Here is a 56,108-nt window from a genome sequence, read left to right as displayed (position 1 = left end):
CCCATGCCGCCAAGGCCCCGCCGCCGGACCTGAAGCCGGGACGGCGGGCCGAGCCGGATGGCCCGCAGCCGGTGCCGGGCATCGCCCGGATCATCGCCGTAGCCTCGGGCAAGGGCGGGGTCGGGAAATCGACGGTCTCGGCCAACCTGGCCTGCGCGCTGGCCGCCGAAGGCCGCCGCGTCGGGCTGCTGGATGCCGATGTCTACGGCCCCTCGCAACCGCGGATGCTGGGGGTGTCGGGCCGGCCGGCCTCGCCCGACGGCAAGACCATCCTGCCAATGCGCAACCATGGCGTCACCATGATGTCCATCGGCCTGATGACCAACGACGATCAGGCGGTGGTCTGGCGCGGCCCGATGCTGATGGGGGCGCTGCAACAGATGCTGACGCAGGTGCAGTGGGGCGCGCTGGACGTGCTGATCGTCGATCTGCCGCCCGGCACCGGCGACGTGCAGCTGACCCTGTGCCAGAAGGCGAAGATTGACGGCGCGGTGATCGTCTCGACGCCGCAGGACGTGGCGTTGATGGACGCGCGCAAGGGCGTGGACATGTTCCGTCAGTTGAACACGCCGATCCTTGGCATGATCGAGAACATGTCGACCCACATCTGTTCGCAATGCGGCCATGAAGAGCATGTCTTTGGCCATGGCGGTGTTGCTGCCGAGGCCGCCAAGATGGGCGTGCCCCTGCTGGCCGAGATCCCGCTGGATCTGCAAATCCGGCTGGCCGCCGATGGCGGTGCGCCGATCGTGGTGACCCAGCCCGACGGGCCGCAGGCGCAGGGCTTTCGCGATGTGGCCCGCAAGCTGGTGGAGGCCGGGCAGGCATGACCGATCTGGACGCTCCTCCTGGCGACCCGGTGTTTCCGCCGCTGTTTTCCGGCCTGGCGGTCACCGGCGCAACCGATCCGTTCGATACCGCCCGGATGCAGGCCGCGCGCGGCTGCGATGCCGGGCTGGTGGTCCACAACGTGCAGGCCGACCGGCTGCGCGCCGCCGTGGTTCTGGCCCCCGAGGTGCCGCTGGCACAGGCATTGTCCATGCTGCCACTGGCGGCGGTGGGGTTCCAGAATGCCCTTGGCGCGCTGGCTCCGCCCGAAGTGGCGGTGCATGTGGGCTGGGACGGGGCGCTGTACCTGAACGGTGCGCGCTGCGGTGGTCTGCGGGTGGCGGCGGCGACCGATGCCGCCGATGCCGTGCCCGACTGGCTGATCCTCGGGCTGGATCTGCCGCTGATGGAACTGTCGGAAGATCCCGGCCTGACCCCAGATACCACCACGCTGTATTCCGAAGGCTGCGTCGACGTTCAGCCGGTCCACCTTCTGGAAGCCTGGACCCGGCACATGCTGGTCTGGATCAACCGTTGGGAGGACGGCGGCGCCCGCGTTCTGCATGACGACTGGCGCGGCATTGCCCGTGACATCGGCGAACAGGTGGACATCCGGGGTCGCCGCGGCACCTTCCTGGGGGTGGATGAGGACTTTGGCCTGTTGTTGCGCGATGCCGAGACCACCCATCTGATCCCGCTGACGACGCTTCTGGAGGACTGACATGAAACTCGCCCGCGCCATCCACTTCGACGATAGCGACCGAAACGTGTTCCACACCCCCGCCCGCACCGGCGAATGGGCGGTCTCAGGCGGGTTTGAATTCTCCAACTGGTCCGAGGCCGATCTGGCCGGCAAGGCGCGACAGGCCTTTGCCAACGGCTGGCTGGGCATCGAAACCTTCGGCCGGGTTACCGTGGTCGCCGTCACCCAGGTCGAACCCGCCGAACGCACCGCGCTGGAGCAATGCCTCGCCGCGCATTTCGTGGCCTATTACGGCGCGCCCTCGGTCGAGGCCGCCCTGCCGGTGGCGCGAGAAGAACTGGACCACATGGCGGCGCTGTGCGACGAGCATCCCGCCAACACCTTGCTGACTGTCAGCCGCGAGTTGACCGAGGCCGGCGTCCGGGAAAGTTATCGGTTCATCCCGCCGCAACAGGCCGGGCTGGATCAATTCGCCATCCACGGGGATGCAGAGCCGGAGTAGACCCATGCCTTCAGACACCGTCACCCTGCCGCCGCGCGACCAAGCCGCCGTCGCAGGGGTAATCGACACCCTGCGGGGACAGATGGGTGACCGGGTACAGACCGGCGCCGCGATCCGGGCCCAGCATGGCCACACGACGACGTGGCTGGCAACGCAGTCCCCCGATGCGGTGGTTTTCGTGCACAGCACCGAAGAGGTGCAGGCGGTGGTGCGGGCCTGTGCGGCGGCCCGCGTGCCGGTGATCCCCTTTGGCACCGGAACCTCGCTGGAGGGGCATCTGAACGCGCCCGCGGGCGGCATCAGCATCGATGTGTCGGCGATGGATCAGGTGTTGGAGGTCAACGCCGCTGATCTGGACTGCCGGGTGCAGCCCGGTGTGACCCGCACGGCGCTGAACACCTTTCTGCGCGACACGGGCCTGTTCTTTCCGGTCGATCCCGGCGCCGATGCCTCGCTGGGGGGCATGGCCGCGACACGGGCCTCGGGCACCAACGCGGTGCGTTATGGCACCATGCGCGACGCGGTGCTGGGGTTGAAGGCGGTATTGCCCAACGGCGAGGTGATGACCTCGGCCCACCGGGCGCGGAAAACCTCCGCCGGCTATGACCTCACGCGGCTGATGGTCGGCTCGGAGGGCACGCTGGGCATCATCACCGAACTGACCCTGCGGTTGCACGGCATCCCCGAATCAATCTCGGCGGCAACCTGTGCCTTCCCAACCGTCGAAGACGCCTGCAACACCGCCATCGAGGCCCTGCAGATGGGGTTGCCGGTGGCGCGGATGGAGTTGTTGGACGCGCTGTCGGTGAAAGCCGTGAACCTTCATTCCAAGCTGGGCCTGCCGGAAACGCCGATGCTTCTTCTGGAATTCCACGGGTCCGCCGCCGGGGTGGCGGAACAGGCGGAATGCTTTGGCCTGATCGCCGAGGAACACGGCGGGCAGGGGTTCCGCTGGACGGCCAACCCGCAGGAACGGGCCAAGCTTTGGCAGGCACGCCATGATGCCTATTGGGCGTTCCACACCCTGATTCCGGGGCTCAAATCGGTCTCCACCGATGTTTGCGTTCCGATCTCGTCGCTGGCCGATTGCGTTGGCCGCGCCCGGGACAAGGCCGCCGGGATGGGCCTGATGACGCCGGTTCTGGGCCATGTTGGCGACGGCAATTTCCACATGCTGGTGCCGTTGGACGACAGCGATGCCGGTCAGGTAGAGCGGGTAAAGAGCTTTCTGAACTGGCTGGCCGATCTGGCCATTTCCCTCGACGGGACCTGTACCGGCGAACACGGGATCGGACAGGGCAAGATGCCCTACCTGACGCGCGAACTGGGGCCCGAGGCCATCGCGGTCATGCGGGCGATCAAGGGGGCGGTGGATCCGCTGAACATCATGAACCCCGGCAAGATTTTCGATCTGGGCAATGGCGGGCCGTTGCAGGCCTAGGGCAACCTGCGAAACGGAATGGACATTTGCGCCGCGTCCCGGCATGAAGATGCGCCTTGGGAACCCGGCGGAGGTGCGCGTGGCCCTGTTATCTGCAAACTCGGTTTCGGTGTTCCGGGACAGCCGTCTGGTTCTGGACGGCGTGGACATGAGCGTCGATCGCGGCGAGATCGTGACCATCGTCGGGCCGAACGGCTCGGGCAAATCGACCCTGCTGGAAACGCTGATCGGGGCGATCCGGCCGGACCGGGGCAAGGTGGTCCGGGCGCCGAAGCTGCGCATCGGCTATGTCCCGCAATCGCTGCACATTGATCCGTCGATGCCGATGCCGGTGCATCGCTTTCTGGCGCTGCCGCACCCGCATGACCGGCTGTCCCGCGCCCGCGCGCTGGCCCAGGTCGGGCTGAGCGACGCGGTCGAGGATCAGCCGATGACCGGCCTGTCGGGCGGGCAGTTCCAGCGCGTGCTGCTGGCCCGCGCCATCCTGATGGAGCCCGATCTTCTGGTGCTGGACGAGGCCACCCGCGGGCTGGACCAGCCCGGCACCGCCGCCTTCTACGAAATCGTCGAAGATCTGCGGCAGGTGCTGAACTGCGGGGTGCTGATGGTCAGCCACGATTTGCACGTTGTCATGAGCGCAAGCGACCGGGTGATCTGCCTGAACGGCCACATCTGTTGTCATGGCACGCCCGAGATCGTGGCCTCGGCCCCGGAATACCGGGCGCTGTTCGGCATGGGCACGCGGGGCACGCTGGCCCTGTATCGCCACACCCATGACCACGCCCATGATGCGGACCACAACTGCGGTCACGATCATTCCCATGGTGACGGGGACCATCATGCTGGATGACTTCCTGATCCGCGCGGCCATCGCCGGGGTCGGCGTCGCAGTGGCCGCAGGTCCGCTGGGCTGTTTCATCGTCTGGCGTCGGATGGCTTATTTCGGCGATGCCACGGCCCATGCCGCCCTTCTGGGGGTGGCCCTGTCCTTCGCCTTTTCCTTTTCGCTGTTCGCAGGCGTGTTGGCGGTGGCGCTGGTGCTGTCGCTGGCGGTGACTGGCCTGTCAGCGCGCGGCTATCCGGTGGACACGCTGTTGGGCGTCTTTGCCCATGGCGGGCTGGCGGTGGGGCTGGTGGTGATGGCCCTGATCCCCGGCCTGCGCGTGGACCTGATGGGGGTGCTGCTGGGCGATATCCTGGCGGTGGGCAAGGCCGATCTGGCAGTGATCTGGACCGGTGCGGCACTGGTGCTGGGGTTGCTGGCCTGGCGGTGGGCGCCGCTGCTGACGGCGACGCTGAACGCCGATCTGGCCCATGCCAGCGGCATCGACCCGCGCCGCGAGCAATTGATCCTGACCGTCGCGCTGGCGGTGGTGGTGGCGGTTTCGCTGAAGGTGGTGGGGGCGCTGCTGATCTCGGCCATGCTGATCATTCCGGCGGCGACGGTGCGGCCCTTGGCGCGCACGCCCGAATGGATGGCTGCCCTGGCCGTGGCCGCCGGGGCGCTATCGGCGCTTTTGGGGTTGTGGTTGTCGATGGTGGCGGACACGCCGACCGGGCCGTCGATCGTGGCGGTGGCCACCGGGCTTTTCGCCCTGACCGCCGGGGTCCGGGCGCGCCGGGGCTAGGCCGTGGCCTGCAGAAACCGGGGTGCTGCGCCCGGTGCCAGAACCGCGCAGCTCAGCACGCCATAGGCGAAAGCGCCGGTATCGACGCTGATTCGCCCGGCTTCGGCCACGGGCGGCACGGTGATGCGATGGCCGTAGGCGACCCAAAGCCCGTCCCGCCGCGCAACCTGGCGAAACAGCGGCGCTTCCCACAGCAGGTCGACCTCGGTCTGGTCCTCGGGCGTGCGGTCCGGATGCAGCCCGGCATGGGCGACCACCAGATCGCCGCTGCGCCAGAGCAAGGGCAGATCGCGCAGCCAGTCTATCACCGTCGCCGGGATCGCCGCGCGGGCCGCAGCGGCCAGGGCCTCCAGTTCTTCGGGATCGGACAGGCGGCGGGGGACGGTCACGCCGAAGCTCAGCAGGGTCTCGCGGCCGCCGTTGTGCAGCCAGGTCGGGCCGGCGCGGGCAGGATCGGCCAGGAAGTCCAGCATCATCGCCTCGTGGTTGCCACGCAGGCAATGCACCCGGTTCGGCGCTTGGGACTGGCGCGCCATGAGATCGGCCAGCACGGCCCGGCTGTCGGGGCCGCGATCCACGTAGTCGCCGACCAGCACCAGATCCGCGTCGGACCAGCCACGCGCGGCCTTGTCGTCTTCGATGATGGTCAGAAGGCTGGTCAGCAGGCCAGCGCAGCCATGCACGTCACCCACCACATAGGCGGGGCGATCCGGAGTGGGGGCGGGGCCGCCGCCGAAAACCCGTTCGGCGCCGGGACGCAGGGCGGCAAGACCGCGTCGCAATCTGTCAATCGGGAGGGCCATTCACGCGTCGGGACGCTCTTCCGAGCCAAAGCGGCGGCGGCGGCTTTCCGGCAGAACCCGGCGGCCCCAGTAGATCGCTAGCAGCCAGCCGGTGACGAAGCCGCCCAGATGGGTTTCCCAGGCCAGGCTGCCGTGCAGCAGCAGGAAGAACACGAGATTGTACAGCACCAGGAACACCAGCGCCCGCAGCGTGACCCACAGCGGGTCGCCATAATGGCGGCGATCCAGGTAGTCCCAACAGACCCAGATGCCCACCAGGCCGAACAGCGCCCCCGAGGCGCCGACCATCGGGGCCGGACTGTTGCTGAGCAGGCCAAACCCCGCAGCGCCACCGATGGCGCACAACAGATAGGCCACCAGAAACCGCTTCTGTCCGATGCGCTGGACGATCACCATGCCGAAGCTGGCCAGTGCCACCATGTTGACGATCAGATGCACCGGCCCGCCGTGGATGAAGGCATAGGTGATGAACATGCTGACGCTCTGGCCCGGGAACACCTCGCGGGCGCCATGCAGAAGCGAGTTGTGGAACGCCCCCAGCAGATAGGCAAAGCCACGGGTCGCGGTGCCCAGGATCAGGTTGTGGTCGCCTGCCGTCAGCGCGGCCTCGATCAGGATGGTCAGGACCATGATCGCCAGAAGCGAGATTGGCATCCCCCACAGCAGGAAGCGCGGCCCCCTGGCCGCGCCCTCGGGCCCCCAATGCTGCCCGCCGCGATAGCGGCGCGGGATCATTGCAGCCAATCCACGCCCCGAGGTGGGGTTTCGGGTACTGTCGCTCACTCGGGCACGTAGCGCGGCAATTTCTTGAGCGCTTCCGCCATGAAGGCCTGCAAACGGGCCTCTGCCGCGGCCTCGCCGCCGTCCTCATCCGCGATGGGGGTGACGAAACGCACCAGGGCACCATCCAGACGGCCCCGGGTCCAACTGTCGTAGACCACGGTGAACTTGGCCGCGAAATCATTGGTCATGCGACGGCCGCGCTGCTCGAACCAGTAATAGACAAGCTGCTTGCTCAGCCCCTTCTGGATCACCGCGCGGTTGACTTCGAAGGTGCCATAGACGGTGTCGGGGAAGCTCATCTCATAGGGGGCGAGGCTGAACATCTCCCAGCCGCCGACGGGCAGGCAGACCTCGGGCGAATGGATGCCGCCGCCTTCGGTCTGATTCTCGTAATAGGCGACGAACAAGTTGATCGGAAGCTCGGCCCCGCTGCTGTAGTTGGCCGAGACATAGTCGTCGGCATCCAGCACCGCCGCAACGCTGGGCGACAGCGATTCGAACGAGGCATAGCGGCCGTCGATCTCGCGCGGGAACAACATGAAGGGCGTGCGGTCCGGCACGATGTGTTGCGGGCTGGGGGTGTTCAGCCACAGCAGGGACATCGACCCCGACATGCCAATGGCCAGGATCAGCGCGACGCTGGGCACCATGATCAGCGCCCGCGCCAGGATCGGACCAAACCCGGAGGTGTCCAGATCGATGGCGTCAGCCAGCGGCAGCGGGTTCGGCGTCAGCCGCTGCAGGCAGATCGCCATCAGGAACAGAATGCCGACACAGGACAGGAAGATCACCCAGCCCTCGAAGAAGTGCAGGAAGCCCTCGGCCTGTTCGATGCCGTAGTAGTTCACCAGAATGCCGATCATGCCGATTCGGAACGAGTTCATCAGCACGGTGATCGGTGCGGCCGACAGCAGCAGCACGGCCTTGTGCCACATCGGCCCGCGATACAGGATCGAGAACAGGTAGGAGAACGACAGGATCGGGAACAGGTAGCGCAGGCCCGAGCACGCCTCGGCGACCTGCAGCTTGTAGATGCCCAGATCAATGATGTTGCCATCCAGGAATACCGGGATCTGCGCCAGTTCCACGAACCAGACCCCGATCTGCGAGGAAATACCCTGCAGGAAGATCGACAGTTGCCAATACATGAACTGGGGGAGGGGCAGCATGAAGACCAGATGCAGCACCGGCGCCCAATGGGTCTTGCCGCGCTCCCACCCGAAGATCACCAGCACCACGCCCATCACCCAGATGATGAAGGCATAGGCCACGATGTCGGGGATCAGCACCAGGTTGCCGAAGCCGGCGATCACCAGACCCAGAAGCAGCACCAGCAAGCCCTGCCAGCGCTGTGCATCGGGTTCGTACCCGACCTGGGGCACGCGGCGCATTTCGCGCAGGAACAGGTAAAGCGAGATGATCGGGATCAGGGGCCCGTGGCTGTATTCCGGCGTCGCCCAGTTCACGGCCAGTTCGACGAACCCGGCCAGGAAGAACGGGATCGACACAAGGATCAAAAGGACGAAGGCACCGAAGCCCACGGGGTTCAGCGGCAGGCCGGCAATCGACACGGTCGGCGACTTAGGATCTCCAATCACACTCATCCAACAATTTCCCGTACAAATATCAGCACACTCTGACCCGTCATATAATAACGACGGGTCAAAAGCATTACCCCCAACGGTAACATGATTGTTGGTCAGTTACGGTTGCGTTCAGAGATCCGATTGCCAATTGCGACCCAGCCCCAGGAAAACCGCGTTGGATTGCGCCCGGTTCTGGCTCTCGGTATCGCGCAGGCGATAGCGATAGCCGGTGTTCAGGCTCCAGTCGCGGGTCAGGGCGTGGTTATAGGCGGCGGTGACGTTGAAGCGATCCTTCTCGGTCTTGCCCGAGTTGTCGTATCGCTGCAGGGCTCCGCCAACGCCCACGTTGAACGAGGACACGCGGTTGATCGCCTGACGATAGCCCAGGTCCAGCGCCGAGTTGATCACGTTGTCGCCGTTCTGGTCGACCCCGGTGATCTGGGCGAAATCGGCCCAGAACTGTCCGTTGCGCAGGTTGTAGGTATAGGCAAGATCGCCGATCAGACGAAGATCCGTGGTGTCGGATCCCGAAACGCCGATGTTGCCGTCCAGGCTTCCGGAAGCCCAGTTCAGCGATTTGCCGACGGTGGTATCCAAACGCAGGCCATTCTCGTCGTAGCGGGTCGAGGCCCCGAAGCGCAGATCGCCGTTCTTCTGGGCCACGGTCACGTTGATCCCGCCGACATAACCGGACTGGAACTTGTCGCCCGAATTCCGTTTCGTATCGACCTCGGAATATCCAACCCAGGCCCGCAGGCGCATCCGCTGATTGACCAGACCATCCATGCCGAAGTTCAACCGGCGGTGCGTCGAGTCCAGATCGTCGGCGTCGTCTTCGATGCGGCGACCATAGAAGCCGCCCGCGGTCAGCTTCAGGATCGGCGACAGCGCGAAGCCGAAGTCAGCGGCGATGTCTGCGCGATCGCGGTCGTTCAGGCTGGGATCAGTGGTGTCGTAAAAATTGACGCGGGACAGATAACCGACCAGATCGAAACTGACCGGTCCGTCCTGGTTGAGCGAGGCCCCGAAGTTGCCGCGCATCGATTCGCGGCGGCCCTCGCCAAACGTGTCGTCGAAGTTGCCGTTGATATCCAGATCGCTCAGCGGGTTGAAGAAGGCCACATCGACGTTCTGGTAGCGCACATCGAAATCTAGGGAATTGTCGCCGACAACGCGAAGATAGCCAAGATTGAACCGCCAGTCGTCGGCTTCGACATCATTTCCGAAGGTCGGCAGATCGGTTGCGCGGACATTGACCGCGCCGTCAAAGGTGAATTCGTCGGTCAGGGTCCGGCGTTCGATTCCGTAGCCCAGGATGTTGTTCCAGATCAGCGCGTTGCCGAGCGAATCCTCACGCAGGTCGTAGTTGTCGTTGAATTCCAGGTTGGTATTGTAGCTGGCCGTCTGCCGTCGTCCCGGCGCGCCCAGCGACAGGCGGCTGAACCCCGGCCGGGCACCCGTCAGGAAGAACTGGCGGAATGGCTGGTTCCGGTTCACGTTGCGAACCGCCGAATTGTTGATCGGGTTGGTCCCCGTGGAGAGGGCCGAAGTCGCGGTCTGGGCGGGAGTCGTCGACTGGGCTGCGGCGGTTACCGCCGCCACGCCCAGTCCCGTTGCCAGCCCCAGAGCGATGGCTGGGCGCATGCGTTTCACGGAAAGTCTTCCTCTCACTCGAACAGGCGGCGTTCGGGCACCAGGATGACGTCGCCGTCGCGCAGGCGGGCGTTGCCGGAAATCGCGGCGCCCTTGCCGGCTTCTTTCAGGTTGAAGGTATAGACCAGTTCCTGACCGGTTTTCGGATCGGTGCGGCGCAGCTGAACCCGTTTGGTTGCGGCGAAGTTGGTGAAACCGCCGGTCACAGCCAGCGCCTGCAGGAAGTTCAGGTCACTGTCGATGGTTTTCTCGCCGGGCTGGTTCACCTCGCCCAGAACGTAGATCTTGATCGACGACCCCGACGAACCGGCGACGGGCGGCGAGTTCAGCTGGGCGATCGACACGAAGACGGTGGGCTTGGTTGCGAAATTCGGGGCCAGGGCGGTGGCGAGGCTGCTTTGAACCTGGGTCACGGTGCGGCCAGAGGCGCGGATCGTCCCGGCGAAGGGAAAGGTGATGTTGCCGTCAGGCAGAACCATCGCGGTACGGTTCAGACTGGCGTCCTCCAGAACCTCGACGTTTACACGGTCCCCCACCTGCAATGTGTAGTTTTGCGCCGCGCTTGCGGTCGCCATCATCACGAATGCAATGATCCCGATCAGAAATCTCATGGCTCGCTGCCTCTCAGAAAGTTGTCGCCCTGGGGGCCGTTTGGGTGCAGCAAGCCACAGGGTCGGCAGGGGGGAAAGGCTTTTGTTGCCGCAGCGCCAATTCACCCGGCAATCGTCATTTGCGTGCAACAGGTTGACCGGCGTCCTTCGCGCAAATCCGGCACCTATCCCGCGTGGAAAAAATCATAGATGGTTTCCGCCAGCGCGTCTGAAATCCCGTCAACGGCCTTCAGATCGGAAAGATTTGCGCGTGTCACCGCTTTTGCCGACCCGAAGTGCGCCAGCAGCGCCCGCTTGCGCGCCCCGCCGACACCGGGCACATCGTCCAGCGGATTTGCGCTCATCGACTTGGCACGCTTGGCGCGATGGGTGCCGATGGCAAAGCGGTGCGCCTCGTCGCGCAGGCGCTGGATGAAATACAGCACCGGATCATTGTGGCGCAGTGCGAAGGGGCGCTGGCCGGGGCGGTGGAACTCTTCCTTGCCGGCATCGCGGTCGACGCCCTTGGCAACCCCGACCATGGCGATGTCGGGCACGCCCAGTTCTTCCAGCACCTTCTGCACGGCGCTGACCTGTCCCGGACCGCCGTCGATCAGCAGCAGGTCGGGCCAGCTGCCGCTCTGCCGGTCGGGATCTTCCTTGATGAGCCGCGACAGCCGGCGGGTCAGCACCTCGGTCATCATGCCGAAATCGTCGCCGGGGGTCAGCTCCTCGCCCTTGATGTTGAACTTGCGATAGGCGCTTTTCTCGAACCCGTCGGGACCGGCAACGATCATGCCGCCGACGGCATTGGTGCCCTGGATATGCGAGTTGTCATAGACCTCGACCCGTTGCGGTGGGGTGTCGAGGCCGAACGCCTCGGCCAGACCGCGCAACAGTTTGCCCTGCGTGGCGGTGTCGGCCATCTTGCGCGCCAGGCTCTCGCGGGCATTGCGGGCGGCACCGGACACCAGTTCGGCCTTCTCGCCACGTTTGGGTACGTCGATGGCCACCTTGCGCCCGGCCTTCTGGCTCAACGCCTCGGCCATCAGGTCGGGATCGTCGATGGGATGGGACAGGATCAGGCGGCGCGGTGGCTGCTTGCCGTCATAGAACTGCCCCAGAAACGCCTGCAGCACCTCGGACGCCTCGGCTTCGGCCACGCGCGGATAGAAATCCTTGTTGCCCCAGTTCTGGTTGGCGCGGATGAAGAACACCTGCACGCAGGCCTGCCCACCTTCCATGTGCAGGGCGACCACGTCGGCCTCGGGCACGCCGCGCGGGTTGATGCCCTGCGCGGTCTGCACCTGCGTCAGCGCCTTGATGCGGTCGCGCAGGATGGCGGCGCGTTCGAATTCCATGGCCTCGGCGGCTTCCGCCATCTGTGCGGCCAACGTTTCCTGCACCTTGGTAGAGCGTCCCGACAGGAAGCGTTCGGCATCGGCCACCAGCCCGGCATAGTCCTGTTCGCTGATCTCGCCGGTGCAGGGCGCCGCACAGCGCTTGATCTGATGAAGCAGGCAGGGGCGGGTCCGGCTGGAATACATCGCGTCCGAGCAGTTGCGCAGCAAAAACACTTTCTGCAACTGGTTCAGGGTCCGGTTCACCGCGCCGGCGCTGGCAAAGGGGCCATAGTAACTGCCCTTGACCGACTTGCGGCCGCGATGCTTGCGGATCTGCGGGAAGGGATGATCCTTGGTGACCAGGATATTCGGAAAGCTCTTGTCGTCGCGCAGCAGCACGTTGTAGCGCGGCTTGAGCTGCTTGATGAGGTTCTGTTCCAGCAACAGCGCCTCGGTCTCGGTGCGCGTGGTCAGGAACATCATCGACGCGGTTTCCGAGATCATGCATTCGATCCGGCGGCTGTGTCCGGACGGGCGGGCATAATTCGAAACCCGCGCCTTCAGGTTGTGCGCCTTGCCCACATAGAGCACCCGGCTTTCCGCATCCAGCATCCGGTAGACGCCGGGCGAGCTGTCCAGCGTTTTCAGGTATTCCTGAATGCAATCATGGCCGGTTTTGGCGGGGGCGGGGGGCGGTGTTTCGGGCATGGATCCATCAACTCGATTCCCTCATGTCGCTGCAACCATTCGCGGTCGATCACAAGGGCGAACATGTCCACGGTTTCTGTGGATAACTCTGTTGGCAAGTTTCGGGGTATCCGGTTTTTCCCTTGTCAGGACGGCACTTCCCCGGTTTGCCTAAAAATTAGGCTGTTTTCCAGGTCATTGATTTCGCAACTTAAAAAGTTCAACCAGAGTATAAGTGCATGAGAAGCTTAACGTTTTCGTGACAAGGATGTGACGGCCCGTGTGCGGTGCAAAACTTGCATTTGAGAATGGTCATTCAACCCCGTCTACATCCGGCGTTTTCCATGCCAGATGCTGGCCGCCATCGACGCAGAGGATCTGTCCCGTGACTGCCTTGGCCGTCAGGAAATACATCAACGCTCCGGTGATATCTTCGGAATTGGCCCCGCGATGCAGCGGGGTCAGGGCGCGTTGGCGGGCGAAATCTTCGGCCGACTGACGCCCCCCCCGCAGGGTCGGGCCGGGGCCGATGCCATTCACCCGTATTTTGGGCGCCAACCCCATGGCGGCGGTGCGCGTGAAGGCCCACAGACCCATCTTGGCGATGGTGTAGGTGCTGAACTCGGGGGTCAGCTTGTGCACGCGCTGGTCGATCATGTTGACCACCAGGCCGCGCGCGACGGGCTCGCCCTGCGCATCTGTGTCGAGCGGTGGCACCTGGCGGGCAAAGGCCTGGGTCAGGACGTATGGCGCGCGCAGGTTGCTTTCCAGATGCCGGTCCCAGCTGTCGCGGGTCGCGGTGTCCAGATCGTCGTGTTCGAAGATCGAGGCGTTGTTCACCAGAACCGTCAGCGGCGCGCCAAGCGCTGCAGAAGCGCGGCCGATCAGCGGTACGGTCTGCGTCTCGTCCAGCAGGTCCGCGCCCAGGGCGACGGCCTTGCGTCCCTTGGCCACAATCTCGGCGACCACCTTCTCGGCGGGACCGCGCGATGTGCCATAGTGGACCGCAACGTCATGTCCGGCGTCGGCCAGGGCCAGGGCCATGGCGCGTCCAAGGCGCTTGCCCGCTCCGGTGACAAGTGCAGCTTCGGCCATGGCGATCTCCTTCGGGTCAGACGAGCAGAATGCTCAGGTAGCCCAGATATATCACGGTCAAGAGCACACCCCAGCCACGCGTCAGGTTCCATTTCAGGAACACGAACGGCGCGATCAGCACAGAAGCCGCCAGCATCACCCACAGGTCCAGGCTCAGGAACTCGGGGTCGACCGGGATGGCGCCGAACAGGCTGGCCACGCCGATGATGCCCAGAAGGTTGAAGATGTTCGACCCGATGACATTGCCAAGCGCCACATCCGCCTTGTTGCGGAACGCGGCCATGACGGTGGTGGCCAGCTCGGGCAGCGAAGTGCCGATGGCGATCAGGGTCAGGCCGATCACGGTTTCGCTGATGCCGAAGCGGCGGGCGATGTTGATGCCACCGTCAACCAGCAGATCGGCACCCAGCGGCAGACCGATCAGGCCCAGCACCAGCAGCAGCGCGATGCGCCAGCCCGGCAGGCTGGGATCGGCGCCTTCCAGTTCCTCGGGATCTTCGGTGACAAGGGCGGCGGCATTGCGGTGATTGTGGGCGCGGCGCCCCTGATCCACCAGCATGAACGTCAGGCCCGCCAACAGCAGCACGCCGTGCATCCAGGTCAGCGGCCCTGCGAAACACAGCGCAATGAACACGATCGAGGCCAAGAGCATCAGCAGATAGCTGTGCCGCGTGTCGCAGCCCGAGGTGGCCAGCCCCTTCATCATCGCCGGTATCCCCAGCACCAGAAGGATGTTGGCGGTGTTCGAGCCGACCACGTTGCCAAGTGCGATCCCCGGCGCATCGTCCAGCACCGCGTTGATCGAGATCAGCAGTTCGGGCGCCGAAGTTCCGAAGGCGACGATGGTCAGGCTGACGATCAGGGCCGGAACGCCCAGACGCAGGCTGAGGTTGACCGCACCCTTCACCAGCGCGTCGCCGGCCAGCAACAGGATCACCAGGCCAAGCGCGACATATACCCAATCCATCATGAAGATTTCTTGTCCTTGCAGGGGCAGGGGCCCTTGCCGATCCGGTAGGCACCGCACTTGGGGCACTTGCGCGCCTCAAGCTTGCGCTGTCCGGGCAGGCGCAGGCGACCGAACATGGCCAGAACCGCCATGCCGATCAGGAAGAAAGTGACGATCTTGACCAACATCAGAGCCCGAAGCGGGCAAACTGCGCGCGCTCCTCGATGCCGTGCAGCGCGCCTTCGACGGCCTGCACCCCGAACCGGCGCAGCAGGCCCTTCTTGGGTCCGTACTTCTGGAACTTCACCTTGGGACCGAAGCGTTCCTTCATCTTCGGAACCAGATGGCCGATGCCGTCCGCCAGCCCCACGGCGATGGCACGCTGGCCCAGCCAGACGTTGCCGTTGAACAGATCTTGATCAAGATCCAGCTTCGCGCCGCGCCGCGCCTTTACGTGATCGATAAAGGCCGTGTGGATGTCTTCTAGGATGACATTCAGCCGGGCGACGTCGTCTTCCTTTTCGGGGCGGAAGGGGTCCAGCATGCTCTTCGACGTGCCCGCGGTATGAACCCGCCGCTCGACCCCGTGTCGGGCGATGAACTCATGTGCCCCGAAGGAAGACGAGATCACGCCGATGGAGCCGACCACCGAACTGGGATCGACCCAGATTTCGTCCGCCGCGGCCGCCAGCCAATAGCCGCCCGAGGCGGCGACATCCTCGACGAAGGCAAAGACCGGAATGTCCTTTTCCTCGGCCAGCCGCCGGATGCGTGCGCCGATCAGCGAGGATTGGACCGGGCTGCCGCCGGGTGAATTGATCGACAGGGCCACGGCCACGGGCTTGTGCTTGGCAAAGGCGCGTTCCAGCAGCGGCGCGAGGGTTTCGTCGCTCAGGCCAGAGGTGCCGGAGCCGGCGCCGTTGATGATGCCGGACAGCCGGACGACGGCCACGCGCGGAGGGCGGTTCAGAAAGGGCACAAATTTCTTCATGCTCAGCACATAGAGTGCGCCCTGCCGAACAACAAGTTGTCCGCGCCTTCAATACGCAAAGGCCCCGGCAGTTTGCCGGGGCCCGTGTCCTGCTGCGCACAGATTGTGCACAGCGTTGCAGCGCAACCCTACCACAAGGCGACAAGGCCGCTGGCGGTGGTGCCCGACGACAGGATCTTGGTGGCGCGCATGGGCAGCATCGATCCGGCGGGCACGGCCGAGAAGGTCAGTTGCGCGCCCGACACCAGTTCGGCCCGGATGTCGCCGCCGCCGCCCACATAGACGGCGCGGCAGACATGGCCCAAGGGGTTGGAATCATGCGGTGCCACCATGGCCCCATCGATCGCGGGCGAGGTCAGGCCAGGGGCGGTATCAGCGAAAAGGTCAGCCATTGGGATCTCCGTTGTTGGCCACAGGGGGCCGGGGTCAGCGTGCAAGGTGTTGAACCGCCGGTGGCATCGGGCGCAGACTGTGCCAGAAGGGTAAGGCCACAAGCGGATGACGTCTTTATGCGGAACAACTGTCGGAAGATCGGTTTAACCTTCTGTAAAGCCACCGTGCGTTGCGCGGTTGCGCTGGTCTGTCTGGCGGGCGGCGCCGGGACGGGGATGGCGCAGGTCGCGGCCCCCGTGGCCGATGGCGTTGCTCCTGTCACCTCGGCCAACACGCGCCGGCAGGCGCTGCGCGACCAGTGGCTGGTGGACCTGTTGCCCGATCCCGCCATGGCCGCCCTGCCCATCGTCGATCCGACCCGCAGCGACCCGGTGGCCGGGCAATTGCGACGGCTCTATGCACAGGGCAAGGCGGCGGGTCTGGCCGGGGTGCTGTATGACAATCGCGACCGTGGGCATTCGGCGCTGGCACCCGGCGCTTTTCCACAGATGGCCCGCGTGGTCTACGATCAGGCCTTCCTGACCCAGATGCTGGATCACGGGCTGGCGGGGCGGATGACATTCTCGCTTCCGGTGATCGGCAATTCCTCGACCGCCTTCACCAAGGGGCCGCTGGAACGGTCCATCGGGCGCATGGCGACTGGCAGCCAGGCCGACGCCAGCCGCGCCAACACGCTGTATCTGTCCAACCATTTCTATGTCTATCCCGAGCATCGCGATCACGATGTTGACAAGGGCGACCGGATGTTTGCCATGACGCCGCATTTCGCGTTGTCGCAGGGGTCGTCGCGCACCGACCGCCCGGTGATGGAAGCGGTGGCCGAGGCGCTGGCCGCCCTGCAACCGGAAACCCGCGCGCGGGCCGAGGCCATGGGACTGCTGGCGCCAACCGCCCAGATGATCCTGCGGCGCAGCTTGTCCGGCGTGCGCTCGGACGCCGACTATCTGACGGCGCGCGCGCATCCCACCGCGTTTGCGGGCAATCTGCTGCGGCCGTCGGTGATGGTGGCGCTGGCCAATTCCATCGCCCCGGATGCGCTGCCGCCGGTGGTGAAGCTCAGTGTGGTTCGGGATTTTTCGGGCGTGCCGGGCCGCGATTTTCTGGCTGGCAACCTGGGTGAAGTTTTGTTCACCACGTCCACGGCCATCGGGCGGGCATGGCGCGGGTTGTCCAGCCGTCGTGACATCACGCTGGATGTGACGGGCACCGAAGATCCCTCCGGGCGCGAGCTGACGTTCCATTGGGTGGTGGTAAAGGGCGATCCGGAAAAGGTGCGAATCCTTCCCGAGGATGCGCGCGGTGGCCGCGTGACCATCGAGATGGATTGGCATGATCCGGCAACGGTGGCGCCACCCACGACGCCGCGTCCTTCCCGAATCGAGGTCGCGGTGATTGCCGACAACGGCGTACATCTCTCGGCGCCGTCGTTCTTCTCGGTCAGCCTGCCGCTGTTCCAGAACCGCGACTATGCGCAGCCCGGCGATCCCGTCCCGCGTTCCATGAATTACCGTGCCGATCCCGGCGATCCCTATGCCGATCCGTTGATCTGGCCCAAGGCGGCCTGGACCGACAGTTTCGAGGCGGAAGCGTCTGGCGGTTGGGTGCTGCGCCGCGACCACGGTGGCGGCGCCGTCCTGACCCTGCGCAAATCAGGGCTGGGCTACGTCACGGCGAACGGCCCCGTCACGCATGTCGCGCGAAAGTCCCAGAAAGGGCCGCTGGTTCTGGTGACGGTCCGCGCCGATGGCACGGATCAGTAATAGGCGTTGTCGTAGCCGTAACCGCCTGCCGTGTAGCGCACCTTGTTCATCACCACGCCCAGCACGTTGGTCACGGCGGCGATCTGGGTTTCCGCCACGTCGATCTCCTCGATCGAGGTCACCTCGGCGGCGACGACCATCAGGCTGCAATCCACGTATTCCAGGAACCCGACGGTGTCGTCGGACGCCAGAACAGGCGGCGCATCGAACAGGATGATGTCGGGGGCATAGGTCTCTTCGACCTTCTTCAGCGCCTCCCGCGCCTTGCTGCTTTGCAGCAGTTCGGAGGAGTTCGCGGCGGGCACCTGGTTGGTGGCGAAGGCGAGGTTACTGCCATAGGCCACCATGTGGTATTCCGCCGGCTCTTGCCCGCTGAGCACGCGGGCGAAGGCCATGTTTTCCTTGATTCCCAGCACCCGCGCCATTTCCGGGCGGCGCATGTCGGTTTCGATGACCAGGATCCGCAGGTCGGTTTGCCGGGCCAGCGAGAACGCCAGGTTCGCGGTCACGGTGGTCTTGCCGCAACGGGGCGTGGGCGAGGTCACCAGGATGCGATGCCAGTTGTTGGCCTTGGCCTGTTGCAGGATCTTGGTCCGCATCATGTCGATCTCGGCGGCCTGCTTGCCGCCGAAGAAGGACACAAGCCGGTTGGTGCGGTACAGTTCTTCGTTCGGGGCCAGTTGCGGCAGGGCGCGCCAGGCCGAAAGGACGGCGTCATCGACAGGGGCGGGTTTAACCGTGTCTCGCGTCTGCGCCTGGTTCGGGGCGGTCTCTGCAACCGGCGCGGCCTTGTCCTTCGGCGGCGTCTGCTGTGTGCCGATGGTTTCGTTGCGCCGTTCGCGTGCCCGGTTGAGGGCGTCTTGAAGTCGTTCCATTGCCAAGCCTTTGTTCAGAGCCCCGCCAGCACCCGCGTACGGGCACACAAGTGCGTCGCGATCAGATCATCGAATAGCCGACCCGGTTCAGAAACGGTTCCAGAATCGTTTCCAGGGGGACGACCAGCGTGTGGATGGCGTACATGCCAAGGGGGATGAAGATGATAAAGAAGGCAATTGCGCCGAATACCATCATACGTTTGACGAAGATTTCACGGTCGGTCCGGATATAGGGCAGCACCGCAATCGGGGTGATTCCCAGCTTGTTGGTCAGTTCCACCGGACGCCGGATCGACTTGTTCAGAAGTTCCATCAGCAGGATGATGCCCAGACCGGTGGCCATGCCGGCGCCAACGCCGCCTGCCATGATGAGCGGACGGTTCGGACTGGACGGACGGTCGGGGCGGATGGCCTGTTCGATCACCGAAATGCGCTGACCCTTGGCGAGCAGTTCGATCCGTTCGCCGGTGGCGGCCTTGGACAGGCGTGCAACGGCGGTGTTGTACTGGCCCTGCGTGTTGTTGAAGTCGCGCTGCAGCTTGGACAGGCCGACACCGTTGGCAGGGGCTTCGAGGATCAAGGCCTCGATCCCGGCAATCTCGGCGTTCAGTTCCTCGATTTCCGACCGCAGAAGTTCAACTTGCGAATCGAGGTCCGACAGCTGGGCGCGGAACTGCGCTTCCTGCTGGGACATCTTCTGATCTTCGACCTCATCGGCCAGACCGCTGGCCGTCACGGCTTCGGCGGCGACCTGATCTTCAATCTGCTTGACCTTGGCCGCCAGCATGGTGAGCTTGGGGTTGGTCTTCGAATAGATCAGTTCGGCATCCGACAGGGCCTGGCGTGCCGCTTCGAGCTGTTGCTGCCGGGGAGTCATCTGACCACCAGCCCCTGCGCCGGCAACGCCGCCGGTCAGGCGGAACAGATCTTCCAGCCGTTTCTTCTGATCTTCCAGAACCACGATCTGACGCGCGCGCGTATCGATCCCGGTGTTCAGGCTGGCAAGGCGATTGCGCAGGTATTCCAGGTGCTGGGGCAGGGCCAGACCGGCCTGGGCTTCGTATTCCAGAAGACGGGCGCTTTGGGTGTCCAGCTCGGTCCCGAGCCGATCCACTTCCTGTTCAAAGAACTCCAGGGTGTCGCCCGCCTGTTCGGTGCGGATCTCGACGTTTTCCTGAAGCACCAGGGTCACGAATTCGTTCGTGACTTCCGCAACCTTGGCCGGTGAATCGCCGCGATAAGTGATCGTCAGAAGCGTCGTGGCGGGTGCGTTTCGACGTGAGGACGGTTTGACTGTATTGGTGGCCCGGAAGGTGGTGCGGTTGCGCATATCCGTCACGATTGCAGTCGCGGTCGGCGCGCTGCCCTGATCGCTGTCCGCGTACAGCCCCAGACGGTTGGCCATGTCGAGCAGGTTGGCGCGAGTCAGAAGACGCTGTTCGATGATCTGAAGCTGTTCGGCCGCTTGTACCTGCACGGTAGAGGCGGCCAGAGCGGCCGGGATCTGTTCGGCTTCCACCAGCAGCGTCGCGCGGGCCTCGTATTCGGCGGGCAGCAACATCGCGATCGAGAAGCCGATCGAGGAGAACAGCGCCGTGATCAGGATGAAGTACGGGCTGCGGCGCATGAAAACGCGCAGGTAATATTTTAGGTCAAGCTTCATGCCTGATCTCCTTCCAGGCTCGAAGCACCAAAGAAGACGCCGTCTTTCAGCACGCTTTCAATGGTTTCTTCGGTCACCACATGTTCCTCTGCCGAGAAGGCATAGACCAATCCCAGATCGCAGATCTGGTTGACGAGGCGGGGGATGCCCCGCGAAAGTTCATAGATGCGATGGATCGCGCTGGGGCTGAATTCCTGCCCGCTGCCGCCCGCCACCCGCAGCCGGTGCGCGATGTAAGCGCCGACGTTGTCCTCGGACATGGCTGACAGGTGGAAACTGGATCCGACCCGCTGCACGAACTGCTTGAGTTCGGGACGCATGATCAGGCTGCGCAATTCCGGCTGCCCCACCAGGACAAGCTGCACCAGTTCGTCCTTGTTCGAGTTGATGTTGGTGAGCATTCGCAGCTCTTCCAACGTGTTCACGTTCAGGTTCTGGGCTTCGTCGATGATCAGAATCACCCGATGCCCGTTGGCATAGGACTCCAGCAGGAAATCCTGCAACTGCTGGAACAACTGCACGTAGGAGGCGTGCGGATCAAACTTCTGCCCGACCGAATGCAGCACCCACTGCAGCAATTCGCCCCGGTCGCCCTGCGCGTTCGAGATCAGGCCGATCAGCACGTCCTCGGGCAGCGTCTTGAGCAGATGTTGCAGCAGGGTCGTCTTGCCGGCCCCGATCTCTCCCGTCACCACGGTGATCGGAGAGCGCGTGAGGATGCCGTACTCCAGCATCGTATAGGCCAGTCGGTGCGACTTCGACCAGAACAGGAAGTCAGGATCGGGGACAAGCGTGAACGGACGCTCGTGAAACCCGAAGAACGTATTGTAAATATCTACTGGAGCAGTTGTATTCATAATCCCGCAGCCCGACCTGAAGTACCAGCAACCCGGCGTTGAGTTCCCGCCCTTCGGGCACACACACAAGCACACTTAACCTCACAGGGTCTTATGCGCAAACTCAAGCCGTATGAAGGATTAATCGCGGAAGAGTTCAAAAAGTCGCAAATATTCCAAGCGATACATGTCGCTTTCCTGGCCGACCGCGGTCGGCTGTTCGGCCTCTGCCGGCCGATGAACCTGCCTGATGCATCAATCAAATGCTTGGCAAACAGGCGGTTGATCCGATTCCGGGCGAAAATTCGCCTCCCGATTGTGTGATTCTTGACACGGTTTGCGGTCCCGTGTTCCGCTTTAGGTAGTGTAACCAACTGTTTACCATGTGATTTCCAGTTTTCGTGAAATATGGGCCAAAAGCTGCTAAATATTGAAAGGATTGTCTTGGGCATGATAGGGGTCATGTTGTGCGCCTCACGGGGGAAAGACCGCTGGGCCACAACCTGTATGAGTGGTGAATAGAGTTAAATGAGGGTGAACGGTAGTGACGGCACATTTCCCGAACTCGTCAGACGTGATTAAAGGAATTGTGGATTACACGCCTCGGAAGAGCTTCTACCGCTCTTTCTTCAAGCGTGTGTTCGATATTCTGTTCGTGCTGGCGGCCTCGATCGTGGCGGTCCCTGTCACCGTGCTTCTTGCACTGATGATCATGTCCGATGGCGGTTCTCCGTTTTTCGTACAGCGGCGCGTCGGCAAGGATGGCAAGATCTTCAACATGGTCAAGCTGCGCTCGATGGTGGTGGATGCCGACCGCAAGCTTGCCGCGTTCCTGTCGCAGAACGAAGAAGCCCGCGACGAGTGGAACCGCAACCAGAAGCTGAAGTCAGATCCCCGCATCACCTTCGTCGGACGGATCATCCGCAAGACATCGCTGGATGAACTGCCGCAGTTCTGGAACGTCCTGCTGGGCGACATGAGCGTCGTTGGACCGCGCCCGATGCTGCCGTCGCAACGGGATCTCTATCCGGGCCAGGCCTATTACGCGCTCAAGCCCGGCGTGACCGGTCTGTGGCAGGTGGGCGATCGCAACAACACGTCCTTCGCGGCGCGTGCCAGGTATGACGCCGACTATTATCGGATTGTTAGCCTGAAGACGGATATCTGTGTCGTGCTGAAGACCGTTCGCGTGGTCCTCCGCGGCACCGGGCATTGACCGCGCGCCCCTGCGCTGTTTGACGCAACCAGCCGCGGATTTCTCCGCGGCTCTTTTTATTCGGGGCCCAGAAGGATTACATACAAAAATATGCTGCAACGACAGGGATCCAGAATGCGCAACGCTTCCCGGCTTCTATCCGCCGTACTTTTGACCTCAGCGCTGGCTTTGTCCGCTTGTGACTCGGTCGAGGACAAGGCCGAAAAGAAATATGAGAATGCCGTGGAACTGGCGAATGCGGGAGAGGTTGCCAAGGCCTTGGTCGAGCTTCAGACGGTGTTCAAGCTTGACGGAGAGCATCGTGACGCCCGGATGATGTACGCCCGGCTGAAGCGTGATGAAGGTGACATTGAACAGGCCTTCGGACATTTCCTGCTGGTGACCGAACAGTATCCCGAGGATTTCGAGGCGCATTTTGAAATTGCCAAGCTGGCGGTGGACCTGAGCGCGTGGCCCGAGGCCGAGAAACACGCCCGTGCGGCTGCCGAGATCGACCCGGACTATCCGGATCTCCAGCCCCTGCTGGTGGCGGTGGACTACAGCGCCGCGTCGCGCAACGAAGACGAAGCCGCGCAGGTTGCCGCCTATGAACGTGCCCGCGAGGTTCTGGCCGCCCAGCCCGACTCGTTGGTCGGCTGGCAGATCGTGGTGGATCGCCTTGTGCGCGAGGGCAAGACCACCGAGGCGCTGGAAGCCCTGGACGAAGCGCTGGCGCATCGCCCCGACAACACCCAGTTCCATCAGCTCAAGCTGAACCTTCTGGCCCAGATCGAGGATTTCGACGGTCTTGGCGCGCAGTTGCAGGAGATGGTCGAACGGTTCCCGGAAAACCGCGAAGTACGGACCGCGCTGGTGCGCTGGTACATCGCCAATGAGGATCCGGACGGGGCCGAGGTGTTCGTGCGCGATCTGGTTGCCCAGGCGGGCGACGAGATCCCGCCGCGCATCGCGCTGGTGCAATTCCTGACCCAGGTGCGCGGCGGCGAAGCGGCGCTGGCCGAACTGGACAACCTGATCGAGGAAGGTCTGGCCGACGCCACCTTCCGCCTGATCAAGGCCAGTGTTCTGTTCGACATGGGGCAGCGTGACACTGCCATCGAACAGGTCGAGACCCTGAGCCAGCAACATACCGACGGCGGGGACGAGGCGCTCAACATCAAGACCACCCTGGCGCGGATGCTTCAGGCCGAAGGTGACAAGGCCCGGGCCGAGGAACTGGTCAACGAAGTGCTGGCGCAGGATCCGGGCGACACAAATGCCCTGAAACTGCGCGCGGCCTGGCTGATCGAGGACGACCAGGTGCGGGATGCGGTTCTGGCCCTGCGCACGGCGCTGGATCAGGCGCCGCGTGATCCGGAAACCATCACGCTGCTGGCCAGTGCCTATGAGCGTGGCGGCAACCGGGAACTGATGGCCGAAAGCCTGGCGCTGGCATTCGAGGCGTCGGGCGCGGCCCCGGCCGAGGCGCTGCGCTATGCCCAGCACCTCATCACCAACGAGAAATACCTGACGGCCGAAGATGTCCTGATCCAGGCCCTGCGCCTGGCGCCGGACAGCGTGCCGCTTCTGCGCTCCCTGTCCGAGGTCTACCTTGGCATGAACGACCTGCCGCGCGCCGAGCAGGTGGTCACCGCGCTGCGCAATGTGAACACGGATGACGCCGTGGCCCTGGCCAATGGCTTGCAGGCCGCGGTGCTGCAGCGCATGGCGCGCACCGACGAGAGTATCACGTTGATGCAGAACATGATCGAGGAGGGGCAGTCGAACTTGTCGGCCCAGACCGCGATCGTGCGCACGCGCCTGGCCAACGGCGAGTTGGAAGAAGCCCGCGCCTATATGAACCAGGTTCTGGCCACGACGCCCGAAGACAGCCCGAACTACCTTGGCGTTCAGTTCCTCAACGCGGCCCTGACCGCCACCGAGGGGCAATACGACGAGGCCCGCGCAATGTATCGCGACATCCTGGCCACCGACAATGCCATCGAACCGGTCTGGCGCGCGCTGGTGGCAACCGCGGTGCGGCAAGGGGCCCAGGACGACGCCGCCCAGATCGTGGACGAGGCGCTGGCGATTTTGCCCGAGTCGGCAAACCTGTGGTGGATCAAGGCCGGGCTGGTGGAGCGGGGCGGCGAGATCGACGAGGCCATCGGCATCTACGAAGACCTCTATGCCAAGGACTCCAGCTCGACGATCATTGCCAACAACCTGGCCAGCCTGATCACGACCTACCGAAACGACGACGAAAGCCTGCAACGCGCCTTCGTGATCGCCCGCCGCCTGCGCGGCTCGACCATCCCGGCGTTCCAGGACACTTACGGCTGGATCGCCTACCGCCTGGGCAACTATGACGAGGCGCTGGAGCATCTGGAACCTGCCGCCGTGCGTCTGACCGGCGATCCCACGGTGCAATACCATCTGGCCAAGACCTATATGGCCGTTGATCGTCCGGGTGATGCGCGCCCCTATCTGGAAAGGGCGGTTGAACTTTGGGATGGTTCGGAGTTGGATCTTGCAACGCAGGCGCGGCAGGAGCTTGCGGCCCTGACCAACGCGCCGACCGACGCGCCCGCGTCGGAGTGAACGGAAACCCATCGGCAGGGGCCGCGCTTGCGCTGGCCCCCTTGCCCCTGACGCGCCCCGCCCCGGCGGGCCGGAGGATCCAGACGTGACGTGGAACATCCCCAATATCCTGACCGTGATGCGCCTGTTCGCGGCCCCCTGCGTGGCGCTGATCTTCATGGTTCTGCCACGGCCGATGGCGGATTGGGCCGCACTGGTGATCTTCGTTCTGGCCGCCGTTACCGACTGGTTCGACGGCTATCTCGCGCGAAAGCTGAACCAGCAGACCCGCTTTGGCGCCATGCTGGACCCGATCGCCGACAAGGCCATGGTCATCATCTCGATCTGCGTGATCCTGGCATTGTCGGGCCTGGATCCCTGGCTGACCCTGCCTGCGGTCGTCATCCTGTTTCGCGAAGTGTTCGTGTCCGGCCTGCGCGAGTTCCTGGGGTCCGATGCCAGCCTGTTGCAGGTCACCAAGCTGGCCAAGTGGAAAACCACCGCGCAGATGGTGGCGATCCCGCTGCTGCTGTTGAGCCTTGGCTTGCAAGAGGTTCATTTCTGGTTGTACCGATCCATGGATCCGGCGGATTACGGCGCGTTGCTGGCGCAGGGACCGCAAGACTGGAATGCCACGTGGCGCGTGGTGCAGGGCGGCTGGCTGAGCGGGTTGAGTGGCCTTGTGATGTTCTATGTCGCGGCCTTTCTGACCGGGCTGACCGGGCTGGATTACTACCGCAAGTCATTGCGGTTCCTTGAAGATGAGGCTGGTGACGATGCAGCTTGAGGTGCTCTATTTCGCCTGGGTGCGCGAACGGATCGGCGTGCCGCGTGAAACCGTGCAGACCGAGGCACGCACCGTGGCCGACCTGGTGGCTGAACTGACCACCCGGGAAGAACGTTACGCCGCCGCTTTCGCCGACCTTTCCACCGTGCGCGTGGCGCTGGACCAGACCCTGTCGGGGTTTGAGGCCGAGCTTGCCGGCGTGCGCGAGGTCGCCTTCTTCCCGCCGATGACCGGGGGCTGAAAATGGATGTCCTGATCCAGTCCGAGGTGTTCGACGCCGGGGCCGAACTGAACCGTTTCTCCCAGCGCGCCGCAAACAACGGGGCCGGGGCCGTGGTCAGCTTTACCGGATTGGTCCGCGATCTGGCCGACAGCCCGCTGTCGCGCATGGAGATCGAACATTATCCCGGCATGACCGAACGCGCGATCGAGGCGATCCGCGCCGAGGCGGTCACCCGCTGGTCCCTGTCCGGGGCGCTGGTGATCCACCGCCACGGCCAGCTTGCGGCCGGCGATCCGATCATGATGGTGGCCACCGCCGCCCCGCATCGGGTGGATGCTTTCGCGGCAGCCGAGTTTCTGATGGATTATCTGAAATCCCGCGCGCCCTTCTGGAAGAAGGAAGTCACCGCGCAGGGGGCGTCCTGGGTCGACAGCAAGGCCGAGGATGAGGCCGCGCTGGATCGCTGGGCGTAAGCTCGCTTCGCGTGCGCCGCGTGTTCAATGCGTGCCCATGTTCTGTTTCGAGATGAAGGCGCGCAATTCCTCGGTCTCGTGGCGGGCCGTCTGAAGCCCCTCCATCGCCGCTTTCAACTCGGCCTCGGTCTCTTTCAGACGACCGTGCAGCCGCACTTCTTCCTCTTTCAATTCGGCCCGCGCCGCATCGCGGGCTTCCTCGGCGTCGTGCAGCGCCTCGGCCATGCTGTCCAACTCGCCCAGGGCGGCTTTCGACACATGCGACAGGCGGCTGACCACCCAATGGGTCACGAATCCCAGGCAGAAGGCCCCGAACAGCAGGATTGCCGTGGCGATGATGAATTCAGTTCTGTCCATCTGTCTGCTCCGTTTCTGCCGCGGGCACGTCGGGATCGGCCTGCGCGGTCTCATCGCTGGGATCGTCGTCCGGGGCAAAGGGCCCGAACAGGGGATAGCGCAGGCTGAACTCGATCCGGCGGTTGGCCTCGCGTCCATCGGCGGTGTCATTGTCGGCCACCGGGTTCTCTTCGCCATAGCCGATCGCGCTGAGGTTGCTGGCCCGGACCCGCTCGGCAATCAGGGCGTTGAACACCGCGTCGGCGCGCGCCTGGCTGAGGGCGGTGTTCATCTCGTCCCGGCCCTGGCTGTCGGTGTAGCCGCCGATTTCCATTTCCACGTCGTCGCAGTCGCGCAGGACGGCGGCGATCCGGCGCACGATGCGCAGGCCGTCAACGTCCAGCTCGGTCGAGCCCGGCGCGAAAGTGATCTTGGTATTGGCCTGGATCTCGTTGATCCGCGCCAGGCAGTCCTCGGCGGAGGGCAGCGAGGCGACGGGATCCAGTTCCTCGACATAGGCAATATCCAGCAGCATCGGCATCGACGGGCCCAGCAGCGCGGTCAGATTGGTGGCCAGTGTGCCGGGCAGGGCCGGATCGCCGGTGGTGCCCTTCAGGGTCAGCATGTCTGGGGTGATGCTCAGGCGCCCGGTTTCCAGCGCTGCAAAGGCATCCAGCCCGGCCAGCACCCGCGCCGACCAGCCTTCGGGCAGGCCGGATTGCTGGCGTAGCGAGACATGCAGCATGTCCCGTGGGAACCGCGCCGCGACCAGCGTTTCGACCACGTTGCGGGCGTGGCGATCCACCGTGCTGCCCCGGATGATGGCCTGCCCTTCCGGGCTGAGGGTGGCCGAGAACACGGCTTCGGCAGCGGCGACCCCCTGAGCGGCCCCCGGCACCGGGGCCACTGTCAGTTGGTAGGTGTCGGGCAGGTCGGCTTCGAAGGCGGCAAGGGCATGGTCCAGCGGTTGCGGCAGAACCTCGGCGCCCGGCGTGATCGAGATGCTGAGATCCGAGATCGTCAGAATGCCCGCACCGATCTGGGTCAGTGTGTCGATGCCGTGTGCTGTGACGCGATCCCATTGCGTATCCGGTGCGCCCATCGCGACCGCGCAGGTGTTGTCATCGATCTGCGCCCCGGCGTTGCGGGCTGCGGCCTCGATCTGCTGGCGCCCCTTTGCGGAACTGGCCGAGCAGGCTTCGAACCGGGGGCCAGCGTCGTCGATGCGGAACCGGGTCACGAAGGGCGATACCACCGGCGGCGGCACCGAGAAATCGGACACCAAAACGATCTGATCGCCGATCTGACTGGCCAAGCCTTCTTCAAGGTACGTCTTGGTCTCGGCATCCGGGGCCAGCCCGGTGACGGTCATCGCCTCGGCCGAAAGCTCTACCCGCGCGTTGTTCAGGCCGCGCACCACGGCGACGCCGGCCTTCACGGCTGTCTCCCACCCCTCGGGCGGGGCATCGGGGCTGGTGGACAGAAGGCCCGACACCGTAGTCACACCTTCGATTTCAGCCAGCGTGTCCAGCAGCATCGCCTTGGCCGCGCCGCCGCCGGGGATCAGCCCCAGCGCCGTCACCTTGGCGCCGTTGCGCATCAGTTCGAACCGGTATTCCGGGGGCGGCGGCGCGTCGGGGTCGGCTACGCTCATCCCGTCGCGCAGGTTGACGGGGTTCACCACCGCGCCCGCCGCGCGCAGGGCGCGGAATCGCTCGGCTTCGTCCGGGGCTTCGCCGCCCAGCCGCGCCTGCAACCCGTCGATCTCGACCGTGACCCAGTCGAAGCCGCCATTGGCCAGCGCGGTTTCCAGTGCCGTACCCGCGCGCTCTTCCACCAGTTCGACCGCATGTTGGGCCACCACCACGCAGGCCCCGGCGCCGAGGCCGAGCGTTACGAGGTTGAGGGCAAGGATCGCAATGGGACGCATGAGGACTTCCGACCGTCAGGGAGGCTCCGTGTCTTTACGAAGCCACGCGCGCGAGATCAATCAAAGCAAAAGGGCTAACGCAAAGGCAGCGGCAGGAATCAGCCCGGTGTCGCGGTTGCTGCGGAACAGCGACAGGCAGTTGTCGGCGTCTTCGGTCTGCAAGCGGCGCAACTGCCAAAGCTGATGCGCGGCAAAGCCCGGTACCGCCAGAAACGCCAGGGCACCTGCCGCCGTCAGCCCCTGACCGGCAAAGGCCGCCCAGATTGCCAGCGCCATCAGTGCCACCGACCCCCACAGGAAAAGGGTCAACCAGCGATGGGTGTTGCTGCCGAACAACCGGGCCGTGGATTTCACCCCGATCAGCGCGTCGTCTTCCTTGTCCTGATGGGCATAGATGGTGTCGTAGAACAGGGTCCAGACCAGCCCGGACAGGTACAACAGCACCGCCGGCCACCCCAGCCGCCCGTCATGCGCCGTCCAGGCCAGCAGCGCACCCCAGTTGAAGGCCAGCCCCAGGAAGACCTGCGGCCACCATGTGAACCGTTTGGCAAAGGGATAGATCGCCACCAGCGCCAGCGAGGCCACGCCCAGAAGGATGGCATTCAGGTTGAAGCTGAGCAGGATCGCGAAAGCCAGCAGCGCCTGCAGGCCCATCCAGGCCACCGCCCCCCGCACGCTGACCTGTCCCGACGGAATCGGCCGCGACCGTGTCCGGGCCACGGCGGCGTCGAACTCGCGATCGGTGATGTCGTTCCACGTGCAGCCGGCGCCGCGCATCAACCAGGCGCCCAGCCCGCAGCCAAGCATGATCCACAGCCCGTGCCAGCCCAGCCCCGCGCCGCTGGCCGCCGACAGCAGGACGCCCCACCAGCACGGCAGCAGCAACAGCCATGTGCCGACCGGCCGATCCGCCCGGCTGAGACGCAAATACGAGCGCGCCCAGTCCGGCGCGCGATGGTCCACCCAGTTACCGCGCACCGCGTCGAACACCTGTCCCTCTGGCGCTTGGGGCGAGTCGGTCATATCTAGGCCTCATGTCGAACGCGAAAACCGCAGCAAAGATCAGGCTCTATGTAGAGCATCCCTTGGCCGAGGGACAATCGGTTCCACTGACGCGGGATCAGGCGCATTACCTGTTCGGGGTGATGCGGCTGACCGTCGGCGATGCGGTGCTGCTGTTCGACGGGGTGTCGGGCGAATACCGCACCGAGGTGGCCGAGGCCGGCAAGCGCGGCGGTGTGCTGGTCTGTGCCGAACAGACCCGGCCCTTGCAGACCCCGCCCGACCTGTGGCTGCTGTTTGCCCCGATCAAGAAGGCGCGCACCGATTTCATCGTCGAAAAGGCCGCCGAGATGGGGGCCGCGCGCATCTGCCCGGTGCAGACCGCCTTCACCAACTCCGAACGGATCCGGCAGGATCGGCTGCAAGCCCATGCCATCGAGGCCGCCGAGCAATGCGGCGGCACTTTCGTGCCCGAAGTGACCGCCCTGACCCGCCTGTCCGCGCTTCTGGACGATTGGCCCGCCGACCGCCGGTTGATGTTCTGCGATGAGACCCGCGCGGGGGAGGGGCTGGGGCTGACCGTGGCCGGTCCGGGCCCCTGGGCGATCCTGATCGGTCCCGAAGGTGGGTTCAGCGCCGAGGAACGCACGCGGTTGATGGCGATGGACCAGGCCGTGCCGGTCAGCCTTGGCCCGCGCATCCTGCGCGCCGATACCGCTGCCGTGGCCGCCATGACGGTCTGGCAGCAGGCATTGGGGGATTGGGCGTGATCCGCCGATCCCGGTCCCGTCATTTGCATCCCGCGCCCGGGATTGCGAGGCTGGGCTGACGCGGATTCGGCCTGGCCGAGTCCCTATTGAACGATTTGCCGATGCCTGCGAGGTGCTGCATTGAAAGATTTCATCCGCCCGGAACTGCGCCACGCCTTCTGGCACGCGCGCGAGCTGATCGGCGGTCTCGCGGTGGCCGCCTTCGCCTTGTGGTGGATGCTCAGTTCCCATGGGATCATGTTCTGGACTTCGATCCCCGCCATGGTGCTGGGGGTGGTGCTTGTGGCGCTTGGCCTGCAGCGGATGCGGTTTCGTACCGATGGCAACGGGCCGGGCGTGGTCGAGGTGGACGAAGCGCGCATCGCCTATTACGGCCCGCTGGATGGCGGCGCGGTGTCGGTCCGGGCACTGGCCGAGGTGGCGCTGGACCCGCGCGGTCGGCCCGATCACTGGACCCTGCGCGAATCCGATGGCACGACGCTTCACATTCCGGTGACCGCCACCGGGGTCGAGGCGCTTCTGGATGCGTTTGCGCAACTGCCGGGGTTTCGGACCGAACGGCTGCTGCTGGCCCGGCAGGTCAACCAGGGCGCGGTCTACGTGGTCTGGCAGCGGCCCGGAGTCGATCCCCCGAAGGGCGATTGGCTGATGCCCGTGACCTCGTCCAAGCCGGACGCGGATTGACACACGGGTCATTTCCTTTCACCTGTCAGGTTCAACTGACCAAAGTTCGGAGCCGCATCTCATGTCTATTCCCCAATCGGGCGGCGGTCCGATCGAACATCGCGATCAACTGGCCGCCTATCTTGCGGACGGGTGCAAGCCGAAGGACGATTGGCGCATCGGCACCGAGCACGAGAAATTTGCCTATTGCCGCGATACCCTGAAACCGCTGCCGTACGAGGGCGAACGCTCGATCAAGGCGGTGCTGGAAGGGTTGCGCGACCGCTTTGGCTGGGCGCCGGTGATGGAAGGCGAAAACATCATCGGGCTGGAGAAGGACGGTGCCAACGTCAGCCTTGAGCCGGGTGGACAACTGGAACTGTCGGGCGCGCCGCTGGAAACCATCCACGGCACCTGTGACGAGGTGAACACCCACCTGCGCGAAGTGCGCGACGTGTCGGATCATCTGGGCGTCGGCTTCATCGGGCTGGGCGCTGCGCCGATCTGGACCGGCGACCAGATGCCGGTGATGCCCAAGGGCCGCTATGCGCTGATGACCAGCTACATGGACAAGGTTGGCACTCACGGCAAACAGATGATGTACCGGACCTGCACTGTGCAGGTGAACCTCGATTTCGCCTCTGAAGCGGACATGGTTCAGAAGCTGCGCGTTGCGCTGGCCCTGCAACCTGTGGCCACGGCGCTGTTTGCCAATTCGCCCTTCTTCGAAGGCAAGGTGAACGGGCACAAGTCGTGGCGCTCGCGGGTGTGGCGGGATCTGGACCCGGATCGCACGGGCATGCTGCCCTTCGTGTTCGAGGACGGGTTCGGCTTTGACGCCTGGGTGGACTATGCGCTCGATGTGCCGATGTATTTCGTCTACCGCGACGGCAAATACATCGACGCGCTTGGCCAGTCGTTCCGCGATTTTCTGAAGGGCCAGCTTCCGGCGTTGCCGGGCGAGGTGCCGACCCTGTCGGACTGGGCCGATCACCTGACCACGATCTTCCCCGAAGCCCGGATCAAGAAATTCATCGAGATGCGCGGCGCCGACGGCGGCCCGTGGCGGCGACTGTGCGCGCTGCCGGCGCTCTGGGTCGGGCTGACTTACGATCAAGGCGCGCTGGATGCGGCCTGGGATCTGGTCAAGGATTGGAATGCCGAAACCCGCGAGGCCTGGCGCGTGGCGGCTTCGGTCGACGGCTTGCAGGCCCGCGTGAACGGTCAGCTCATGCAGGATCTGGCGCGCGAGGTCGTGGACATTGCCGAGGCCGGGCTGAAAGCGCGGGCACGCCCCGGCGCCAACGGGCTGATCCCGGACGAGACCCATTTCCTGAACGCCCTGCAGGAAAGCGTCGAATCCGGTCGTACCCCGGCAGACGAATTGCTGGGGCGCTACAATGGCGACTGGAACGGCGACCTGACGCGGATCTACGCCGACTACAGCTACTAGGGGGCGAAGGGGTCGTCCTTGTACCCCACGCCGGCCAGGTACAACCCCTGCGGCGGGCAGACCGGTCCGCAGGCGGCGCGGTTGCGCGCGTTCAGGGCGGCGGTCACATCGTCCGGGGTCCAGGCCCCGGCACCGACCCGCTCCAGCGTGCCGACGAAGCTGCGCACCTGGTTGTGCAGGAAAGACCGGGCGCGGACGTGGAACCGGTACTCCACCGCATCCGAGCGCGCGATTTCCTCGACCCTGAGTTCGTCCAGCGTTTTCATCGGGCTGTCGGCCTGACAAATGGTGGACCGGAAGGTCGTGAAATCATGGTGGCCCAGCAAACGGTCGGCCCCGGCCTGCATCGCGGCGCCGTCCAGCGGCTGCTTGACCTGCCAGACCAGCCCGGCGTCATGGGTGACCGGCGCACGGCGCGCCAGCAGCCGGAACATATAGCGCCGCTCGGTTGCCGAGAACCGCGCGTGCCAGTCATCGGCCACCCGCGCGGCGGCCAGGATCGCCACCGGCGCGGGCTTCAGGTGATGGTTCAGCGCCTCGGACAGGCGGAACGGATCCCAGTCGCGCACCATGTCGCAATGGGCCACCTGGGCCAGCCCGTGCACCCCCGCATCCGTGCGCCCGGCGGCGGCGATCGTATCCACCGTGGGATCAAGCTTGCGCAGCGCCTGTTCCACGGCCTGCTGCACCGAGGGCTGTTCTTTCTGGCGCTGCCACCCGGCGAAAGGGGCGCCGTGATATTCGATTTTCAAGGCAAAACGGGGCATGGCGGTCCTCTAGCGTCCCGCGCGCGCCTGTGCAACGCGCCCGCACTGGTAAAACGCGCGTCAAAGCCATATCTCGAAACAAAGGTCATTCGGGGGCAGATGTGGTGCTGGGCAGTATTACGGACGGGTTGGCGCGCACCGCCGACGGGCTGGTGCGCACGGTCGAGGATGCCGGGGCCAGCGTGTCTGAAACCTTCTTCGAACCGACGCTGCGGCTGGGGGTGACCGGGCTGGCGCGTGCCGGCAAGACCGTGTTCATCACCTCGCTGGTGGCCAATCTGATCGACCGGGGGCGGATGCCGCAACTGGCCGCCGCCGCCGAGGGCCGCATCCTGACCGCCTTCCTGCAACCGCAGCCCGACGATACGGTGCCGCGCTTCGACTACGAACAGCATCGCGCCGCCCTGTTGGGGCCCGCGCCGCACTGGCCCGACAGCACGCGGGCGGTGTCGGAACTGCGCCTGTCGCTGCGGCTGAAACCCACCGGCCTGTTGGGCGGGATGACCGGGCCACGGGTGCTACACCTGGATATTGTGGACTATCCCGGCGAATGGCTGCTGGATCTGGCGCTGCTGGACAAGGATTTCGCTACATGGTCGCGCGAGACGCTGGCGCGGCTGGACGAACGCCCGTCTGGGCAGGTGTATCGCGACGCATTGGGGGCTGTGGATGTCTCCCAACCCCTGGACGAACCAGCAGCGCAGGGTCTGGCGCGTGCCTTTACCGAGCATCTGCACGCGGCACGCAAGGCCGGGTTTTCGGATTGCACGCCGGGGCGATTCCTTCTGCCGGGCGATCTGGAAGGCTCTCCGGTGCTGACCTTCGCACCGCTGCCCGATGGCGCGGCGCCACGTGGCTCGCTGGCGCGGGAGTTCGAACGCCGGTTCGAAGCCTACAAGTCCAAGGTCGTGCGGCCGTTTTTTCGCAATCACTTTGCCCGTATCGACCGGCAGGTGGTGCTGACCGACGTGCTGGGGGCGATCCATGATGGCCCCCGCGCGGTCGAGGATCTGCGCCGGACCATGGCCGATATCCTGACCGCCTTCCGCCCCGGATCGTCCAGTTTCCTGTCACGCCTGCTGGGTGGCAAGAAGGTGGACCGGATGCTGTTTGCCGCCACCAAGGCCGACCATTTGCATCACAGCCAGCATGGCCGCCTGACCGCGATCACCGAGGCGCTGGTACAGGACGCCAAGTCGCGGGCCGATTTCGCCGGGGCGCAAACGCTGGCCCTGTCGCTGGCTGCCCTGCGCGCCACGGTCGAGGAAACCCGCGAGCACAACGGCCGCAAGCTGGATCTGGTGCGCGGCCGGTTGCTGAAGGATGGCCGTCAGGCCGCCTTCTATCCCGGTGCGCTGCCCGATGATCCCGCTGTGCTGTTGGCGCCGGCGCGCAGCGGGGCCGAAAAGTGGCTGGACGGTGACTATGGGATCATGCGGTTTGCCCCGGCCGCCCAAAGCCTGAAGCCGGGCGACGGCCCGCCGCATATCCGCATGGATCGCGCAGCGCAGTTCCTGATCGGAGATCGCCTGTGACCGGCTTCCATTTGCGCGATGCCCGGCCCGAGGACGCGCCCGCCATGGCCGAGATCCTGACCGATTGGCTGACGCGGACACCCTGGTTGCCGAACCTGCACACGCCATCGCAGAACCAGGCCTTTTGTGGCAAACTCATCGACCAGAAAGCCGTGACCGTGGCCGAACAGAACCGGCAAGTTGTCGGCTTTCTGGCGCAGCGCGCGGCCGAGATCGACGCCCTGTATGTTGCGCAACAGGCGCGTCGGCAGGGCATCGGGCACGCGTTGGTGTCCGCGGCCAAGGCAAAGCAATCGCGCCTGGACCTCTGGACGTTTCAGGCGAACCTTGAGGCGCGGGCGTTTTACGCGCGCGAGGGGTTTGTCGAACTGCGCCGCACCGATGGCCAAGGCAACGACGAAAAGTTGCCCGACATCCGCTATTCTTGGGAAAGGACACCGATGTGAGTGACCGCGATGGCCCCGTGATGATCGATCTGGAGGCCGAGGACGCGGCGCCAAGCCCGTCGTCTGCCCCGCCCGTTCCGGATCTGGACGGCACTTTGCCAAACGATCCGGCGGCGATGCAGCGGCTGGCCAGCATGGCGAAACAGTCGCGGCGGGGGGCGCTGTCCACGTGGTTCTGGGCCTTGCTGGGCGGCATCATGGTCTCGGGCCTGTCGCTGGCCGCCTGGAGCATGGTGGAAAGGCTGATCGCCAGCAGCCCTGTTCTGGCGGGCCTTGTGGCCACCCTTCTGGGGGCTTTCGGGCTGGTCTGCCTGCTGATCGCGCTGCGCGAAGTGGCGGCTTTCGCCCGTCTGGGACGACTGGACAAGTTCCAGCACCGGGCCACCGCGGCCCTGGCCGACAATGATCTGGAGGCAGCCCGCAAGACCGCCCGCGACCTGACAGCCTTCTACCACGGGCGGGCCGAGCTGAAATGGGCGCTGGACGGGATGCCCGCCCGGATCGAGCAAAGCTTCGATGCCGACGCGGTGCTGGGCGTGGTCGAACGCGACCTGCTGCGCCCGCTGGATACCGAAGCCACCCGCGCCGTGGAATCGGCGGCTCGGCAGGTGGCCACCGTCACCGCGCTGGTGCCGCTGGCGCTGGCCGATGTGGTGGCCGCGGCCACCGCCAACCTGCGGATGATCCGCACCATTGCCGAGATCTACGGTGGCCGCGCCGGCACCTTCGGCACCTGGCGGCTGATGCGCGCCGTGCTGACCCATCTTGTGGCCACCGGTGCGGTGGCGGTGGGCGACGATCTGATCGGCTCGGTCGCCGGGGGGTCGGTTCTCAGCCGCGTGTCACGTCGTTTTGGCGAAGGCGTGGTCAACGGCGCGCTGACCGCCCGCGTGGGCGTTGCCGCGATCGAGGTCTGCCGGCCGCTGCCCTTCACTGCCGCCAAGCGCCCTTCGGTCGCGCGTCTGGTGAAACGGGCGCTGACCGGGCTGTTCGGTTCGGACACTCAACCCAGTTGAGGCACGCTGCCCGTTGGGCGGTGACGATCCTCGACCCCCAATCGCAGCCCGCGCCCGATGCGATGGGCCAGCGTGGTCCAGGCGTCGGCCTGCGGGGCGGGCAGCAGGCGGTGGGTGACGGTTTCGAACAGATCCAGCCACGGGCCGAAATGGTCCGGGCGCACATCGCCGGCGGCCAGATGCACCGCCATCGGGTTGCCGTCATAGCCGGGCTGTTTCAGCAGCGCCCTCTTCCAGAACCGGCCGATCTTGGCCTCATGCGCGGCCCACTCCTCGGCCCCGGTGCCCACATGGCCGTTAAAGATCGGCCCCAGCACCGGATGCACCCGGATCTCGGCGTAAAAGGCGCGGACCACGCGGTCGATGTCGGCTTCGGTCAGCGGGGCGATGGGGGTGTCGGTCATGGGACGTCCTGAACATGGGGTGACCCCTACCTGCGGTCTGGGCCGCCAAGCTGCAAGGTGGCCACTGGTCGCGCGGGAAAAACCGCGCCATGGTCGGGACCATGGAGGCCGGACCGATGAAATGCACAATCCTGACCGAAGATGCCGAGGGCATGTCGTTCTTCACCGACGGCACGATCGACATGGCCGAAAGGCTGTTTGCCCCGCCCGCGCCGCCGATGCCACGGTCAGACCCCGAAGCCTGTACGCAGATCATCCACGTCGCCTTTCCACCGGGATGGACCGGCCCGCGCCATCCGTCGCCGCGCCGCCAGATCGCCTATTGCCTGGCCGGGCGCACACGGGTCGAGGCCTCCAACGGCTCTGCGATTACGATGATCCCCGGTGATATCCTGCGGATGGAAGACACCGACGGCGCGGGCCATGTCACCACCTCGATCGGCGAGGACGAGGCGCGGTTCGTGATCGTTCAGCTGGAGTAAGCGCCGCGCCGCGCTCTCTTTACCTCGCCCACGGGCGGTCCTATAAGCGCGCCATGGAATGGACACTCGCCATCATTGCGCGAATTACCGGCCCGGTGCTCTGATCCGAGTTGCCGGGACAAGGCGTATGGACCTCTCGCGCCGCTCTCATTCCCCCAGATTTCCCGACCTTCAAGGACGCTGACCGATGTCGTCTGAAACGATCGACTACAAAGATAGTCTGAACCTGCCCAAAACCGATTTCCCGATGCGCGCGGGGCTGCCCAAGCGCGAACCCGACTGGCTGGCCCGCTGGGAGGACATGGATATCTATGGCCGCCTGCGCGACAAGGCCAAGGCCGATCCGTCGCGCCGCCCCTTCACGCTGCATGACGGCCCGCCCTATGCCAACGGCCACCTGCACATCGGCCATGCGCTGAACAAGACCATCAAGGACATGATCGTGCGCAGCCACCAGATGATGGGCCGTGACGCGCGCTATATCCCCGGCTGGGACTGCCACGGCCTGCCCATCGAATGGAAGATCGAAGAGCAGTACCGCAAGAAGGGCAAGAACAAGGACGAGGTTCCAGTCGTCGACTTTCGTCAGGAATGCCGCAAGTTCGCCGAGGGTTGGGTCGATATCCAGCGCGAGGAGTTCAAGCGTCTGGGCGTCACCGGCAACTGGGCCAATCCCTATCTGACCATGGATTTCCACGCCGAGCGGGTCATCGCCGAGGAATTCATGAAGTTCCTGATGAACGGCACGCTCTATCAGGGCTCGAAACCCGTGATGTGGTCGCCGGTGGAAAAGACGGCACTGGCCGAGGCCGAGATCGAGTACCACGATCATCGCAGCCACACGATCTGGGTGCCGTTCCGCGTGCGTCGGGGCGGCAATGCGCAGATGCCGGTTCAGAACGAAGGCGCCGACTATGACGGCGCAAACCAGGCGATTCTGGCCGACCAGTTGCACGCCGCCCGCGTGGTAATCTGGACCACGACGCCCTGGACGATCCCGTCCAACAAGGCGGTCGCCTTCAATCCGGCGATCTCTTACGGGCTGTTTGAAGTTGAGGAAACGCAGGACGAAAGCTGGACCAAGCCCGGCGATGTCTACCTGTTTGCCGACACGCTGGCCGCAGAGGCGCTGGAAAAATCCCGCGTGACCCGCTTCCGCCGTGTGCGCGATGTGAGCACGCAGGAATTGTCTGCCCTGACGCTGGAACATCCTTTTGCCGGTCTCGACGGGGCCGAGGGGTTCTGGGACTACGACGTGCCGATGATCGACGGCGACCACGTCACCGACGAGGCCGGAACCGGCTTCGTGCACACCGCCCCCAGCCATGGCGCCGACGACTACGACTGTTTCGTCAAACGCGGCTGGATGGACCGGATGACATATAACGTGGGCGAGGAATCCGAGTTTCTTGCGCATGTGCCGTTCTTCGCCGGGCTTCAGGTGTTTGACCGCAAGGGCAAGGAAGGCAAGGCCAACCGCGCCGTGATCGACAAGCTGGTTGAAGCGGGTGGTCTGATCGCGCGCGGGCAGGTCAAGCACTCCTACCCGCATTCGTGGCGCTCCAAGGCTCCGGTGATCTTCCGCAACACGCCGCAATGGTTCGCCGCCATCGACAAACCGGTGGGGGACGGTCTGGATGTCATGGGCACCACCATCCGCGAGCGCGCCCTGAAATCTATCGACGAACTGGTGCAATGGACCCCGCACACGGGCCGCAACCGCCTGTTTTCGATGATCGAAACACGTCCCGACTGGGTGCTGTCACGGCAGCGCGCCTGGGGCGTGCCGCTGACCTGTTTCGTGCGCAAGGGCGCCGAGCGGACCGATCCGGACTTCCTGCTGCGCGACCCGGTGGTCAACGCCCGCATCGCCGAGGCTTTCGAGGCCGAAGGCGCCGATTGCTGGTATGCCGAGGGCGCCAAGCAACGGTTCCTGGGGGCGGATCACAACCCCGACGACTTCGAGCAGGTCTTCGACATCCTGGACGTGTGGTTCGACAGCGGCTCGACCCATGCCTTCGTGTTGCGCGACCGCGAGGACGGCTCGGCCGATGGCATCGCCGATGTCTATATGGAAGGCACCGACCAGCATCGCGGTTGGTTCCATTCGTCGCTGTTGCAAGCCTGCGGCACGCTGGGCCGGGCCCCCTATCGCAACGTCGTGACCCATGGCTTCACGCTCGACGAAAAGGGCATGAAAATGTCCAAGTCGCTGGGCAACACCATCGTTCCCGAAACGGTGGTCAAGCAGTACGGCGCCGATATCCTGCGGCTCTGGGTGGCCCAGTCCGACTATACCGCCGACCAGCGGATCGGGCCGGAGATCCTGAAAGGCGTGGCCGACAGCTATCGCCGGCTGCGCAACACCATGCGCTTCCTACTGGGCTCGTTGAACGACTATTCCGACGAGATCCGGGTCGCGCGGGACGACATGCCGCCGCTGGAACAGCTGATCCTCCACATGGTCGAAAAGCTGGATCGGGAAGTGAAGGAAGGCTATGCCGACTTTGATTTCCAGGGCGTGTTCCAGAAGGTGTTCCAGTTCGCCACGGTGGATCTGTCGGCCTTCTATTTCGACATCCGCAAGGACGCGCTGTATTGCGACGGGATGGACAGCCTTGCGCGCCGCTCGGCGTTGACGGTGCTGGACATCCTGTTCCACCGGCTGACCACCTGGCTGGCACCGATCCTGGTGTTCACCATGGAAGAGGTCTGGCTGCAGCGGTTCCCCGGCGATGACAGTTCGGTCCACCTGCAAGACATGCCGGACACGCCGACCAACTGGCATGACCCGGTGCTGGCCGAATGGTCGCTGTCGCTGCGCGCCCTGCGCCGCGTTGTGACCGGCGCGCTGGAGCTTGAGCGTCAGTCCAAGACCATCGGTTCCTCGCTGGAGGCCGCCCCCATCGTCTATCTGACGCAGGAAATGCGCGACAAGATCGGCGACGACACCGAGAAGTTCGCCACCATCTGCATCACCTCGCAGATCGACCTGCGCGTCGAACCGGTGCCCGAAGGGGCCTTTACCCTGCCGGATGTGCCCGGTGTGGGCGTGGTCTTTGCCAAGGCCGAGGGCGCGAAATGCCAGCGATGCTGGAAGATCCTGCCGGATGTGGGTACCCACAGCCACGCCGATGTCTGCGGGCGCTGCGACAGCGTTCTGAGCGCCTGACGCCATCCTCGAACCCGAATATTGCGCCGTCCCCATGGGGGCGGCGTTTTTCGGTCAGCCCCGACGCAATCGCAGGGCCGCCAACCCGCCCAGGGCCAGCGCCAACAGGCCGGCGGCCACCGGAAGCGGCACGGGCGAGGGGCCCGAGATGGCGTATTTCGTGCCATCGTCGATGTTGTTGAGATTTCCGTCCACCGCCAGATAGTCGCCCGGCGTCGGATCGTTGGGCAGCGGATAGATCTGCAAGGTACACTGCGTGGCCGCGCAGGTCGCGTTGGCGGTGGCGTTGGTATAGGTCGGAAACGCGCTGTAGTTCACGAAATCCCCGGCCGCCGGATCGTAGTCGAACGATCCTCCGGCATCGATGCGGGTGTCGAACAGCACGTTGAACATCTGCACCATCAGGTTGCTGACCGGGCCGCCGCCTGCGGGCGCGGTGAAGGTTCCGATGATGTTGTTGGATCCGGCCAGGCTGAAATCGATCTGGAAGGTGGCTGCCTTGGCTGACAGCGGCAGGATACTCAGGGCACTGGCAAGGATCACATGGGTCATGCGGGGCATGGTCTGTCTCCTCTTGATGTTTACCTAGGGTCAGAATAACGCGAATCGGCGCGCCTGTCCGGTTGGGAAAACAGGCATCCGCGATGCCCGCTCTGGTCAGCCCCGGCAGGCTTGGCTATGTCGGTCAAAACGTGGGGAGAGCAGCGCATGATCCTGGGCATCGGCACCGATCTGGCCAATATCGAACGGATTGCCGGGACGCTGGACCGCTTCGGCGACCGGTTCAAGACCCGCGTGTTCTCCGAGACCGAACAGCGCAAGGCCGAACGCCGTGCCGATGTGGCCGGCACCTATGCCAAACGCTGGGCCGCGAAAGAGGCCTGTTCGAAGGCGCTTGGCACCGGGCTCGCCATGGGCATCTCGTGGAAGGATATGGCCGTAACAAATCTGCCGTCCGGACAGCCGGTGATGCAGGTGACCGGCTGGGCCGCCGATCGGCTGGCCGCGATGACCCCGCCGGGGCACGAGGCCATCATCCATGTCACCCTGACCGACGATCATCCCTGGGCGCAGGCCTTCGTGGTGATCGAGGCGCGGCCGCTGTAGCCGCTACGCGCCTTCGGCGGTGGGCTGCAGCCAGTCGACCGGGGCCTCGGCGCAACCGGCGCGGCACCCGTGTCCGACGGCGATCGGAAAACCGGCGGAAAGGCTGGCCCGGAACATCCAAGGCCCGCTTCACAGAGGCGCCACGACGCGACGCGCCACCCGGCGATGCACCGCCCCGTGGCATTGTTCCCGAATGACTCCTGTATTAGCGATTGTGCCATGGCGGACCGATCAACCCTTCCTTTCCCTTGGCCGGGACTGGCCCTTGCGCTTGGCATCGGCGCGCTTGGAGGCGCGCTGTTCTGGTGGCTGAACGTTCCGCTGGCCTGGATGCTGGGGGCGATGACGGCGACCGGGCTGGCGGCGCTGTTGCAGGTGCCGGTGCGTCTGCCTGACCGGCTGCGCAACCCGTTCATCGTGGTGATGGGGGCGATGCTGGGCACGTCTTTCAACGGGGACATGCTGGGCGGATTGCGCGATTGGCTGTTGCCGTTGGCGATCCTTGTGCCGTTCCTGCTGGTCGCCGGGGGCAGCGCCTTTGTGTACCTGTCGCGCGTGGCGGGCTTGTCCCGGCCCACGGCGTTCTACTCGGCCATGCCGGGCGGGCTGGTGGACATGATCCTGATGGGAGAGAAGGCCGGCGGCGATCCGACGACAATTTCACTGATGCATGCGGCGCGGATCTTCCTTGTGGTGATGCTGGTGCCCGTGCTCATCCAGTTCGTCACCGGCGCCGATCTGGCGGGCCGCAGCGTCACCTGGCGACCGCTGGCCGCATTGGGGCTGACCGGGGCGGCATGGTTCGCGGTCTCGGCCCTGATCGGTGCCCGGCTGGGGCGGCTGTTGCACCTGCCGGCGCCGTTGTTGATCGGGCCAATGCTGGTCAGCGCCGGGCTGCACGCAAGCGACATCACCGATTTCCAGGTGCCGTCGGTCATCCTGGCCGGGACGCAGGTGATTCTGGGCGCGGGCATCGGCTGCCGGTTTGCCGGAACCTCTCCGGCACGCATCCTGAGGGTGCTGGGGCATTCGCTGGGCGCCACGACCCTGTTGCTGATCACGACCATCCTGTTCGGCCTGGCGCTGGCGCATCTGACCGCTATCCCCTTTGCCGAGGCGCTGCTGGCCTATGCTCCCGGCGGGCTGGCGGAAATGAGCCTGATCGCCTTTACCCTGGGGCTGGAAGTGCCCTTCGTTGCGGCCCTGCACATCGCCCGGATATTCATGACCGTCACCGGGGTGACCCTGCTGGAACGGGCGTGCCGCCGCCGCTGACCTTGCCCGCCCGGGACGCGCAACTTGACACCCGCAGCCACGGGCCGCAAAGAAGCCCGAAGTCATTCCCGAGGCAGGATCCAGAACCATGGCAAGCAAGGCCGAAAAAGACGGCGGCATCGTCGAGACCATCAAGACGATCGTTTACGCGCTGCTGATCGCAGGCGTGTTCCGCACGCTGTTCTTCCAGCCGTTCTGGATCCCGTCGGGCTCGATGAAGGACACGCTGCTGATCGGCGATTTCCTGTTCGTCAACAAGATGGCCTATGGCTATTCCCAGCACTCCTGCCCGTTCTCGATGTGTCCGTTCATTCCGGGCCGGATCCTGGCTTCGGAGCCCGAGCGCGGCGATATTGTGGTGTTCCGCCACCCGGTCACCGGCGCGGATTTCATCAAGCGCCTGATCGGCCTGCCCGGCGACAAGGTACAGATGCGCAATGGCCAGCTGTTCCTGAACGGCGAACCCGTCCCGCGCGAGGAAGCCGGCCTTTTCGAGGAAGTGTTCGAGCCGCAGGGCCCGGTGGGCAACCGCCCGCAGTGCGAGAACGGCCCGGTGGGCATCGGCGGGTTGTGCACCAAGACCCGCTACACCGAAACCCTGCCCAGCGGCAAAAGCTATGACACGCTGAACATCCGCGACAGCGCGCTGGACAACACCCCGGTGTATACCGTGCCCGAAGGCAATTTCTTCTTCATGGGCGACAACCGCGACAACTCGAACGACAGCCGGGTGCCGCAGTCGGCGCGTGGCGTGGGCTTCGTACCGTTCGAGAACCTGATCGGCCGGGCTGACCGGGTGATGTTCTCGTCGGCGGGCAGGTCGATCTTCTATTTCTGGACCTGGCGCAGCGACCGGTTCTTCAAAGGGTTGAACTGAGCCTTGGCGCTGTCGGCGGAACAAAAGGACTTCGCGGCGCGGCTGGGGCATGACTTCAGCGCACCCGCGCTGCTGCAAGAGGCGCTGACCCACCCCTCGGTGGCCACGCCCAACCGCAAGGACAACCAGCGGCTGGAATTCCTGGGCGACCGGGTGCTGGGGCTGGTGATGGCCGAAACCCTTCTGGCTGCCGACCCGACCGCCCCCGAAGGCCAGCTTGCGCCGCGCTTCAACGCGCTGGTGCGCAAGGAAACCTGTGCCGATGTGGCCCGCGCTGTCGGGCTGGGCACGGTGCTGCGGCTGGGCCGGTCGGAAATGCTGTCGGGCGGGCGCCGCAAGGAGGCCCTGCTGGGCGATGCCATGGAGGCGGTGATCGCCGCCGTCTACAAGGATGGCGGGCTGGAAGCGGCGCGCCGCGTGATCCTGACCCATTGGGGCGACCGGATCGCCAACGTCGAGGCCGACGCCCGCGACCCCAAGACCGCCCTGCAGGAATGGGCGCAGGCGCGCAAGCTGGCGCCGCCGCGCTATGTGGAGACCGACCGCAGCGGCCCGGCCCACGCCCCCGTCTTTACCATCGAGGCCCGGCTGGACAGTGGCGAGGTCGAACGGGCCTCGGCCGGGTCCAAGCGGCAGGCCGAACAGGCCGCCGCGCGCGCGCTTCTGACCCGCATGGAGGCGGGCACACATGACTGACACCCCTGACCAGACCCGCGCCGGGTTCGTCGCCCTGATCGGCGAACCCAATGCCGGAAAATCGACCCTGTTGAACCGCATGGTCGGGGCCAAGGTCTCGATCGTCACCCACAAGGTGCAGACCACCCGCGCCCGCATTCGCGGCGTCGCGATGGAAGGCGCCAGCCAGATTGTCTTTGTCGACACGCCGGGCCTGTTCCGCCCGCGCCGTCGTCTGGACCGCGCCATGGTGGCTGCGGCCTGGGGCGGGGCGGCGGATGCCGATGTCGTCGTGCTGCTGGTCGAGGCCCATCGCGGCGTGACCGAGGGCGTCGAGAAAATCCTTGAGGCGCTGGCCGAACGTGCCGTGCCGAAGCAGCGCGTGGCGCTGGCCATCAACAAGATCGACCGGGTCGAGGCGCCGGTGCTGCTGGCACTGACCAAGGATCTGAACGACCGCTTTCCGTTCGTGCATACGTTCATGATTTCGGCCGAGAAGGGCCATGGCGTCGACACGTTGCGCAAATGGCTGGCCGAGGAACTGCCGGTGGGTCCGTGGTTGTATCCCGAGGATCAGATCGCGGATCTGCCCATGCGCATGATTGCCGCCGAGATCACCCGCGAGAAGCTGACCCTGCGCCTGCATCAGGAACTGCCCTATCAGCTGACCGTCGAGTCCGAGAAGTGGGAGGATCGCAAGGACGGCTCCGCCCGCATCGATCAGGTGATCTATGTCAGCCGTGACGGCCACAAGGGCATCGTGCTGGGCAACAAGGGCGAGACCATCAAGGCCGTGGGGCAGGCGGCCCGCGTCGAGATGGAAGAATTCCTGGGCCGCAAGGTGCATCTGTTCCTGCAGGTGCGCGTGCGAACCAACTGGCAGGAAGAATCCGAGCGCTATGACGAGATGGGGCTCGACTTCAAGGACGGCAACAGGTGATCCGTCTGGCTGCCGATCTTTGGGTGAAGGCCTATTTGCGGCGGCTTCAGATCGAACACATCCCGGCCTATATCGCGGCGAAGGGCGATCCGACCTCGGGGGCGGTGATCGTCAAGCTGGCGACGCTGGACGGCAAGGCGGTGGCCAAGCAGCGCTCGTATGACCTGATGACCGGCGAGCGCAGCTGGATGGTGCTGGCCGAAGGCCCCGAGGCCGAGGTCGACGCGGTGCTGGCCCGCCAGAAGGACCGCGACCGCGACCTGTGGATCGTCGAGGTCGAAAGCCGCGAGGGCCGCGACCTGCTGGATCATGTCGGCCTGACCTGATCACCGTTGCATCGGCCCCGGTTTGCGCCCTAGATCAGCCTCATGGATTGGCGCGACGAAGGGGTGCTTCTGACCATGCGTCGGCATGGAGAAAGTGCCGCGATCATCGAGGTTCTGACCGAAGCGCACGGCCGCCACGCCGGCATCGTGCGTGGCGGGACCGGGCGGCGCATGGCTCCCGTTCTGCAACCGGGCGCGCAAGTGTCGGTGGCGTGGCGCGCGCGGCTGGAAGATCACCTTGGCGCTTTTACGGTGGAACCGCTGCGGTCACGCATGCCCGGTATCATGGGCGACCGGCTGGCGCTGGCCGGGCTGAACGCCGTTTGCGGCCTGCTGGCCGTGGCCCTGCCCGAACGCGAGGCGGTGCCCGGGATATACGACCGCAGCCGCACCCTGCTGGACCTGATGCCGATCACCGAGGCCTGGCCGCTGGCCTATCTGCATTGGGAACTGGCGCTGCTGGAAGCGCTGGGGTTTGGCCTGGACCTGTCGGTCTGTGCCGTGACCGGGGCGACCGGGGGTCTGGCCTATGTCTCGCCCCGCAGCGGGCGCGCGGTGACCGCCAAAGGGGCCGGGGACTGGGCCGACAAACTGCTGCCGCTGCCGCCCTGCATGTTGCCCGGTGGCGATGGCGACAACGCCCAGATTGCGCAGGCGCTGGCCACTACAGGCTATTTCTGGAGCCAACACCTGACGCCACGTGGCCCCAAACCCCCGCTGCCCGCCGCGCGCCAGCGGCTGCTGGATCTGCTGGCGCGGGTCTAGGTTTCCGGCGGATCGGTCTTCACGAACACCAGTTCAGAGCCGTCCGGCCCGGTCATCACCAGGTTTTCGCCGTCCAGTCGGGCGCTTGTGGTCGCGCCGAACACCCGCAGAAACTCGGTCTCTTCGGCCATGTTCTCGCAGGCGGCGCGGGTCGAGACGATGGGGCCAATGGTAAAACTGTCTGCGGTGCCGTCCAGCGTGGCCAGGAAGCTGTTGCAGGGCGCGCGACCGGCGATGCGCCTGTCGATGGCCAGGCTGAAGCGCGCCAGCGCCGGGAAGCGTTCGCCGTTGAGCGTGGTCAGGCGCCAATGCTGGGCAGGCTCAAGCGGGTTGACCGGGCTTTGCGCCAAAGCGCTGCTTGCGGCGGTGGCCAGGGCAAGCGCAAGCGCGGCACGGGACATGAACATCTGAAATCTCCTGCAAGTCTGCGGCGGGTCTGCCGGCGGCCCATGTTGCGGGAGATTTCCGCAAGTTCAAGAATTGAAGTTCAATTGCCAGTCCCGACATATTGAGGGGCGCGGGGGGATCCTGTCGGGGTCTTTCTGTCCGTTCTTGTCGCAACCGGAGGCTTCACCATGATCATCATCGAGAAAATCGGCCCGCAGACCCTGTCGCTTGACCTGAGAGACCAGGTCAGTGCGTCGGATATCCAGGCGGTCGACGATGCGGTGCGCGATCTGTTGGAGGAAGACGGCAAGATCAACCTGCTGCTTGACCTGACCGGGATCAGCGATGTGTCTGCCGGGGCCGTGGCCGAGGATGTGAAGGTCGAAACCGCGCTGCTGCCACATCTGCGGCGGTTCGGGCGCATAGCCGCCGTGACCGACAAGCAATGGATCGCCACGGTGATGCGCGCCGCCGGTCACCTGATGCCGGGGCTGGAGTACCAGACCTTCGATCCCGACGATCGGCTGGCGGCCCGCACCTTTGTTCTGGACGAAGGTGCCGCGCCTGAAACTCCGGTGCCGGCGGTGCGCTTTCTGGATCCGCCGCATCCGCATGTTCTGGCCTACGAGATCGACGGTGTCATCCAGCAGTCCGATGCCGATGCGGTGATCGACCGGCTGAACACCATGATGGCGGAAACGCCGGGCGAGGGGCGGCGCATTTCACTGCTGGTGCGGGTGACCAATTTTGCCGGGTTTGCCCCGTCCATGCTGATCAGTGGCCCACTCTGGACCGCCAAGATGGCCGCCATCCGCAACCTGCACCGCTATGCGCTGGTCGGCGCCGGGGGCTGGATGGAAAGCCTTGCCAAGCTGGCCGATCCCGTCACCACGGTCGAGATGAAAAGCTTCGATGCGGATGACGAGGACGACGCCCGCGAGTGGGTGTCCGAGGGGTTATAGGCTGACCGGCGACTTCGGGTGGGCCCCGGACGCCACCTGCAGATACAGAAAAAGGCGCCGGGGGGCGCCTTTTTTGGGACGGAAGGGGGGAACTCCCGTCCTGACCAGAAGCGGATCAGCCCAGCAAACGCCGTGCGATCACCTGCGCCTGGATCTCTCCGGCACCCTCGAAGATGTTGAGGATGCGGGCGTCGCACAGAACCCGGCTGATCTGGTATTCCAGTGCGAAGCCGTTGCCGCCGTGGATCTGCAAACCGTTGTCCGCCGCCGCCCAGGCGACACGGGCGCCCAGCAGCTTGGCCATCCCGGCCTCAAGGTCGCACCGCTGGCCGTGATCCTTTTCCCAGGCCGAGAAATAGGTCAGCTGGCGCGCGATCATGATTTCCGTGGCCATCATCGCCAGCTTGCCCGACACGCGCGGGAAGTCTATCAGCGACTTGCCGAATTGCTTGCGGTCGATGGCGTATTGCATGGCGATATCCAGCGCGCATTGCGCCACGCCGATGGCGCGGGCGGCGGTCTGGATGCGGGCGCTTTCGAAGGTCTCCATGAGCTGCTTGAAGCCCTTGCCTTCCTCGCCGCCCAGCAGGTTCTCGCCCTTGACCTTGAAGTTGTCGAAGCCGAGCTCGTATTCCTTCATGCCGCGATAGCCCAGAACCTCGATCTCGCCGCCGGTCATGCCGGCGGTGGGGAAGGGGTTTTCGTCGGTGCCGGGGGTCTTCTCGGCCAGGAACATCGACAGGCCCCGATGATCGGTGGAATCCGGGTTGGTGCGGGCCAGCAGGGTCATCACATGGGTCCGGGCCGCATGGGTGATCCAGGTCTTGTTGCCGGTGATCGACCAGTCGTCGCCATCCATGACCGCACGGGTGCGCAGCGCGCCAAGGTCCGAGCCGGTGTTGGGTTCGGTGAAGACGGCGGTCGGCAGGATCTCGGCGCTGGCGATCTTGGGAAGCCAGTGCTGTTTCTGCGCCTCGGTGCCACCGCAGAGGATCAGCTCGGCGGCGATTTCCGACCTTGTGCCCAGCGAGCCGACACCGATGTAGCCGCGCGACAGTTCTTCGGACACCACGCACATCGAGGCTTTCGACAGACCGAAGCCGCCGAATTCCTCGGGGATGGTCAGGCCGAAGACGCCCATCTCGGCCAGTTCCTCGATGATTTCCATCGGGATCAGCTCATCCTTGAGATGCCACTCGTGGGCGTCGGGGATCACGCGGTCCACGGCAAAGCGGCGGAACTGCTCGCGGATCATCTCCAGCTCGTCGTCCAGCCCGGTGGTGCCGACGGTGATGTTGGCCGAATGCTCCTGCATCAGCGCCACCAGCCGGGTGCGGGCGGTCTGGCTGTTGCCGTGGCGCGACAGGGTGCGGATCGCATCGGTGTCCAGCCCGGCCAGCGCATCGGCGTCCAGCCCCAGATCATGGGGGCGAATGATTTCGCCCTGGGTCATCAGGATGCCGCCCGAGATCTGTTGCAGGTACTCGCCGAAGGCGATTTGCAGCAGCAGTTGCTCGGTCTCGCCGAACTTGCCCTCGGCCTGCACACGCTCGGCCCAGGCCTGCATCTGGCGCAGCGATTCCACGTAGGTGGCCAGCCATGCAAGACCATGCGCGGCGGTCTGGTTGGCTTCGATCAGGGCGCCGGAAACGCGTCCGTCGCGGGACACTTGCGCGCGCACGCTGTCCTTCGCGGCCTCCAGCAGCGCCTCGACAGGGGCGACGGCGGCACGGGTCAGGCTGAGCAGGTCATCGAGCACCGGCGCGGCACCGGATTCGGGCAGGGACTGGCCATCATGGGGCATGAATCGGTTCCTTTCATCTTTCGGGTGCCGGAATAATCATTTCGCAGTCGCAGCGCAACATTTTTTCAATATCGAATGGTAACTTGCAGCAATATGACCGCAACTTCTTTTGCGCTGCAGCGTCAGCTGGGGCAGACAGGGCGCAGTTGAGGAAGGGAAGACCTTGGACTCGTTATATTTTGCCCCGTCGCCGCTGATCCTCGGGGTGGCCGTGCTGGTGACGCTGGTGGCCTCTTTCGTCAAAGGGGCCATCGGGTTTGCCATGCCGATGATCATGATTTCCGGGCTGGCCAGCTTCCTGCCCGCCGAACCGGCGCTGGCGGCCCTGCTGATGCCGACACTGGTGTCGAACCTGTGGCAGGCGTTTCGCGGCGGTTTGCGGCCGGCGCTGCAATCGGCGCGCGAGTACCGTGTCTATCTGGGCGTGTTGCTGGTGGTCATTGCGCTGTCGGCACAACTGGTGCGCGGCTTGCCGCAGGGTGCTCTGTTCCTGACGCTGGGCCTTGTGGTCACGGTCTTTGCGTTGGTGCGGGTGGTAGGGCTGCGGCTGCATGTCCCGCCGCACCGGCGCCGTCTGGCCGATGTCGGGATCGGGACCGTGGCCGGGTTTTCCGGCGGTCTGGCGGGGGTCTGGGGGCCGCCGACGGTGATGTATCTGGCCGCCGTGGATGCGCCCAAGGTCGAGGCGATCCGGGTGCAGGGCGTGGTCTATCTGGCCGGGGCCATCGTGCTGGTGGCTGCGCATCTGCGCACCGGCGTGTTCAACGCCCAGACCGCGCCGCTGTCGTTCCTGCTGCTGGTGCCGATGGTTTTCGGAATGTGGGCGGGACAGCACGTTCAGGACCGGCTGGATCAGGCCCGGTTTCGCAAGGCCACGCTGGCGGTGCTGGTACTGGCCGGGCTGAACCTGGCGCGGCGGGGACTGGAAACGCTGGGGTAGGCTGCGCCTCGCCACGGGCAGTCCTGCCAGACGGAAAAACGCGCCCCTGGGGGCGCGTTTCGCGTTTCGAATGGATCGAAGCAGGGGTCAGATCAGGCGACGCCGCCGCCAATGGCCACGGCCTTCACGTCCTCGTCGATATAGGCGAGGTACTGTTCGAAATTGGCGGCAAACATTTCGACCAGTTTGCGGGCCTGTGCGTCATAGGCCGCCTTGTCTTTCCAGGTCGAGCGCGGATCCAGAAGCGTTGCGTCCACGTCGTGCACGGTCACCGGAACCTCGAAGCCGAAGTTCGGATCCTTGCGGAAGGTCGCGTCGTTCAGCGAGCCATCCAGCGCCGCGGTCAGCAGGTTGCGCGTGGCCTTGATCGGCATCCGGTGACCGGTGCCATAGGCACCGCCGGTCCAGCCGGTGTTCACCAGCCAGCAGGTCGCGCCATGCTTGGCGATCTTGTCGCGCAGGATCTGGCCGTATTCTTCCGGCCGGCGCGGCATGAAGGGCGCGCCGAAGCAGGTCGAGAACGCCGGTTGCGGCTCGGTCACGCCACGCTCGGTGCCCGCCATCTTCGAGGTAAACCCCGACAGGAAGTGATACATTGCCTGCGCCGGGGTCAGCCGCGAGATCGGCGGCAGAACTCCGAAGGCATCGCAGGTCAGCATGATGATGTTCTTGGGATGACCGCCCAGCGAGGTCTCGGAGGCGTTCGAGATGAATGACAGCGGATAGGCGCAGCGCATGTTCGGCGTCAGGCTGTCATCGTCGAAGTCCAGATCGCGGGTTTCGGGATCGTAGACCATGTTCTCGATCACGGTGCCGAATTTCGACGTGGTGGCATAGATCTCGGGTTCGGCTTCCGGGTCCAGACCGATGGTCTTGGCATAGCAGCCGCCTTCGAAGTTGAAGGTGCCGCGTTCGGACCAGCCATGTTCGTCGTCGCCGATCAGCACCCGCGATGGGTCTGCCGACAGGGTGGTCTTGCCGGTGCCCGACAGGCCAAAGAAGATCGCCGTATCGACCGGATTGTCAGGCGCGTGGTTGGCCGAGCAGTGCATCGGCATCACGCCCTTGTCCGGCAGGATGTAGTTCAGCAGGGTGAAGACCGACTTCTTGTTCTCGCCGGCGTATTCCGTGCCGCCGATCAGGATCAGCTTCTGCTCGAAGTTCAGCGCGATGACGGTTTCGCTGCGGCAGCCATGGCGTTCGGGGTCAGCCTTGAAGCTGGGGCAGTTGATGATGGTGTATTCCGGAACGAAGCTGTCCAGCTCCTCGCGCGCGGGGCGGCGCAGCAGGTGGCGGATGAACAGGCTGTGCCACGCCAGTTCGGTCACCATGCGCACGTCCAGCCGCAGGATCGGATCGGCCCCGCCGTAAAGGTCCTGAACGAAATAGTCCTTGCCCTTCATGTGTGCCAGCATGTCGGCATGCAGGGTTTCGAACCCTTCCTGCGACATCTCGGCATTGGCGTCCCACCAGATCTTGTCGGCGACATCGGGGGTCCGAACCACGTGCTTGTCCTTGGGGGACCGGCCTGTGAACTTGCCGGTGGACACCAGAAAGGTGCCGCCCTGGCCCAGTTCGCCCTCGTTGCGCTTCAGTGCCTGCTCGATCAGTGCGGGTTCAAGCAGGTTGTAATAGACCGTGCCGAGACCCACCATGCCCTGATCTTCGAGAGTTTGAGATGGGTTCACGCGTCCATGTGTCATCTGAGAATGCTCCAGGCACCGCGGTCTTGCGGCAGTCGATGATATCTTCAGGCGCTGCACACGGGGGTACTGAACAGATGTGTGAGGCAGCGCTGGCCGGACCAGCATGGACCGACCCCGCGCATATAGCATGAGGCCTCGCGCCCGAAACAGGCCGGAAATACAGGTTTAGCGCCATCAAGGACATGTTTGCGCAACCAAGTTAGCACAACTATGACGCCCAGTAGTCTTTTGTTGCCAAGGGGCGCGAAAACCCGCTCAACTCCTGTTGATTTCCTGACATGTCACAAGCACTTGCTGCGCTTGCGAAAGTAGGGGAAGCTAACGTCAACCAGAGGCCTTCATGATCGACATCTCTACCGATTCTCACGAAATCCGCCATGCGACCACGGTCGCGCTGTGCGGTGTTGCCGTGATGATCGAAGGGCCGTCCGGGTCGGGAAAGTCGGCCCTGGGGCTGGAACTGATGGCCTATGGCGCCGATCTGGTGGCCGATGATCGCACCTTGCTGCAGGGCGACGGCGACCAGGTGCTGGCCTCTGCGCCGCCGACCCTACCGGCGCGGATCGAAGCGCGCGGCGTCGGCCTGTTGCCCGCCCGCCTGGCAGGGCCAACGCCTTTGTGCCTGGTGGTGCGCATGGACAAGGTTGAAACGGCGCGATTGCCGGAACCCGTCACAACCTGTGTCCTTGGACGCAACGTCACCTTGATAGGTAAGTGCGAGACTGGTCATTTCGGTGCAGCTTTGATGCAATACATCCGGGGACATCACGAAAGCCTGCAATGAGTCACGCCACCGCCGCGCCATCCCAAGCCACTGCCCGGATCATCCTGGTGACCGGCCCGTCCGGAGCCGGACGGACGACCGCCGTGCGAGTGCTGGAGGATCTGGGCTGCGAGGCGATCGACAACCTGCCGCTGTCGCTGGTGCCGCGGCTGCTGGATGGCCCGGCCCTGGGCCGCGACCTGGTGCTGGGGGTCGATGTGCGCAACCGGGATTTCTCGGTCGCTGCCTTCCAGGATCTGATCGAACAGTTGCGCGGCGGCGGTGCGCGGGTCGAGGTTCTGTACCTGGATGCCGAGCCTGCGGTGCTGGAGCGGCGCTATTCCGAAACCCGGCGGCGGCATCCCCTGGCCCCGGCGGAAACCCCGGCGCAAGGGATCTTGCGCGAGCAAGAGTTGCTGCTGCCGATCCGGGCGCTGGCCGATATCCTGATCGACACTTCGGCGCAGACGCCGCACGATCTGAAGGCGGAACTGGGGCGCTTGTTCGAACCGGACGGGGCGCAGCGGATGGCGCTGGTGCTGCATTCGTTCAGCTACAAGCGCGGGATGCCGCGGGGGATCGACATGGTGTTCGACTGCCGATTCCTGAAAAACCCCTATTGGGATGTGTCGCTGCGTGCACTGGACGGGCGCGACCCGCGCGTTGCGGCCTTCATCGGCACGGATGACCGATATGCCCCATTTTTTGACAAAGTTAATGATCTTTCAGAATTCCTGTTGCCGGCCTACACGGCGGAGGGCAAGTCACACCTGTCGATTGGTTTCGGTTGCACCGGCGGGCAGCATCGCTCGGTCGCGCTGGCTGAAGCCCTGGCCCGGCGCCTTGGCGACAACGGGTGGAAGGTCAGTCTTCGGCATCATGAATTGGAACGGCGCAGTGCCTTGATGGCCGCGCAGGTGGCGGAGGCGCCCCGATGATCGGAATCGTCATTGTTGCCCATGGGGGGTTGGCGCGCGAGTATCTTGCCGCCGTCGAGCATGTTCTTGGGCCCCAGGACAACATGCGGGCGATTGCCATTGCCGTGCATGAGGATCGGGATGCCAAGCGCGCCGAGATCGAGGCCGCGGCCGACGCAGTGGACACCGGCGACGGGGTGATCGTGGTAACGGACATGTTTGGCGGCTCGCCCTCGAACCTGTCGCTGCCCGCCTGTGATCGTGCCAACCGGCGGATCATCTACGGCGCCAATCTTCCGCTGCTCATCAAACTGGTCAAAGTGCGCGACCGCACAGTCCCCGAAGCTGTGGACAACGCCTTGCACGCGGGGCGGAAATACCTTGATTGCTTCGACGCTTTCGGCAATTGACGTGCGGACATGACTGATTCCATTTGCAAGACGCTCCGCATCATCAATGAAAAGGGCCTGCACGCGCGGGCCTCGGCCAAATTCGTGGAGGTTGTCGAAGCCTTTGACGCTTCGGCCGAAGTGTCCCGTGACGGGATGAGCGCCGGGGGCGACAGCATCATGGGTCTGTTGATGCTGGCCGCGGCCAAGGGCACAACGATCACCGTGGAAATCAGCGGTTCCCAGGCCGAGGAGCTTGGCGGCGCGCTTGAGGCGCTGGTCGCCAACCGTTTCGGCGAGGAGATGTAATGGCCGACATCCAGGGGGCCAATATAGCGCAACGTGCGCGCCTGCGGGCCAGCCGTCGTGGCGAGCCGGTGACGCCGCCGGCGGACTATGTCCCCTATGACAAGCGCAAGCTGTCCTATGCTTCGACGTTCGACAACGGGTTCCAGACCACGCTGATCAAGTCGATGGAATGGGCCACCGGGAAGCTGACCCTGCTGCGCCTGATCCGCCAGTTCGAGCGCGAGGGCGTGCCCATGGGGCAGGCGTTCTGGCGCAAGGCGCTGGCGACCATGGGCATCGAGCTGACCACGCCCGAGGACCAGATCCGCCGCATCCCTGCCGAAGGGCCAGTGATCATCGTGGCCAATCACCCGCATGGGCTGGTCGATGGCATGGTTCTGGCCGAATTGATCGGGCGGGTGCGTCAGGACTACAAGATCCTGACCCGCTCGCTTCTGACCGGGGTCGAGGAAATCCGCGAGTTCATGATCCCGGTGCCCTTCCCGCATGAGCCGGACGCGTTGCAGCAAAACCTGGAAATGCGCCGCCGTTCGATGGATCATCTGGCCGATGGCGGGGTCATCGTGCTGTTTCCTTCGGGCGTTGTGGCCTCGTCCGACACGCTGATGGGTCCGGCGGTAGAGCGGGACTGGAACCCGTTTACCGCCAAGATGATCCAGCGCAGCAAGGCCAAGGTGGTGCCGGTGTTCTTTCCCGGCCAGAACAGCCGTGCCTATCAGATCGCCAACCAGATGTCGGCGACGCTGCGGCAGGGGTTGCTGATCCACGAGGTCGTGCACGCGCTGAACAAGCCGCAACGCCCGGTGGTCGGCCCGCCGTTCGACGACGAGGCCATCCGGGTCTGGGGCTCCAATCCGCGCGGCTTCGTCGCGTGGCTGCGCGAACAGACCCTCGCCCTGCGCGACACCTGAGACCTAGATCTCGGACAGCAGACAGCCCGGATACAGACGTTCCACATCTTCGGCCCGGCACAGTTCCGTGGCATCGGTCATCACGGCGGCATTTGCGGCGGCGGTGCCGTGGTGCAGTGCCTCGGCCAGATCGCCGCCGCGCGACAGGGTCAGGGCGAAAGCACCTACGAAACTGTCCCCGGCGCCCACCTTGCTGCGCACCGGCACCGGCACCGGGCGGCATAGCACGCGGCGGGTTCCGTCGAACAGCACGTTGCCCTCGGCCCCGCAGGCAATGACCACCGCATCGGCCACGCCGCGTTGCGCAAGGTTCTCGGCCAGATCCGCCGTCGCTGCCGGGCTGTCCAACGTGGTGCCGGACAATTCCTCGGCTTCCTGGTTGTCGAACCGCAGCACCATGGGGCGCTGGTCCTGCGGTGTGCGCGCAAGACGCAAGAGGCCCGCGCCCGAGGTATCGATGATCATCCGCGCCCCGGCTCCTTCCAACGCCGCGCACATTCGGTGCGGCAGGCAAGGGGAAACGCCGGGCGGCAGCGAACCGCTGAGCACGGTCAGCGTGCCGGGACCGGGCAGGGTGGCGCACAGGTCCAGCAAGGCATCGACCTCGGCGTCATGCCAATCCGGGCCGGGCATCACGAAGCGGTACTGATCGTTGTTGGACTGGTCGGTGACCGACAGGCTTTGGCGGGTTTCGCCCGGCAGGGGAAAGGCG

The 56,108-nt window shown here is 65.0% G+C and carries 58 protein-coding genes (2 of these 58 running past the window's edge); 34 read left to right on the top strand and 24 right to left on the bottom strand.

What is annotated here, in order from left to right:
* From H8B03_RS02455 to H8B03_RS02430, 6 genes are all read left to right on the top strand, one after another.
* On the top strand, positions 1–830 hold the 3' portion of the coding sequence (locus H8B03_RS02455) for an Mrp/NBP35 family ATP-binding protein (RefSeq protein ID WP_193139909.1). Its footprint begins 238 nt before the window's first position; the window shows 830 of its 1,068 coding nt (coding positions 239–1,068); its start codon lies beyond the left edge, outside the window; the stop codon is at positions 828–830.
* Positions 827–1,549 (top strand): biotin/lipoate--protein ligase family protein, encoded by a 723-nt coding sequence (locus tag H8B03_RS02450; protein WP_193139906.1) that lies wholly within the window; start codon positions 827–829, stop codon positions 1,547–1,549. The genes H8B03_RS02455 and H8B03_RS02450 overlap by 4 nt, the downstream gene beginning before the upstream one ends.
* Before the next feature lies 1 nt (position 1,550).
* A complete protein-coding gene (locus tag H8B03_RS02445; RefSeq protein WP_193139904.1) occupies positions 1,551–2,033 on the top strand; it encodes a DUF6505 family protein in 483 nt (160 codons plus the stop codon).
* Positions 2,034–2,037: 4 nt separating this feature from the next.
* On the top strand, positions 2,038–3,474 hold the full coding sequence (locus H8B03_RS02440) for an FAD-binding oxidoreductase (protein ID WP_193139903.1): 1,437 nt from the start codon (positions 2,038–2,040) through the stop codon (positions 3,472–3,474).
* A 79-nt stretch (positions 3,475–3,553) separates the two neighbouring features.
* Positions 3,554–4,324 carry an ATP-binding cassette domain-containing protein gene (locus tag H8B03_RS02435; protein ID WP_319022421.1) on the top strand — a complete coding sequence of 257 codons (771 nt, stop codon included), beginning with the start codon at positions 3,554–3,556 and terminating at the stop codon, positions 4,322–4,324.
* Complete coding sequence (locus H8B03_RS02430; RefSeq protein WP_193139901.1) at positions 4,314–5,102, top strand: metal ABC transporter permease; 789 nt, start codon at positions 4,314–4,316, stop codon at positions 5,100–5,102. Before H8B03_RS02435 ends, H8B03_RS02430 begins: the two co-directional genes overlap by 11 nt.
* On the opposite strand, the gene H8B03_RS02425 is transcribed toward H8B03_RS02430, so the two are convergent.
* The 11 genes from H8B03_RS02425 to H8B03_RS02375 all read right to left on the bottom strand — a co-directional run bounded on the left by H8B03_RS02425 (position 5,099) and on the right by H8B03_RS02375 (position 15,974).
* Entirely contained in the window at positions 5,099–5,905 is an 807-nt protein-coding gene (locus tag H8B03_RS02425; RefSeq protein WP_193139899.1) for a metallophosphoesterase family protein, read from the bottom strand. The genes H8B03_RS02430 and H8B03_RS02425 overlap by 4 nt on opposite strands.
* Positions 5,906–6,640, bottom strand: a complete 735-nt coding sequence (locus H8B03_RS02420; protein WP_193139897.1) for a rhomboid family intramembrane serine protease — start codon at positions 6,638–6,640, stop codon at positions 5,906–5,908.
* A gap of 44 nt (positions 6,641–6,684) precedes the next feature.
* The gene (gene xrtD / locus H8B03_RS02415; protein WP_193139895.1) at positions 6,685–8,292 is read right to left on the bottom strand and encodes a VPLPA-CTERM-specific exosortase XrtD; all 1,608 of its coding nucleotides are present in this window, start codon (positions 8,290–8,292) and stop codon (positions 6,685–6,687) included.
* A 111-nt stretch (positions 8,293–8,403) separates the two neighbouring features.
* Positions 8,404–9,927 (bottom strand): hypothetical protein, encoded by a 1,524-nt coding sequence (locus H8B03_RS02410; RefSeq protein WP_193139893.1) that lies wholly within the window; start codon positions 9,925–9,927, stop codon positions 8,404–8,406.
* Between the two features lie 14 nt (positions 9,928–9,941).
* Positions 9,942–10,538, bottom strand: coding sequence for a polysaccharide biosynthesis/export family protein (locus H8B03_RS02405; RefSeq protein ID WP_193139891.1), 597 nt, complete (start codon positions 10,536–10,538; stop codon positions 9,942–9,944).
* A gap of 164 nt (positions 10,539–10,702) precedes the next feature.
* The gene (gene uvrC / locus H8B03_RS02400; protein ID WP_193139889.1) at positions 10,703–12,568 is read right to left on the bottom strand and encodes an excinuclease ABC subunit UvrC; all 1,866 of its coding nucleotides are present in this window, start codon (positions 12,566–12,568) and stop codon (positions 10,703–10,705) included.
* Positions 12,569–12,859: 291 nt separating this feature from the next.
* Positions 12,860–13,642 carry an SDR family oxidoreductase gene (locus H8B03_RS02395; protein ID WP_193139886.1) on the bottom strand — a complete coding sequence of 261 codons (783 nt, stop codon included), beginning with the start codon at positions 13,640–13,642 and terminating at the stop codon, positions 12,860–12,862.
* Between the two features lie 16 nt (positions 13,643–13,658).
* Positions 13,659–14,612, bottom strand: coding sequence for a calcium/sodium antiporter (locus tag H8B03_RS02390; protein WP_193139884.1), 954 nt, complete (start codon positions 14,610–14,612; stop codon positions 13,659–13,661).
* A complete protein-coding gene (locus tag H8B03_RS02385; protein WP_193139882.1) occupies positions 14,609–14,779 on the bottom strand; it encodes a hypothetical protein in 171 nt (56 codons plus the stop codon). Before H8B03_RS02385 ends, H8B03_RS02390 begins: the two co-directional genes overlap by 4 nt.
* A complete protein-coding gene (locus H8B03_RS02380) occupies positions 14,779–15,582 on the bottom strand; it encodes a S49 family peptidase (RefSeq protein WP_193139881.1) in 804 nt (267 codons plus the stop codon). Before H8B03_RS02380 ends, H8B03_RS02385 begins: the two co-directional genes overlap by 1 nt.
* Positions 15,583–15,710: 128 nt before the next feature.
* On the bottom strand, positions 15,711–15,974 hold the full coding sequence (locus H8B03_RS02375) for a hypothetical protein (RefSeq protein WP_193139879.1): 264 nt from the start codon (positions 15,972–15,974) through the stop codon (positions 15,711–15,713).
* Positions 15,975–16,139: 165 nt separating this feature from the next.
* Between H8B03_RS02375 and H8B03_RS02370 the strand changes: the two genes are divergently transcribed.
* Entirely contained in the window at positions 16,140–17,735 is a 1,596-nt protein-coding gene (locus tag H8B03_RS02370; RefSeq protein WP_193139877.1) for a hypothetical protein, read from the top strand.
* Here H8B03_RS02370 and H8B03_RS02365 read toward each other — a convergent pair.
* From H8B03_RS02365 to H8B03_RS02355, 3 genes are all read right to left on the bottom strand, one after another.
* Positions 17,729–18,610, bottom strand: a complete 882-nt coding sequence (locus H8B03_RS02365) for a CpsD/CapB family tyrosine-protein kinase (protein WP_193139875.1) — start codon at positions 18,608–18,610, stop codon at positions 17,729–17,731. The genes H8B03_RS02370 and H8B03_RS02365 overlap by 7 nt on opposite strands.
* A 61-nt stretch (positions 18,611–18,671) precedes the next feature.
* Positions 18,672–20,273 carry a Wzz/FepE/Etk N-terminal domain-containing protein gene (locus H8B03_RS02360; RefSeq protein WP_193139873.1) on the bottom strand — a complete coding sequence of 534 codons (1,602 nt, stop codon included), beginning with the start codon at positions 20,271–20,273 and terminating at the stop codon, positions 18,672–18,674.
* Positions 20,270–21,130: an ExeA family protein gene (locus H8B03_RS02355; RefSeq protein ID WP_193139871.1), complete on the bottom strand. Its 861-nt coding sequence runs from the start codon at positions 21,128–21,130 to the stop codon at positions 20,270–20,272. The genes H8B03_RS02360 and H8B03_RS02355 overlap by 4 nt, the downstream gene beginning before the upstream one ends.
* Before the next feature lie 553 nt (positions 21,131–21,683).
* On the opposite strand from H8B03_RS02355, the gene H8B03_RS02350 reads away from it, so the two are divergent.
* The 5 genes from H8B03_RS02350 to H8B03_RS02330 all read left to right on the top strand — a co-directional run bounded on the left by H8B03_RS02350 (position 21,684) and on the right by H8B03_RS02330 (position 26,367).
* Positions 21,684–22,325 (top strand): sugar transferase, encoded by a 642-nt coding sequence (locus H8B03_RS02350; protein ID WP_319022420.1) that lies wholly within the window; start codon positions 21,684–21,686, stop codon positions 22,323–22,325.
* 168 nt (positions 22,326–22,493) lie between these two features.
* Complete coding sequence (locus H8B03_RS02345) at positions 22,494–24,905, top strand: tetratricopeptide repeat protein (RefSeq protein ID WP_193139867.1); 2,412 nt, start codon at positions 22,494–22,496, stop codon at positions 24,903–24,905.
* A gap of 85 nt (positions 24,906–24,990) precedes the next feature.
* The gene (gene pgsA / locus H8B03_RS02340) at positions 24,991–25,671 is read left to right on the top strand and encodes a CDP-diacylglycerol--glycerol-3-phosphate 3-phosphatidyltransferase (RefSeq protein WP_193139865.1); all 681 of its coding nucleotides are present in this window, start codon (positions 24,991–24,993) and stop codon (positions 25,669–25,671) included.
* On the top strand, positions 25,661–25,912 hold the full coding sequence (gene moaD, locus H8B03_RS02335) for a molybdopterin converting factor subunit 1 (RefSeq protein ID WP_193140135.1): 252 nt from the start codon (positions 25,661–25,663) through the stop codon (positions 25,910–25,912). The genes pgsA and moaD overlap by 11 nt, the downstream gene beginning before the upstream one ends.
* Before the next feature lie 2 nt (positions 25,913–25,914).
* Positions 25,915–26,367, top strand: coding sequence for a molybdenum cofactor biosynthesis protein MoaE (locus tag H8B03_RS02330; RefSeq protein ID WP_193139863.1), 453 nt, complete (start codon positions 25,915–25,917; stop codon positions 26,365–26,367).
* A 24-nt stretch (positions 26,368–26,391) separates the two neighbouring features.
* On the opposite strand, the gene H8B03_RS02325 is transcribed toward H8B03_RS02330, so the two are convergent.
* Genes H8B03_RS02325 through ubiA form a run of 3 tightly spaced genes read right to left on the bottom strand, consistent with a single transcriptional unit; the run spans position 26,392 to position 29,656 of the window.
* On the bottom strand, positions 26,392–26,724 hold the full coding sequence (locus tag H8B03_RS02325) for a hypothetical protein (RefSeq protein WP_193139862.1): 333 nt from the start codon (positions 26,722–26,724) through the stop codon (positions 26,392–26,394).
* The gene (locus H8B03_RS02320) at positions 26,711–28,633 is read right to left on the bottom strand and encodes an OmpA family protein (protein ID WP_193139860.1); all 1,923 of its coding nucleotides are present in this window, start codon (positions 28,631–28,633) and stop codon (positions 26,711–26,713) included. Before H8B03_RS02320 ends, H8B03_RS02325 begins: the two co-directional genes overlap by 14 nt.
* Positions 28,634–28,693: 60 nt before the next feature.
* Positions 28,694–29,656 carry a 4-hydroxybenzoate octaprenyltransferase gene (gene ubiA / locus H8B03_RS02315; protein ID WP_193139858.1) on the bottom strand — a complete coding sequence of 321 codons (963 nt, stop codon included), beginning with the start codon at positions 29,654–29,656 and terminating at the stop codon, positions 28,694–28,696.
* 11 nt (positions 29,657–29,667) lie between these two features.
* On the opposite strand from ubiA, the gene H8B03_RS02310 reads away from it, so the two are divergent.
* The 3 genes from H8B03_RS02310 to H8B03_RS02300 all read left to right on the top strand — a co-directional run bounded on the left by H8B03_RS02310 (position 29,668) and on the right by H8B03_RS02300 (position 32,521).
* Positions 29,668–30,405 (top strand): 16S rRNA (uracil(1498)-N(3))-methyltransferase, encoded by a 738-nt coding sequence (locus tag H8B03_RS02310; protein WP_193139856.1) that lies wholly within the window; start codon positions 29,668–29,670, stop codon positions 30,403–30,405.
* 120 nt (positions 30,406–30,525) lie between these two features.
* Entirely contained in the window at positions 30,526–31,089 is a 564-nt protein-coding gene (locus tag H8B03_RS02305) for a hypothetical protein (RefSeq protein WP_193139854.1), read from the top strand.
* Positions 31,090–31,150: 61 nt separating this feature from the next.
* Positions 31,151–32,521: a glutamate--cysteine ligase gene (locus H8B03_RS02300; protein WP_193139852.1), complete on the top strand. Its 1,371-nt coding sequence runs from the start codon at positions 31,151–31,153 to the stop codon at positions 32,519–32,521.
* Here H8B03_RS02300 and truA read toward each other — a convergent pair.
* Positions 32,518–33,288: a tRNA pseudouridine(38-40) synthase TruA gene (truA, locus tag H8B03_RS02295; RefSeq protein WP_193139850.1), complete on the bottom strand. Its 771-nt coding sequence runs from the start codon at positions 33,286–33,288 to the stop codon at positions 32,518–32,520. The genes H8B03_RS02300 and truA overlap by 4 nt on opposite strands.
* A gap of 101 nt (positions 33,289–33,389) precedes the next feature.
* On the opposite strand from truA, the gene H8B03_RS02290 reads away from it, so the two are divergent.
* From H8B03_RS02290 to H8B03_RS02280, 3 genes are read left to right on the top strand one after another with little or no spacing between them, the layout of a single operon-like run.
* Positions 33,390–34,823: a YcjX family protein gene (locus H8B03_RS02290; RefSeq protein WP_394355439.1), complete on the top strand. Its 1,434-nt coding sequence runs from the start codon at positions 33,390–33,392 to the stop codon at positions 34,821–34,823.
* On the top strand, positions 34,820–35,269 hold the full coding sequence (locus H8B03_RS02285) for a GNAT family N-acetyltransferase (RefSeq protein ID WP_319022418.1): 450 nt from the start codon (positions 34,820–34,822) through the stop codon (positions 35,267–35,269). The genes H8B03_RS02290 and H8B03_RS02285 overlap by 4 nt, the downstream gene beginning before the upstream one ends.
* Complete coding sequence (locus tag H8B03_RS02280; protein WP_193139848.1) at positions 35,266–36,285, top strand: YcjF family protein; 1,020 nt, start codon at positions 35,266–35,268, stop codon at positions 36,283–36,285. The genes H8B03_RS02285 and H8B03_RS02280 overlap by 4 nt, the downstream gene beginning before the upstream one ends.
* Here H8B03_RS02280 and H8B03_RS02275 read toward each other — a convergent pair.
* On the bottom strand, positions 36,273–36,689 hold the full coding sequence (locus H8B03_RS02275) for a group III truncated hemoglobin (RefSeq protein ID WP_193139846.1): 417 nt from the start codon (positions 36,687–36,689) through the stop codon (positions 36,273–36,275). The two genes, H8B03_RS02280 and H8B03_RS02275, sit on opposite strands and share 13 nt — an antisense overlap.
* A gap of 116 nt (positions 36,690–36,805) precedes the next feature.
* Here H8B03_RS02275 and H8B03_RS02270 point away from each other — a divergent pair, with 116 nt between their 5' ends.
* Both H8B03_RS02270 and ileS read left to right on the top strand, forming a co-directional pair.
* Positions 36,806–37,171: a cupin domain-containing protein gene (locus H8B03_RS02270; protein WP_193139844.1), complete on the top strand. Its 366-nt coding sequence runs from the start codon at positions 36,806–36,808 to the stop codon at positions 37,169–37,171.
* 187 nt (positions 37,172–37,358) lie between these two features.
* On the top strand, positions 37,359–40,343 hold the full coding sequence (ileS, locus tag H8B03_RS02265; protein ID WP_193139842.1) for an isoleucine--tRNA ligase: 2,985 nt from the start codon (positions 37,359–37,361) through the stop codon (positions 40,341–40,343).
* 54 nt (positions 40,344–40,397) lie between these two features.
* On the opposite strand, the gene H8B03_RS02260 is transcribed toward ileS, so the two are convergent.
* Positions 40,398–40,904, bottom strand: coding sequence for a hypothetical protein (locus H8B03_RS02260; protein ID WP_193139840.1), 507 nt, complete (start codon positions 40,902–40,904; stop codon positions 40,398–40,400).
* A gap of 147 nt (positions 40,905–41,051) precedes the next feature.
* On the opposite strand from H8B03_RS02260, the gene acpS reads away from it, so the two are divergent.
* The 7 genes from acpS to recO all read left to right on the top strand — a co-directional run bounded on the left by acpS (position 41,052) and on the right by recO (position 46,308).
* Positions 41,052–41,450, top strand: coding sequence for a holo-ACP synthase (acpS, locus tag H8B03_RS02255; protein ID WP_193140130.1), 399 nt, complete (start codon positions 41,052–41,054; stop codon positions 41,448–41,450).
* Positions 41,451–41,669: 219 nt separating this feature from the next.
* A complete protein-coding gene (locus tag H8B03_RS02250) occupies positions 41,670–42,725 on the top strand; it encodes an AbrB family transcriptional regulator (protein ID WP_193139838.1) in 1,056 nt (351 codons plus the stop codon).
* Positions 42,726–42,813: 88 nt separating this feature from the next.
* Positions 42,814–43,602: a signal peptidase I gene (lepB, locus tag H8B03_RS02245; RefSeq protein ID WP_193139837.1), complete on the top strand. Its 789-nt coding sequence runs from the start codon at positions 42,814–42,816 to the stop codon at positions 43,600–43,602.
* A gap of 3 nt (positions 43,603–43,605) precedes the next feature.
* A complete protein-coding gene (gene rnc, locus H8B03_RS02240) occupies positions 43,606–44,298 on the top strand; it encodes a ribonuclease III (RefSeq protein ID WP_193139835.1) in 693 nt (230 codons plus the stop codon).
* Complete coding sequence (gene era / locus H8B03_RS02235) at positions 44,291–45,217, top strand: GTPase Era (RefSeq protein WP_193139833.1); 927 nt, start codon at positions 44,291–44,293, stop codon at positions 45,215–45,217. The genes rnc and era overlap by 8 nt, the downstream gene beginning before the upstream one ends.
* Complete coding sequence (locus tag H8B03_RS02230) at positions 45,217–45,543, top strand: DUF1491 family protein (RefSeq protein WP_394355442.1); 327 nt, start codon at positions 45,217–45,219, stop codon at positions 45,541–45,543. Before era ends, H8B03_RS02230 begins: the two co-directional genes overlap by 1 nt.
* Positions 45,544–45,585: 42 nt before the next feature.
* Positions 45,586–46,308, top strand: coding sequence for a DNA repair protein RecO (recO, locus tag H8B03_RS02225; protein ID WP_193139829.1), 723 nt, complete (start codon positions 45,586–45,588; stop codon positions 46,306–46,308).
* Here recO and H8B03_RS02220 read toward each other — a convergent pair.
* Positions 46,305–46,715, bottom strand: a complete 411-nt coding sequence (locus H8B03_RS02220) for an META domain-containing protein (protein ID WP_193139827.1) — start codon at positions 46,713–46,715, stop codon at positions 46,305–46,307. The two genes, recO and H8B03_RS02220, sit on opposite strands and share 4 nt — an antisense overlap.
* Positions 46,716–46,883: 168 nt before the next feature.
* Between H8B03_RS02220 and H8B03_RS02215 the strand changes: the two genes are divergently transcribed.
* Positions 46,884–47,657, top strand: a complete 774-nt coding sequence (locus tag H8B03_RS02215) for an STAS/SEC14 domain-containing protein (protein ID WP_193139825.1) — start codon at positions 46,884–46,886, stop codon at positions 47,655–47,657.
* Between the two features lie 115 nt (positions 47,658–47,772).
* On the opposite strand, the gene H8B03_RS02210 is transcribed toward H8B03_RS02215, so the two are convergent.
* On the bottom strand, positions 47,773–49,461 hold the full coding sequence (locus H8B03_RS02210) for an acyl-CoA dehydrogenase family protein (protein WP_193139824.1): 1,689 nt from the start codon (positions 49,459–49,461) through the stop codon (positions 47,773–47,775).
* Positions 49,462–49,624: 163 nt separating this feature from the next.
* Here H8B03_RS02210 and H8B03_RS02205 point away from each other — a divergent pair, with 163 nt between their 5' ends.
* Complete coding sequence (locus H8B03_RS02205) at positions 49,625–50,401, top strand: sulfite exporter TauE/SafE family protein (protein WP_193139822.1); 777 nt, start codon at positions 49,625–49,627, stop codon at positions 50,399–50,401.
* A gap of 92 nt (positions 50,402–50,493) precedes the next feature.
* Here the strand turns inward: H8B03_RS02205 and H8B03_RS02200 are convergent, their stop codons facing one another.
* Complete coding sequence (locus H8B03_RS02200) at positions 50,494–52,104, bottom strand: phosphoenolpyruvate carboxykinase (RefSeq protein WP_193139820.1); 1,611 nt, start codon at positions 52,102–52,104, stop codon at positions 50,494–50,496.
* Positions 52,105–52,447: 343 nt separating this feature from the next.
* Here H8B03_RS02200 and H8B03_RS02195 point away from each other — a divergent pair, with 343 nt between their 5' ends.
* The 5 genes from H8B03_RS02195 to H8B03_RS02175 are packed head-to-tail and all read left to right on the top strand — an operon-like array spanning position 52,448 to position 55,396.
* A complete protein-coding gene (locus tag H8B03_RS02195; RefSeq protein ID WP_193139818.1) occupies positions 52,448–52,891 on the top strand; it encodes an HPr kinase/phosphorylase in 444 nt (147 codons plus the stop codon).
* On the top strand, positions 52,888–53,808 hold the full coding sequence (gene rapZ, locus H8B03_RS02190) for an RNase adapter RapZ (RefSeq protein ID WP_193139816.1): 921 nt from the start codon (positions 52,888–52,890) through the stop codon (positions 53,806–53,808). Before H8B03_RS02195 ends, rapZ begins: the two co-directional genes overlap by 4 nt.
* Complete coding sequence (locus tag H8B03_RS02185) at positions 53,805–54,197, top strand: PTS sugar transporter subunit IIA (RefSeq protein WP_193139814.1); 393 nt, start codon at positions 53,805–53,807, stop codon at positions 54,195–54,197. The genes rapZ and H8B03_RS02185 overlap by 4 nt, the downstream gene beginning before the upstream one ends.
* A gap of 9 nt (positions 54,198–54,206) precedes the next feature.
* A complete protein-coding gene (locus tag H8B03_RS02180) occupies positions 54,207–54,485 on the top strand; it encodes an HPr family phosphocarrier protein (protein WP_193139812.1) in 279 nt (92 codons plus the stop codon).
* Complete coding sequence (locus H8B03_RS02175; RefSeq protein WP_193139810.1) at positions 54,485–55,396, top strand: lysophospholipid acyltransferase family protein; 912 nt, start codon at positions 54,485–54,487, stop codon at positions 55,394–55,396. The genes H8B03_RS02180 and H8B03_RS02175 overlap by 1 nt, the downstream gene beginning before the upstream one ends.
* A gap of 3 nt (positions 55,397–55,399) precedes the next feature.
* On the opposite strand, the gene H8B03_RS02170 is transcribed toward H8B03_RS02175, so the two are convergent.
* Positions 55,400–56,108, bottom strand: the 3' portion of a protein-coding gene (locus H8B03_RS02170; protein WP_193139808.1) for a 1-phosphofructokinase family hexose kinase. 248 nt of this gene lie beyond the right edge of the window; only the last 709 of its 957 coding nucleotides appear in the window; its start codon lies beyond the right edge, outside the window — the gene reads right to left on this strand; its stop codon occupies positions 55,400–55,402.

Origin of the sequence: Meridianimarinicoccus sp. MJW13, from assembly GCF_014901205.1 — a bacterium.
Classification (GTDB): domain Bacteria; phylum Pseudomonadota; class Alphaproteobacteria; order Rhodobacterales; family Rhodobacteraceae; genus Meridianimarinicoccus.
This window is presented reverse-complemented; position numbering and strand designations above follow the sequence as displayed.

Coding starts and splice junctions, on each gene's coding strand:
- H8B03_RS02450 (WP_193139906.1), top strand. CDS start 827: ATGACCGATCTGGACGCTCCTCCTGGCGACCCGGTGTTTCCGCCGCTG.
- H8B03_RS02445 (WP_193139904.1), top strand. CDS start 1,551: ATGAAACTCGCCCGCGCCATCCACTTCGACGATAGCGACCGAAACGTG.
- H8B03_RS02440 (WP_193139903.1), top strand. CDS start 2,038: ATGCCTTCAGACACCGTCACCCTGCCGCCGCGCGACCAAGCCGCCGTC.
- H8B03_RS02430 (WP_193139901.1), top strand. CDS start 4,314: ATGCTGGATGACTTCCTGATCCGCGCGGCCATCGCCGGGGTCGGCGTC.
- H8B03_RS02425 (WP_193139899.1), bottom strand. CDS start 5,905: ATGGCCCTCCCGATTGACAGATTGCGACGCGGTCTTGCCGCCCTGCGT.
- H8B03_RS02420 (WP_193139897.1), bottom strand. CDS start 6,640: ATGATCCCGCGCCGCTATCGCGGCGGGCAGCATTGGGGGCCCGAGGGC.
- xrtD (WP_193139895.1), bottom strand. CDS start 8,292: ATGAGTGTGATTGGAGATCCTAAGTCGCCGACCGTGTCGATTGCCGGC.
- H8B03_RS02405 (WP_193139891.1), bottom strand. CDS start 10,538: ATGAGATTTCTGATCGGGATCATTGCATTCGTGATGATGGCGACCGCA.
- uvrC (WP_193139889.1), bottom strand. CDS start 12,568: ATGCCCGAAACACCGCCCCCCGCCCCCGCCAAAACCGGCCATGATTGC.
- H8B03_RS02395 (WP_193139886.1), bottom strand. CDS start 13,642: ATGGCCGAAGCTGCACTTGTCACCGGAGCGGGCAAGCGCCTTGGACGC.
- H8B03_RS02390 (WP_193139884.1), bottom strand. CDS start 14,612: ATGATGGATTGGGTATATGTCGCGCTTGGCCTGGTGATCCTGTTGCTG.
- H8B03_RS02385 (WP_193139882.1), bottom strand. CDS start 14,779: ATGTTGGTCAAGATCGTCACTTTCTTCCTGATCGGCATGGCGGTTCTG.
- H8B03_RS02380 (WP_193139881.1), bottom strand. CDS start 15,582: ATGAAGAAATTTGTGCCCTTTCTGAACCGCCCTCCGCGCGTGGCCGTC.
- H8B03_RS02375 (WP_193139879.1), bottom strand. CDS start 15,974: ATGGCTGACCTTTTCGCTGATACCGCCCCTGGCCTGACCTCGCCCGCG.
- H8B03_RS02365 (WP_193139875.1), bottom strand. CDS start 18,610: ATGGAACGACTTCAAGACGCCCTCAACCGGGCACGCGAACGGCGCAAC.
- H8B03_RS02360 (WP_193139873.1), bottom strand. CDS start 20,273: ATGAAGCTTGACCTAAAATATTACCTGCGCGTTTTCATGCGCCGCAGC.
- H8B03_RS02355 (WP_193139871.1), bottom strand. CDS start 21,130: ATGAATACAACTGCTCCAGTAGATATTTACAATACGTTCTTCGGGTTT.
- moaD (WP_193140135.1), top strand. CDS start 25,661: ATGCAGCTTGAGGTGCTCTATTTCGCCTGGGTGCGCGAACGGATCGGC.
- H8B03_RS02330 (WP_193139863.1), top strand. CDS start 25,915: ATGGATGTCCTGATCCAGTCCGAGGTGTTCGACGCCGGGGCCGAACTG.
- H8B03_RS02325 (WP_193139862.1), bottom strand. CDS start 26,724: ATGGACAGAACTGAATTCATCATCGCCACGGCAATCCTGCTGTTCGGG.
- H8B03_RS02320 (WP_193139860.1), bottom strand. CDS start 28,633: ATGCGTCCCATTGCGATCCTTGCCCTCAACCTCGTAACGCTCGGCCTC.
- ubiA (WP_193139858.1), bottom strand. CDS start 29,656: ATGACCGACTCGCCCCAAGCGCCAGAGGGACAGGTGTTCGACGCGGTG.
- H8B03_RS02310 (WP_193139856.1), top strand. CDS start 29,668: ATGTCGAACGCGAAAACCGCAGCAAAGATCAGGCTCTATGTAGAGCAT.
- H8B03_RS02300 (WP_193139852.1), top strand. CDS start 31,151: ATGTCTATTCCCCAATCGGGCGGCGGTCCGATCGAACATCGCGATCAA.
- truA (WP_193139850.1), bottom strand. CDS start 33,288: ATGCCCCGTTTTGCCTTGAAAATCGAATATCACGGCGCCCCTTTCGCC.
- H8B03_RS02275 (WP_193139846.1), bottom strand. CDS start 36,689: ATGACCGACACCCCCATCGCCCCGCTGACCGAAGCCGACATCGACCGC.
- H8B03_RS02270 (WP_193139844.1), top strand. CDS start 36,806: ATGAAATGCACAATCCTGACCGAAGATGCCGAGGGCATGTCGTTCTTC.
- ileS (WP_193139842.1), top strand. CDS start 37,359: ATGTCGTCTGAAACGATCGACTACAAAGATAGTCTGAACCTGCCCAAA.
- H8B03_RS02260 (WP_193139840.1), bottom strand. CDS start 40,904: ATGCCCCGCATGACCCATGTGATCCTTGCCAGTGCCCTGAGTATCCTG.
- acpS (WP_193140130.1), top strand. CDS start 41,052: ATGATCCTGGGCATCGGCACCGATCTGGCCAATATCGAACGGATTGCC.
- H8B03_RS02250 (WP_193139838.1), top strand. CDS start 41,670: ATGGCGGACCGATCAACCCTTCCTTTCCCTTGGCCGGGACTGGCCCTT.
- lepB (WP_193139837.1), top strand. CDS start 42,814: ATGGCAAGCAAGGCCGAAAAAGACGGCGGCATCGTCGAGACCATCAAG.
- era (WP_193139833.1), top strand. CDS start 44,291: ATGACTGACACCCCTGACCAGACCCGCGCCGGGTTCGTCGCCCTGATC.
- recO (WP_193139829.1), top strand. CDS start 45,586: ATGGATTGGCGCGACGAAGGGGTGCTTCTGACCATGCGTCGGCATGGA.
- H8B03_RS02220 (WP_193139827.1), bottom strand. CDS start 46,715: ATGTTCATGTCCCGTGCCGCGCTTGCGCTTGCCCTGGCCACCGCCGCA.
- H8B03_RS02215 (WP_193139825.1), top strand. CDS start 46,884: ATGATCATCATCGAGAAAATCGGCCCGCAGACCCTGTCGCTTGACCTG.
- H8B03_RS02210 (WP_193139824.1), bottom strand. CDS start 49,461: ATGCCCCATGATGGCCAGTCCCTGCCCGAATCCGGTGCCGCGCCGGTG.
- H8B03_RS02200 (WP_193139820.1), bottom strand. CDS start 52,104: ATGACACATGGACGCGTGAACCCATCTCAAACTCTCGAAGATCAGGGC.
- H8B03_RS02195 (WP_193139818.1), top strand. CDS start 52,448: ATGATCGACATCTCTACCGATTCTCACGAAATCCGCCATGCGACCACG.
- rapZ (WP_193139816.1), top strand. CDS start 52,888: ATGAGTCACGCCACCGCCGCGCCATCCCAAGCCACTGCCCGGATCATC.
- H8B03_RS02185 (WP_193139814.1), top strand. CDS start 53,805: ATGATCGGAATCGTCATTGTTGCCCATGGGGGGTTGGCGCGCGAGTAT.
- H8B03_RS02180 (WP_193139812.1), top strand. CDS start 54,207: ATGACTGATTCCATTTGCAAGACGCTCCGCATCATCAATGAAAAGGGC.
- H8B03_RS02175 (WP_193139810.1), top strand. CDS start 54,485: ATGGCCGACATCCAGGGGGCCAATATAGCGCAACGTGCGCGCCTGCGG.